Below are 57,671 nucleotides of genomic sequence, written 5' to 3'. Positions count from 1 at the left end.
AATTGGCCGATTGAAAGCAGCAGGTAGAAGTTCGGCGGGAATTTTGTATTTGCCCAGATAGTTGCCATTAGCGGCATCAATAAGGGTAACGTTGATCCGTTTAGGAAAGAGACCGGAAGCTGCTTCGAACATGCGGAGGTATTTCATCTTGAAAAAATATTTAGATTGTGATCTTGATGTGGGCTGCAACAAAGATCATTCATAGTCATGGGAAGGCCGAGTGGTAAGTGGGGTCACTTACCACTGGCTTTCTCCCTCCAATTTACATAGCGGTACTGCACCCATTGTGCAGTACTGTGTTATGATTCATGCACGGGTTAAGCAGACTTTTTAATAGCAGGTTTCTTGTCGTCTTTAGTACCGTCTCCATTGGTGGCGCGTTGAAAACAGATGATGAATTGCCCATCTTCACTGTAGTAATAAGTCTCCCGGAAAGGATCAAATTTGATGGGCGCTCCCAGGTCCTTCATGAGGTTGAGGTACTGGTAGATGTTTCTTTCAGACATTTTTAATCTGGCCGCCAGTTCTGCGGGGGTTCCGGTCCCTTTAATGCGGATAAGGCGGTCGATGCGTTCCAGGCGCTCAAGAATGTTCTTTCGCATGACACATTGGTTTAATGATTAACAGTATAGATTCAAAAGAATAGGCGATGGTGAATGGCTGTGGCGTGCTTCGACAGGTTCCTTTTAGAATAGCAAAGCCGGAGGCTTTGAAATAGCCGTCACCAGCCAGAGGCTGGCGACTGAAGAAGCGCTTCGACAGCTCTTCGACGGGTGAGCCACCCTGCACTTAACGTGACAGCGGCACCGCTTCCACAGCCGGTAAACGTCGTCGGCGCTTTTTCTCCAGCATGATGGCCCAGGCGCTCAGCAATACAAAGCCCAGGTTGAACACAATATGCGCTCCCCACGACATTTCTTCCAGGATGCCCCCGCAGGAACAGGGAATGTCCTTATAAAAAGAAAGCATCACAATAATGTACAAGGTAAACAGCAACATCAACACAAAGGAGGCATACAAGCCGGCCAGGCGCAGGAAAGGCAGCGATAACATAGCGGCAATAAGCAGTTCGGTAACAGGTACCGCCCATACGAGCAGGCCGGCAAAAGGAGCAATGATGGGCGATTCGCTGAGGCCAAAGCGGAAGTTGTAGTAATCATTGAGCTTGGCCATGGCAGCATATACCATCAACAGGATAAGGAGCAGGGATATGATCCCCACGATGAAACTTTTTTTCATTGATAGGTTCGATTTCTTAATGTTAGGGCGTTTTACATGGATACAGCACAGACAGTTCGCCTGTTCAACATGCAATACATCAATACCATACTTATAAGCAAAGTCGGGTGTTCACGGGTACGGTTAGTAACTAATCAGTGTAGCCTTTGTAGCAGTTGTATATAAGGGTTAAAAAGTGGGCCAGTGAGCAATTTCAGATAACCCGGACCGGCGAACTATACATAAGCTATCGTAGCATTCCCGTTTGTTCAGGAAGAGACGGCCCGGGTTATTGAAACTGCATAGATTTTCTCATGATCATATGGGCCTCTTGGTTTCCCAGTGGGGCCTCACTATAAATTTCGTGTATTTTTCCACTACCTTGTTTTAGATATCGGGAGTAAAATTTCCATAAATGACCATTATCTCAATTCTTAACATTGGGTTAAGGGTTTTCACCTATCGGTTTCGGGTTTAGCGTTTGGAGTTTCGGGTTGCTGCCGCGCTTTTAAAGCGCCTTATTATCACTTAGCAGCCTGCTATTTGAGATTAATCAAATGGTTACACGTAGTAATCCCGAACCCATCAACCAGCAATCCTGAAATTCATCAGCTTGCTACACCTGAAGAACCCGGAACACGAAACCTGAAACACGCCACAGTAATTATCCACCCCCTGTTACTAAGTTAGTTTGGCCTGCCCCGCCGGGAAGGCTAAGTTTGTATTCGCTCTTTTACAAAAAATTGTACCGGTATCCGGTCTATAGGGCTCATAAACAAGCATTTAGACCGGATTTAAAAGGGAACCATGTGAAAATCATGGACTGTTGCGCAACTGTGAATTCCGCCTCCGGCGGATAAAGTCAGACACCTGCCATACAATTGAGTGCCACACCTTCGCATCAAAGGTAATTGCACTGCTATACGGGCTCCACGCTGTTCCCCTTACCCCTCCGGGCAGCGCTGTGGCCAGGTACGTGTCGTTCCCTTTTGTAACGGGTGATTACTGGTTCCGTCCATAGAATATATTTCTGTTGGAGGGGAATTGTCGTCGGTATAACCGGCAATCGGCAGTCGGCAATGTGGAAGAGAAAGATGATATCAATTAAATACTTTGAATACCATGAGCAACGAAAATGAAATATTACTGCAGGAAAACAAAGACCGCTTTGTGATCCTGCCCATTAACTACCCCCGTGTGTGGGAGATGTACAAGAAGCATGAAGCCAGTTTCTGGACAGCGGAAGAGATTGACCTCAGCGGCGACATGAAAGACTGGGCCAGCTTAAACGACGGGGAACGTCATTTTATTTCACACGTGCTGGCCTTTTTTGCCGCCAGCGATGGCATTGTGAATGAAAACCTGGCCGTGAACTTCATGAGTGAAGTACAATTGCCCGAAGCACGCTGCTTCTACGGCTTCCAGATCATGATGGAGAATATCCATTCCGAAACGTATGCCCTGCTCATAGACACTTATATTAAAGATCCGCAGGAAAAGCACCGCCTGTTCCATGCCATCGACACCGTACCCGCGGTGAAGAAGAAAGCAGAATGGGCCCTGCGCTGGATCGAGAACGGTTCTTTCGCAGAAAGACTGGTAGCCTTTGCCGCCGTGGAAGGTATTTTCTTCAGTGGCAGCTTCTGCTCCATTTTCTGGCTGAAGAAAAGAGGCCTGATGCCCGGCCTTACGTTCAGCAATGAACTGATCAGCCGCGATGAAGGCCTGCATTGCGAGTTTGCCTGCCTGCTGTACAGCATGCTTCGTCAGCAAATGACACAAGAAGAAGTATATGCCATTATTGGCGATGCCGTGAAGATCGAAAAAGAGTTCATCACCGAAGCCCTGCCGGTAGACCTGATTGGTATGAATGCCAAACTGATGCAGCAGTATATTGAGTTTGTGGCCGACCGCTGGCTGAGTGAACTGGGCTATCCCAAGATGTTTAACAGCACCAACCCCTTCGATTTCATGGAGATGATCTCCCTCGAAGGAAAGACCAACTTCTTTGAGAAGCGCGTGGGGGATTACCAGAAGAGTGGGGTGATTGCGGGTAACAAGGAAGCGCAGAATTTCTCTCTCGAAGAAGATTTTTAATAGAATATTCATCACTTATCATAAATACTTACTGACCCATGTTTGTAATAAAAAGAAACGGCAAAAAAGAATCTGTCAAGTTTGACAAGATCACTGCCCGCATAGAAAAACTATGCTATGGGCTCGACAGGCGGTTTGTAAACTCCATTGATGTAGCCAAGAAAGTAATTGAAGGATTGTATGATGGGGTGACCACGACCGAGCTGGACAACCTGGCTGCGGAAACAGCGGCCTCCCTGACCGTAAAACACCCCGACTATGCCCTGCTGGCCAGCCGCATAGCCGTGAGCAACCTGCATAAAAATACCACGAAGAGCTTCAGCGGCACGATGAAACTGCTGTATGAATGCAAAGACAGCAAGGCCGGCAAGCTCGCTCCGCTGATTGCCGATGATGTATGGGCAATCATTGAGCAACATGCCGAGCTGCTGGACAGCACGATTATTTACGACCGCGATTACAGCTTTGATTATTTCGGTTTTAAAACACTGGAGAAATCGTACCTGCTGAAAGTAGATGGTAAAGTGGTAGAGCGTCCCCAGCACATGTACATGCGGGTGGCCATCGGTATTCACAAGGAAGATATTGACAGCGCCATCAAGACGTATAACCTGATGACGGAGCGCTGGTTTACCCATGCCACGCCTACCCTGTTCAACGCCGGTACGCCCAAACCACAGATGAGCAGTTGCTTCCTGCTCACGATGAAGGAAGACAGCATTGACGGCATTTATGATACGCTGAAACAAACGGCCAAGATATCACAGAGCGCCGGCGGTATCGGTCTTTCTATCCACGGCATCCGCGCTACCGGCAGCTATATCGGCGGCACCAATGGTACCAGCAATGGCATCATCCCCATGCTGCGCGTATTTAACGATACGGCCCGCTATGTAGACCAGGGCGGCGGCAAACGCAAAGGCGCTTTCGCCATTTACCTGGAACCCTGGCATGCCGATGTGTTTGAGTTCCTCGACCTGCGCAAGAACCACGGTAAAGAAGAGATGCGCGCCAGGGACCTGTTTTATGCCCTCTGGATCCCCGACCTGTTTATGCAGCGCGTGGAAAGCGATGGCCAGTGGAGCCTGTTCTGTCCGCATGAAGCACCGGGCTTGCATGAATGCTGGGGAGAAGAATTTGAAAAACTGTATCACCAATATGAGCAGGAAGGCCGCGCCCGCAGAACGGTGAAAGCGCAGGACCTGTGGTTTGCCATCCTCGACGCACAGATCGAGACCGGCACCCCCTACCTGCTGTACAAGGATAGCGCCAACCGCAAATCGAACCAGCAGAACCTGGGCACGATCAAGAGCAGCAACCTGTGTACAGAGATCCTGGAGTTCACTTCTGAAAATGAAGTAGCGGTATGTAACCTCGCCTCCCTGGCATTGCCCCGCTTTGTGAACAATGGCCAGTTTGACCACGAGAAGTTGTACGAGGTAACGTATGAAGTGACCAAGAACCTGAACAAGATCATTGACAATAATTATTACCCGGTAGAAGAAGCGCGCACTTCCAACCTGCGCCATCGTCCCATCGGGTTGGGTGTACAGGGTCTGGCCGATGCCTTCATCCTGATGCGCCTGCCTTTTGAAAGCGAAGAGGCGAAGCAACTGAATAAGGAGATCTTCGAGACGATCTATTTTGCAGCGATGACCGCCAGCAAAGACCTGTCGAAAGTAGAAGGCCCTTATGAAACGTTTGCCGGCTCCCCTGCCTCCAAAGGCATTTTCCAGTTCGACGCCTGGGGCACAGAACCTACCCTGCGCTGGGACTGGTACAGCCTGAAAGCAGAAGTGATAAAGCATGGTATCCGCAACTCCCTGCTGGTGGCGCCGATGCCTACCGCCTCTACCTCCCAGATCCTGGGCAATAATGAGTGCTTTGAACCCTATACTTCCAATATTTATGTACGCCGCGTACTGAGCGGGGAATTTGTAGTGGTGAACAAGCACCTGCTGAAAGACCTGGTAGAGCTGAACCTGTGGAATGATGAGATGAAGAACAGGATCATTTCACACAATGGTTCTATCCAAAAGATTGATGGTCTGCCCGAGCATATCAAGAATATCTATAAAACGGTATGGGAGATCAAGCAACGTACGCTGATCGATATGGCCGCCGACCGTGGCGCCTACATCTGCCAGAGCCAATCGCTGAACCTGTTTGTGGATGCGCCCACTACCGGCAAGCTCACCTCCATGCACTTTTATGCCTGGAAGAAGGGATTGAAAACCGGTATGTATTACCTGCGTACCAAGGCAGCCTCCCAGGCCGTACAGTTTACGGTAGAAAAACAAGGCGGCAAGATGACCGAGCCGCTCACCGATAACCATTCCTTGAAGGTAGTGGAAGGCGCCGATGGCGATGTGATCCCTGTGGGTGCTACGTGTACGATGGAAGAGGGTTGTGTGACGTGTAGTGCGTAGGGGAAGAAGCTGTTAGCTTTTAGCCGTTAGCTATTAGCGCCTTTGCCTCGATTAAAACAGCCGTTAGCGGTCGCTGATATTTTAAGGGCGCTTCCTGGATACAGGAGGCGCTTTTTTTATAGTATTCCGGCTTCTTTCCGCTTTCCGTAAACAGTTTTCCCAATTTAGCAAATGGCCCTTCCTATCTTGCAGCCATGTCTTTCAAAAAGATCATTGGTAAAGTGCATCTCTGGCTGGGGCTTACCTCGGGGGCCATTGTGTTTATTATAGCCGTTACCGGCTGCCTGTATGCGTTCCAGGCCGAGATACAGGAGATGACGCAACCCTACCGGTTTGTACAAGCGGAAAACAAACCCACTATCCAGCCCTCCCGGCTAAGGGCTATTGCAGAAGCGGAACTACCCGGCAAAAAGATACACAGTGTAGCTTATGGTAGTAAAACCGATGCCGTGCAGGTATCTTTTTATCAATTTGAGCCGGAGAACTACTATGATATTGTATACATCAATCCCTATAGCGGACAGGTGCTGAAGGCAAAGGATATGGAATCCGGCTTTTTCCCCTGGGTGCTGGACGGACACTTTTATTTATGGCTTCCGCCGGCTATTGGTCAGCCCATCATCGCTACCGCCACACTGATATTTGTGGTGATGATGATCTCCGGCCTCATCCTCTGGTGGCCTAAGAACAAGGCGGCCCGCAAACAACGCTTCAGCGTAAAATGGAATGCGCGCTGGCGCCGGGTGAATTATGACCTGCACAATGTGTTTGGTTTTTATATGACCTGGGTAGTGATCTTTATTGCACTGACCGGACTGGTATGGGGATTCCAATGGTTTGCCAAAGCAGCCTATTGGAGCGTGGGCGGGGAGAAATCGATCGTGTATGAAGAGCCGCTGTCGGATAAAAATGCCCAACCGCTCTATACCCAACCGGTAGATGTGATCTGGGAGCAATTGCGTAAGGAAGCCACCCATGCCGAGGTGATTGAAATGCACTTCCCCACCTCAGACTCCGGCGCTATTGAAGCTGCCCTGAATGCAGATAAAGACACGTACTGGCAAACGGATTACCGCTTCTATGACCAATACACCCTGAAAGAAATACCGGTGAAGCATGTGTGGGGACGAATAGAGGAGGCCCGTACAGCCGATAAGATCTACCGCATGAATTATGATATTCATACCGGCGCCGTATGGGGACTGCCGGGTAAATTCCTGGCCTTCTTTGCCAGTTTGATTGCGGCTTCTCTTCCTGTAACCGGTGTTATGATCTGGTTGGGCCGGAAGAAGAAGAAGTCCAGGGTTTCGAGTTCTGAGTTTCGGGTTGCTGCCGCGACTTGAGCTTACCTGCCTATTTTCAGCCTGCTGTTTTTGTAATGACAGTTCTACAAACCACCAAATCGCAACTTGTTACGTTGCTACACCTAAAGAACCCGAAACGCAAAACCCGAAACGCAAAATCAAAGATTTACTACGAGTACTGGTATTGTCAGCTCATGCCTTACCGAGTTGATCGTTTCGCCATAGAGCCAGTCTTTCACGCCGCTGTGGCGGTGGGCGCCAATGACCAGCATATCGGCCCCGTTCTCTTTTACCAGTCGCACAATCTCTTTGGCCCGGTCGCGGAAACCCAAGTGCCCCGTGGTGGTGAATCCCCGTTCGGACAACTGGCGGATGTAGAACTGCAGGCGCTCTTCATCGGCCCGCGTCTCAAAGTCGTCACTCTCCTGCCCCAGCAACCGCGCAGTAGGACTTTCCACAATATGGATGAGCACGTACTCCGTATCCGCTTTCCCCTGCCCGATGGCATGCGCCAGCAGGGCTGAATCACGCTCGCCAAATTCCAGCGCTACGGCAATCTTTTTATAGGTGGGCACTACCAACGGCTTCAGGCCCTCCACATCGGGGTGCATTTGTATGGATACCGGCTTCGCCCGCTTGCTGAACAAAGGATAGAAAACGGTGAACAGCAACAGGAGCAGGAATAAAAGTCCGCCTGCCACAATGATCACTTTCCAGAAAAGATTCCCTGGTTCATTAAACACTTTACCCGCCTCATTGATCACCATGCGGATGTTGAGGTATACCAGTACGGTGGCTATGAGCCAGGCAGCTATTTGTACAATGGGCTTGATAGCAAAAGCGCCCATGGCTTTTTTATCGCTCACAAAATGGATGAGCGGGATCACCGCAAAGCCCAGTTGCATGCTGAGGATGACCTGGCTCAGGATGAGCAGGCTGTCTACTTCCTTATCGCCGAAAATATAGATCACGATGAGGGCCGGAATAATGGCCAGTAGCCTGGTGAGCAAACGCCGTATCCAGGGATTGATGCGCAGGCGCAGGTAACCTTCCATGACGATCTGCCCCGCGAGGGTGCCTGTGATGGTAGAACTTTGTCCGGCAGCGATGAGGGCAACGGCAAATAGTATGGGGGCTATTTTGGTGCCCAAGGCGTCGGACAGCAGGGTGTGCGCATCCTTGATCTCATCTACAACAAGGCCTTGCTTAAAGAAAGCCGTAGCGGCCAGTATGAGTATGGCGGCGTTTACGAGGAAAGCCACATTGAGGGCGATGGCAGAGTCGACAAAGCTCCATTTCAGGGCCTGTTTGATGCCCTGCCTGGTGCGGTTGATCTTACGCGTTTGCACCAGGGCCGAATGCAGGTAGAGGTTATGCGGCATTACGGTAGCGCCAATGATACCAATGGCGATGTACAATGCTTCATCATTGGGTAACCGGGGTACCAGGCCGGAGGCCATATCCGACAGTGCCGGTTTTGCCAGCAGGATCTCTACCAGGAAGGAAAAACCTACCACGGCTACGAGGCCGATGATGAATACTTCCATTTTGCGCATGCCCAGCCGCTGCAGGTACAGCAACAGAAAGGTATCCAGCACCGTAATGGCCACGCCCCATAAGATAGGCATGCCGGTGAGCAGGTGGATGCCGATGGCCATACCCAGCACTTCGGCCAGGTCGGTAGCCGCAATGGCCACTTCGGCCAGGATGTATAAAAAGAAATTGATGGTTTTGGGATAGGTTTCCCGGTTGGCCTGCGCCAGATCGCGGCCCCGCACAATGCCCAGACGCGCGGAGAGGCTTTGCAGCAGCAGCGCCATGATATTGCTCATGAGCAATACCCAGATGAGGGTGTAGCCAAACTTACTGCCGCCGGCCAGGTCGGTAGCCCAGTTGCCGGGGTCCATATACCCTACGCTGACGAGATAAGCGGGTCCGAAAAAAGCCAGCACGCGCTTCCAGCCGATCGCCTTGTTATTGACATCTATTGATTCATGTACCTCGCTGAGCGACTGTTCATGTTTTAATCTATTCATCATACTTTACAAACACATTTTTGGCCACATGCTCGCTTACGGTAACGCCGGCCTGGTTCTTACATTTTAATTCCAGTGAGTTATCAAAAGCGAACTTCTTTTTTACTTCGAGCTTTGTTCCGAGCGCTATGCCTTTATGTCCCAGCAGTTCCAGCATTTCAGGACTTTGATCGCCAATGCTGCTTACCTCCGCTACTTTATTCAGCGGCAGGTTCAGCAGGTCTACCTGTTTGGGCAGGGTGAACTTGCCATTGCTGTCGGGAATGGGATCGCCATGCGGATCTGATTTGGGGAAGCCCAGGTATTCATCGAGCCGGTCTATTAGTTTCTTACTGCTGATGTGTTCCAGTTCTTCCGCAATTTCATGTACCTCATCCCATCCGAAATGCAGTTTCTCCACCAGGAAGTACTCCCACAGCCGGTGCTTGCGGATGATCTGCAGGGCTACCTTGCGCCCTTCATTGCTGAGCTTGAAACCCTTGTATTTTTCATATAAGAGCAGCTTCTGCGCCTTGAGCTTTTTGAGCATATCGGTCACCGAAGCGGGCCGGGTTTGTAACTCATTGGCCACATCATTGGTGGTTACAATACCATCACTCTTTTGCAGGTGGAAGATGGCTTTGAGGTAGTTTTCCGTACTACTGGAATATTTAACGGTTGTCATCATTTATGCATTGTTCTGTGCAGCGCCTAAATTAAAATTTAGACAAATCTAAAATTAATTCGTGAAACTTAAAACACAATCTTTTCAGTGAGTGAGGGGGATGTATTACTTTTAACCGTGAATGATTTAACCCGGTATATGAAACGATATCTGTCCTGGCTACCCATTCTCCTGTTGATCGTGGCCTGTAAAGGAAAAAAGACTTCCCTGCAGGATGATGAAACAGTGAGTATAAAAGAGTTTATCGAGTTTTTCCCCGAAAAGCCCCTGCCCATCCGCATAGCAGACACGACCCTGGTCAAAAAGAGTACAGATTCCCTGCAGATCGGGTATAAGATATTTACCCAATTCATCCCGGACAGCCTGGTACAAAAGGATTTTGGCAAAGGCGTTACCCCCAAGCTATTTCCCCTGGGCCGTACCCGCGAAGAAGACAAGGAAACCTACCTGTTCATCAAAGCCACTACCGGCGCCAAACGGGTGGCCTACCTGGCCTGCTTTGACAAGGATAACCAGTTCCTGCAAATGCTGCCCCTGTTAAAAACAGGATTTGACCAGCATTCATCGGCCTATGGGGTGCTGGACAGGAAATTCCAGATCACTACTTATTATGAGAAAAAACGGGGTAATAATGAAACAACTTTTAAGCGCAATGTGTACATATTTAACAGCGGCGCCAACGAGTTTACCCTGATCCTTACCGAACCGAATGAAGAGATCATTGCCAATGTTATCAATCCCATTGATACTTTCCCCGCCAAAAACAAGTACTCCGGCGATTATGTAAAAGACAAAAAGAATTTTATTGCCGTACGCGATGGGAAGCGCGCCTCCGAACCGCAGTTTTTTGTTCACTTTGAAAAAGGCGATTGCCGGGGCGAACTGAAAGGAACAGCCCGTTTTGTATCGCCTACCGTAGCCGTTTTCCAGGAAGGCGGCAATCCATGCACCCTGGAATTTAATTTTAGTACCAGCCGTGTGGTGATGAAAGAGACCGGTGGCTGCGGCTCTTACCGTGATATTAAATGTTTTTTTGAAGGCAGTTATCCGAAGAAGAAGGTGGTGAAGAAGAAGTAGGAGGAAGAATACAGAATTCAGAATTCAGAATTTGGAAAACAGCATTCAGAAGACAGCATTAGGAGTTGGAAGTAAGAAGGAAAACCGGTCCAGGCAATAAGCGTCTTTTTGTTTCGTTGGTATTGGCATTAAATGTGTTGACTGTTGTGAAACCAATGCATTTAGATTTTTACCAGTATATTGCACCCTTGTTGTGTAAAAAATACACAAATAGTGAGTTGTGAGTAGATGGGAATACGATTGATGATCAAGTATAACAGCATATGAGTTTTATTAACTTTAAAGTACCCTATCAGGCGGATGAGCGTTTCTCCAGGCGGGTAGCCTATTTTTCCATGGAGTTCGCGGTACACCAGCCATTGAAGATCTATAGCGGAGGATTGGGATTCCTCTCCGGCTCGCACCTGCGGAGCGCCTACGAACTGCGCCAAAACCTTGTGGGCATTGGTATTTTATGGAAATACGGTTATTATGACCAGGCGCGCAACCAGGACCAGACCCTGCAGGTAAACTGGATGGAAAAGCATTACAGTTTCCTCGAAGATACAGGCATCAAGTTCCAGATCATTATACATGACCACCCGGTATGGGTGAAAGCCTGGTACCTGAATCCCGAAACATTCAGGACGGCGCCCCTGTTCCTGCTGAGCACCGACCTGCCGGAGAATGACTATGTATCGCAAACGATCACCCACCGCCTCTATGATGCGAATGTAGCTACCAAGGTAGCGCAGTTCATCCTGCTGGGTGTGGGCGGCGCCAAGCTGATGGATGAGATAGGTTTCAACCCCGAGCGTTATCACCTCAATGAAGCGCATGCCGTTTCTTCTGTGTTCTACCTGTACAAAAAATTCGGTAATGTAGAAGACATTAAGAAAAGACTCGTATTCACTACCCATACGCCGGAAGAAGCAGGCAATGAAAAGCACGATATCAACCTTTGCCATAAGATGAGTTATTTCTGCGGACTGGGACTGGATGAAGTGCGCAAGCTTACCGGTTTACAGGACGACCAGTTTAACCACTCCCTCGTGGCCCTGCGCTTTGCCAAGCTGGCCAATGGCGTATCGGCCTTACATGGCGAGGTATCCCGGCAAATGTGGAGCAAGTATCCCGGCATTTGTCCCATCATCTCTATCACCAATGCGCAGAACTGGAGCTATTGGGCCGATAAACAGTTGTACCGCGCTTCGGATGAAAACAATGACACCTGGTGGGATGACCGCAAGAAGTACCTGAAGAAAAGAGCTTTTGAGATTGTAGCCGACCAAACCGGTAAGGTGTTTAACCCCAATGTGCTCACCATTGTATGGGCGCGCCGTTTTGCCGGCTATAAAAGGGCTGAATTCCTTACCCGTGATAAGGCGCGTTTTGAGAAATTATTGTCCAACACCAAATACCCGGTGCAGATCATCTGGGCAGGCAAGCCCTACCCGATGGATTACCCGGCGATCAATGAGTTCAACAACCTGGTGCACCTGAGCAAGAATTATAAGAACGTAGCGGTGCTGGTTGGTTATGAGCTCACCTTATCCAAGCGATTGAAACAATCGGCCGATATATGGCTCAATAATCCCCGTGTGCCGCGTGAAGCCTCCGGCACCAGTGGTATGACCGCAGCGATGAATGGCGCCGTGAATTTTTCTACCGATGATGGCTGGATACCAGAGTTCATGGACCATGCCCACAATGGTTTTGTAGTACCGAAGGCCGATTATGCGAAGATGAATGTGCAGCAGCAGGATGATTATGATTATAATAAACTGTACGACATCCTGGAGAAGGAAATACTCCCCCTGTATTATGACAATTATGACACCTGGCGCCAGGTAGCCTGGAACGGCATGCGCGATGTACGCTTCCGCTTCGAGGCCGGCCGCATGGCGACTGAGTACTACGAACTACTATATAATAGTAAATAGACTGAAAGTCTGAAAGATATATAGCCCGGAGCAAATATGTTCCGGGCTTTTTTATGTAATGGGACGGAGAGATGCATCCATGATAAGACTCACCAAAATGTCTCATTATGAAGCATATCTCCTTTTTAGTAGCTTTCTCCTTCGTTTTGTGCCTACCCACAATGGCCGGTGGAGAAAAGAATATAGTAGCTGCCGCCCTGAAAACCGTTACTGTTTACCGATCAGGTGCTGAGCTTACCCATACAGCCCGGGCAACACTGGATGCCGGCAATAATGAACTGATTATTGATGGCGTCAGTAACCGGATCAATATGAACAGCCTGCAGATTGGCAATGATGGCAATGTCACCATTCTTTCCTCCACCCTTTCCACTGACTTTTTGAAGCCTGTACAAAAAACAGCCCTGATCAGGCGACTGGAAGATTCCCTGGAGCTGGTGACCAAAGAACTGGCCAATGTACAGGTAGCCATTAAGACCGACCAGGAATTATTGGACTTACTGAAATCGAATAAATCTATTGGTGGCACGCAGACAGGATTAAGTGTAGCAGAGCTCACCAAAATGGTAGATTATTACCGGCTGAAAACACTGGAACTGCAGAAAGAAATGGGCCAATGCCGGGAGAAGGAAACCAAACTGCTGGACGTATTGTCAAAACTGCACCTGCAGATCAAAGAAGAGGAACAAAAGAATACCAAAACAGTAGGCAAGCTGCTGCTGCAGGTGTATTGCCCGGTAGGCGGCGCCTTTAATTTCACCGTTTCTTATATCACTCCCCTGGCCTCCTGGTCGCCCACATACGACCTTAAAGTAGAAAATATCAATAAACCGGTAAAGCTGGCTTATAAAGCGAAGCTGACACAAACCACCGGCATTGACTGGAATGATGTGAAGTTAACGCTGGCCACTTCTACACCGAACCAGAACAATAATGCACCTGTATTGAAAAGCTGGTTCCTGGCCTATCAATATCCTGCTACTGCTATGGCGCAGATACCGGGGCTGTCTGGTAAGCTCTCAGGGGCAACCGCCTCCATGGATGAAGTGGTAGTAGTGGGTTATGGCCGTTCCAAAGAAGGGTCCACTGATGAGACGAAGCAGTACCAGGAACCTGTGTATATATTGAATGGGAATACCATTACCAAAAAAGAATACAACAAGATCCATCCAAACGCTATTAAAGATGTGAAGGTATTGAAGGAGGGGGAAGCCACAGCCCAATATGGGTCCCGTGCCGCTGGTGGTGCGGTGGTGATAACGCTTAAAGAAGGGTTGAGTGATTATGTATCGGTGAATGACCATGAACTGAATGTAACTTTTGAAATTGACCTCCCCTATGATGTGCCTACCAATGGAAAAGAGCAACAGGTAGCCTTGAAAGACTTCACGGTGCCTGCCCAGTTTAAATATTTTACGGCCCCGCGTGTGGACAAGGATGCTTATTTGCTGGCAGATATTGCTGACTGGGAAAGCCTGAACCTGTTGCCCGGTGAAGCCAATATTATTTTTGAAGGCACTTATATCGGCAAGACGATGATTGATCCGAATGCCACCCTGGATACGCTGAATTTCACATTAGGCAAAGACAAGCGGGTAGTAGTGACGCGTGAAAAGCTGAAGGACTTCAGCAGTGTGAAGTTCCTGGGCAGCAATAAAAAGCAGGTGTTTACTTATGAGATCACGGTTAAGAACAATAAGAAGGAGAAGGTAAATATGATGCTGAAAGACCAATACCCCCTATCAACGAATAAAGATATTGAAGTGGAGTTGCTGGAAACCAGCGGCGCCGCCAACAATACAGAGTTGGGGATACTGAACTGGCAGGTAGAATTAGCGCCCGGAGAGTCCAAAAAGTTCCGGCTGAGTTACAGTGTGAAGTATCCGAAAGATAAGGTGGTGAATGTGAATTAGTTGTTCAATTGTTTGACATAGCTGTTATAGGTAGCGCATTCTTCGATGATCTCCCGGTAATAGTCTGTACCCATTTTCTTTTGCTTCAGCAGTTTGATGTAGGGGTTGGCGAATTTATCAACGCCGTTCCACTCATCTATATCCAGCAGGTAATTCCTGTAATTTTCCTGGCATATCCCTGCCATCATACAGCAAAGGGACGCGAGCTTTTTGTCTTTGGTTGCTTTTAATGCTTTGAGGTAGTATTGTTTGGCCCTTTCACAACCGTAGTAGTTACCATTGAAGCCGGGTACTACATTTTTCAGGTGATACTCATCGCCATCGCCGGTCGACCACCAGGGTTTTGATATTATCCAATGCTTGCCGTGGTAGGTAAAGTTGTAATAAGCATTGGCCAGCCTGAAGTAACACAGCGCCGCTTTTTCCGGCTCGCGCTGCGCCTGTTGTTTCAGTTTGATCATTTGCGCAATGAGCTGCGGTTTGCTGTATGTTTTTTCTGTGGTGTCTACACTATGAGGGTGATTGATGTTTACCAAAAAAGGATCGCCCTTCCCGTAAGGGTCGTAAGGATATTGTCGCCAGAGAGAGTCGGGAAGTTGCTTCAACACCTCCCAGGCTTTTTCCAGGCTATCTTCCCGGATGTAGTATCCTGCTTTCCCTTCTTTCAGCCTGTTGATGTCCCATCCTTCGGCATCGGGGTTGGACTCGTCTTCATACTCTTCATCATTGTCCCAGACATCTTTCAATACGCCGGCTGATACAAATTTTTCAAAGGCAGCAGGATGTTGGCGGGTAAGTATAGATACCATGCTGTCATAGTCGGCGGCGGTGGCTTTTTCCCAGATAACTTCATACACTCTTTTGAGTGTACTGATGGATAAGGTGCCCAATGCCCTGCGGGTTTTGCCCAATAACAACAATCCCCGTGCCCTGTCGCCTTTGCGCATCAACTGCCTGCCGGCATAGAGGATTAACTGATCTTTCATGATGGCCGGATCGTGTACGCCCAATTCTTCAGCAGAACTATTGAGCAGGCGCATGAATTTCACTTCAGCAGCCTTGCTCCAGCCAGGCTCTGTGGCAAGGTTAACCAATACATCGCTAACCAGTAACTGTGTTTTAAGGTTGGCTGGAAGGTGGGGAAAGGCGGCTGCCCTGGTAAGGTAATTGCGTGACGCTGCATAATATCCCTGAACAAAAGCGAGGTGGGCCGCACAAAGGTATAAAAGCGCTTTGTTGCTGTTCTTGTTCTCCGCAATCATTTTTTTTATGAAATCGTACAACGCTGCTGCGTAGGCCTTGTCCCTTTTGTAATTAGCGGCGCCCGGGCCTTCCAGGCTTATTTCATAGTCGTATAGCGCGGGTCCAAAGCCTGTTACGGCGGGTGTAAGCAGCCAATCTTCTACTTTATTGATCTCCCTCAGCAGGAGGAAATTGATCTCTTTGTAACCTGGCTCCATCCGGTAGATCTTTTCCAGGTCGTTCAATGCTTTGCCGGGGTAGGTAAATGCTTTCATGGCATACAGCACTGTTCGCTCATGTTTGTTGGTAGCCAGCAGCAAGGCTTTGTCCAGTTGGGAAGACCTGAAGTTGATCAGGCAATGCCCCCGGTTGTAGTCACCCCGGTCGAAGGCTTTGGAAAAAAGGTAATCACTTTGTGGCGAAGGTGTATGCAGCGCTTTTATGTACATGGCCGCCGTTTTGATCCAACTGGCCGAGTGTACCCGCTCTACTTTTTCCTTCCATATTGTATCAATATAATTCCGTTGTTGGTTATAGGCGTGCAGCCGCATGAGCTGGTAGGCCGTACGCAGGCGGATGGTTGTATTTTGAGTGGCATTATAAAGGGCATTGGCTTGTTTTATCGTACGGTCAATAACAGGATTGGGATAAATGCCTTCCTGCCAGGGATCTGGATTTTCAGCAATAGCCTCCGCTTTTTTGCTGAGCTGCATGTATTGGAGGTAATCCCTGTTTCCCGGCTTTGCGAGGAAGGCGGCAAATGAATTGATGCGGACCAGACTGTCCAGTTGTTCGAGAAATTCACCTGTACCAGTATGGTATAGAATGGTGTCAATGTCGGCGGCCTTTACCTTGTTAGCCGTCAGTGTGCGCCACTCTTCTATATTGGGGCCATAATGCCTGTTGTCCATCGACTGGTAGGTGTGCGGATACAGGTAGGAAGTGGCGAGGTAGAAAGGGCTCAATTCCTTTTGATTGGTAAGGTCGGGCTGAAGCATCCAGAAGCGGTATTCACCGGGCCACATATAAAAGCCACATCCCTGTGCTATTTTCTTGGGCGCTACCAGCAGGAAGCTAACGCTCAAAGCGAGTATATACCTGCTCAATGGTTTCATGGCGATAGTTTTGTATTTCAGGTGTGGAAAGATCGAAGAGGGCTACGGAGAAAGCGGCTGTGTTGATGGCCCTGCCAGCCATTTCGGCTGCCTGCAATAAGGTGGCTTCCTCTATTTTTTCCATTTTGATCTCATCGCCCGGACGTATGTATAAACCGCTCAACACTGTGTCGGCCGTCACCTGGTAGAAGCCATTGGGTGCGCGACGCAGGAAGGACATGTTTTCGAGGGAATCGCGGGTGAGGCCATTGTCGATCATGCTGAATTTCCCGTGATGGAAGAAGATGGCCCAGGAGTAGGCGGGAAGGGCAATGTCCAATGGCAGGTCATAGTTTTTTTTACGGGTGAAGTAAGGCTTCGCTTTTTCGTTATCATATATGGAGTTAACAGGCGTATATTCTGTAAGCCTGCTGATGTTGTATACCATGAGCATCCCCCTGTCGGCTGGCGGTATGCCTGTAAGATGAGGGTTTTTGAACTGGTGAAGCCGGATGGTAGCCGATATAGTTACCGGACGTGCGCCAAGTTGTGCTTTGACACAACGGAGAAAGTAAAAGTATTTTTCTTCGGTGGTTATAGTCCAGTCGCAATCGAATTGTACTTCTTCGGGAACTGTATAGTGATAGCTCCCATGCTCCGGAATGCTCAGGGAATCAAAGCCCGGTATGCATTTGCGCAGTATATGCGTAGCCAGCATGGGTATTTCCGTCGAATCAATTTGCAGAAAGGTCTTATTGGTCATAAAGACTACCGGAACCACCTTTGCATTCAGGGTATCATTATAATGGCTGAATCCGTATGCAATGTGGTGAACGTTGGTAATGGTAAGCGGATAAGCATGATTAATACTGTTCCAGTCAATATCGAGGCATTTGGCATAGAGCTTTGTAACGGCATGCTTTCTCAGGAATGCTTTTTCTTCTCCTGCTACCGTGGTACTGTTTTGCCAATAGTAATATGCGCGGATGACAACGGGTTTTCGCTGCCGGCAGGCTATGAACCCAGCTATGCACACCCATAAGTAGATGAAAGAAACGAGGCGGGAAAGGGTCATAAGGATGACAGCCACATTTTACAGGTTTGCCGTCATTATACCAAATATACTATAACGGGGGGCCCTTTTGCAAGTAGCCAATTGTTAAATGTTATGTAAAGACAAAATTTTTGCCGGGGCTATGGAAATCCCGAATCATTCTCTACCTTTACTCAACCAATTTTCCAATATGGAAAAAGATCACTGCAACAGCCACTACCTTTCTCTCTACCAATCTATCCGGTTTACGATCCATAATACTTCGCCTCCCGGTTCACGGTAATACCATTGTTATGATTACTTACTATCACTGTCATGGATGTTCTATTTCAACAACATCTACGGTTCATTATATACCTATTATGCACACTTAATCATCATTAAATTATATGGAATCCCTAACACTTATCCAGTGGGCCCTGCTCATTGGCCTACCCCTTCTTTGCCTTGTATTTTACAAGTTTATCCTTCGTGTTTTCTTTGGACTGGTCATTATTCCCGAAGACCGTATTGGCCTGGTGACCAAAAAGTTCGTATTGTTTGGAAAGCAGGAATTGCCGGAAGGCCGCATTATAGCTACTGATGGCGAGGCCGGCTTCCAGGCGCAAACTTTACCACCCGGTGTTTATTTCTGGAAATGGATCTGGCAGTATGAAGTTATTTTTCAGCCCTTCACCGTTATACCTACCGGAAAGATCGGACTGGTGCTGGCCAAAGATGGTATGGAACTGCAAACAGGACATATCCTTTCCCGTAAGGTGGATTGCGATACTTTCCAGGACGCCAAAGGCTTCCTGCTCAATGGCGGACGTAAAGGCCGGCAAACAGCTATTATTCCACCGGGCAGCTACCGGGTGAACACTTTCCTGTTTGAAATAGAGATCCATGACATGACCAGTATTCCCGACAATGCGGTGGGTATTGTAACCACCCTGGAAGGCACACCGCTGGAAGAAGGCCAGATTGCCGGTAAGCTGATCGGCAAGCACAATAAGTTCCAAGACGTGGATACCTTCCTCACCAATGGAGGCTATAAAGGTTTACAGGAACAGGTGATCCTGGCCGGTGCTTATTTCCTGAATCCCTGGTTTGCCAAAGTGGAAATGGTGAAGATGACAGAAATACCCATCGGTTATGTAGGCGTGGTCATTTCTTTTGTAGGCGCCGATGGAGTAGACCTGAGCGGTGTGGAATTCAAGCACGGCAATATTGTTTCCAAAGGTCAAAGGGGGGTATGGGCCGAACCACTGGGCCCCGGTAAGTACCCCATCAATTCCCATATTATGAAAGTGGAACTGGTACCCACCACCAACCTGGTGCTGAACTGGGCCAGCGCCCGCAGTGAAGCGCACCAGTTGGATAAAAATCTCTCTACCATTACGGTGCGCAGCAAGGATGGATTTACTTTCAACCTCGACGTAGCGCAGATCATTCACATCCCTAACACGGAAGCCCCCAAGGTAATTGCCCGGTTCGGTAATATGAGCAACCTGGTAACACAGGTATTGGAACCTACTATTGGTAATTATTTCCGCAACTCTGCCCAGGATGCAGAGGTGATCGACTTCCTGAAAAGCCGGAAGGAAAGACAGGAATCGGCCCGTGAACATATCGGCCATGTGCTGGACCAGTACAATGTGTTTGGCGTGGATACGCTGATCGGTGATATTGTACCGCCGGACTCCCTGATGAAAACACTCACCGACCGTAAACTGGCAGAAGAACAGAAGGTAACGTATGAAACACAGAAGCTGGCCCAGGAAACCCGGCAGTCGCTGGAAAAGGAAACGGCTATTGCAGAGATTCAGAAAGAGATCGTAAAAGCCGACCAGGGCGTTTTGATTGCCGAACGCATTGCAGATGCTTCTGTGAAGAAAGCCACTGGTGATGCGAACAGTGTACGTATCCATGCAACGGCCGATGCGGAAAGGCTGAAGCTGCTGGCAGGTGGTGAAGCGGAAAAGACAAGGTTGATGGCCAAGGCGGATGCAGAAAAGATTGAATTACTGGCAAAAGCAGAAGCGGAAAAGATATCACTGACCGGTAATGCGGAAGCGGAGAAGATACTGGCCATTGGTAAATCTTCTGCTGAATCCTATAAGCTGGCTGTAGAAGGTATGGGTGGTGATAATTTTACCCAACTGAAGGTGATGGAAGCGATCGGTGCGCAGCAGATCAGGATCATGCCTGAAGTATTGATCAATGGTGGTGGTGATGGCAATGGTTCCATTAGTGGATTGTTGGGACTGCAATTATTAGAACAATTACGAAAGAAGGCAGATAGTAATAACACTAATTAAAGTGTGAATAGTCCGGAAGTGCGCTTCCGGACTTCATTTTTACCCACATGCCTTAGCGCAAACAATTCTTATTTGACTTAAATTTAGGTATTAACCAAAACCAACGTCAGATGAGAAAGATCACACTACTCTTCGCATTAGTGTTGGTCGGATATGGCGCCTTGTCGCAACAAAGCGACTGGACGCCCGTGAATGAATCCGCCATCACGAAAAACCTCTTCACCAGGCACATCAAACCCGCTACCTACCAGCTTTACCGGCTGGATGAACCGTCGATACAAAGGGCCTTGCGCAGTTCACCTTCTGAAAGAAAAGTCAGCGCTGCCCAATCTTCCTTTATACTTTCCGTACCTGTTCCGGGTGGTCAACTGGAACGTTTCAGTGTAGTATTCGCCCCGGTGATGGATGCAGCACTGGCAGCCCGTTACCCGGAGATCCAATCTTATGCAGGAAAAGGAGTGGACAATCCCACTTCCACTATCCGCTTTGATGTTTCGCCACGGGGCTTTCACGGCATGATCTTATCTGCCAACCGGCCTACTATTTATATTGATCCGGTAGACCGCGACGATAAGTACTATGTAGTGTTCTCTCGCCAGGAAGTCATTGATTACCGGAACGTTTTCCAATGCTTCACACACGAAGGCAATAAGGTACAACAGCCTGCTGTGAGCATTCCCGGAGAAGGGCTCAGGGGCGCCGATGATGGCAGGTTGCGCACCTACCGCCTCGCGCTGGCAGCTACCGGCGAATACTCTACTTATTTCCTCGACGGTACCGAAACAACCGATGCACAGCGTAAAGCCAAAGTACTGGCAGCCATGAATACGCTGATGACCAGGACCAATGGTATTTATGAACGTGACTTCGGCGTTCGCCTAAACCTGATTGCCAACAACGATGCGATCATTTACCTCACTGCTTCCAGCGATCCCTGGACCAATGAGTACAATACCAAAACACAACAAACGATTGATGCCGTGATCGGCAGCGCCAATTATGATATTGGCCACCTGGTACACCGGGGTTCCAATAACGGCAATGCCGGTTGTATTGGTTGTGTTTGCGTAGCCGGGCAAAAAGGCAGCGCCTTTACCTCCCACACCACACCGGAAGGCGATCCTTTTGTGGTGGATTATTCGACCCATGAAATGGGACACCAGTTTGGCGCTAACCATACTTTCTCTTTCCAGACAGAAGGCACCGGCGCGAATATGGAACCCGGCAGCGGCAGCACCATTATGGGATATGCAGGTATTACCGGCTCCACCACCGATGTGCAACCGCATAGCGACGATTATTTCCATGCCAAAAGCATTGAACAAGTAACCGATTACATTAAGGGCACTACCGGTGGCGGCTGTGCGGTAGTAACGATTACCGGCAACTCCACGCCTACTGCCAATGCCGGCGCCAATTTTACTATTCCCCGGTCGACTCCCTTTGTATTAACAGGAACAGGCACAGATGCCAATGCAGGCGATGTGCTGACGTATACCTGGGAGCAGTATGATAATTATGCTTCCGGCTCTTCTACTGTTCCTTCTGCTACCGCTACTTCGGGACCGCAGTTCCGTTCGGTCAGTTATTCCACCAATCCTTCCCGCCTCTTTCCCAACCTGGCTTCTGTGCTGGGTGGCACCAATACCAACAAATGGGAAGTGCTGCCTTCTGTAGCACGCACGCTCAACTTTAGGTTTACCGTACGGGATAACCACAGCGGCGGCGGCAATAACAACAGTGATGATATGCAGGTGATCATTTCTTCAGCAGCAGGTCCTTTTGCGGTTACGGCTCCCAACACAGCCGTTACCTGGGCGCCGGGATCATCACAGGCCATAACCTGGAGTGTGAACAGTACGAATGCAGCGCCGGTAAACTGCGCCAATGTAAAGATCAGCCTGTCGACCGATGGCGGTAATACTTTCCCCATCGTGTTACTGGCCAGCACGGCCAATGATGGTACCGAAACCATTACGGTGCCGAATAATGTAACTACCCAGGCAAGGGTGAAAATAGAAGCTGTAGGAAATATTTTCTATGATATCTCTAATACCAATTTCACTATCAGTGGTACGCCACCCACCTGTACAGCACCTGCCGGGCTGGCATCATCGGCCATCACCGGCACCAGCGCTACGGTAAGCTGGACAACCGTGAGCGGCGCCAATAGTTATGATGTGGATTATAAAACTACTGCGGCTTCCACCTGGACCAATGCAGCTACCGCTACTACCAGCACTTCTGTGAACCTGAGCGGACTGACCGCTGCTACCACTTATGACTGGCGGGTACGGGCCAATTGCGCCTCCGGCAGCAGTTCTTATAGCAGTGCCCAGTTTACTACGATCACAGCACCCGGCTGTACAGCGGCCTATGAGCCTAATGAAACACAGGCTGCCGCAGCGGCTGTTGCCACCAACACCGCTCTTTCTGCCGCCATTGGCAGCGCTACCGATAAAGACTGGTATTCCTTTACCCTGAGCGCTACCAGCAACCTGAACATCACGCTTGGCAACCTGGCCGGTGATTATGATATTATCCTGTATAATTCAGCCGGCACCGAACTGGCCCGCTCTGAAAATGGCGGTACCACCAGTGAAACGATCACCCGTAATAATTCAGCCGCCGGCACTTATTATATCCAGGTATTTGGCTACAATGGCGCCTTCAGCACCACGGTATGTTACAACCTGAACATTGGCGCTACTACGGTTACCGGTTGTACCAGCACGTACGACAACAGTACCAACGGTACTTTTGCAGGCGCTCCGCAGGTACCGCTGAATACAAATATCACCGGACTGATCAGCCCGAGCGGGGATAATGATTATTACCGCTTTGTGATCACTACAGGCGGTACTATTACCATTACGCTCACCGGATTGCCAGCCGATTACGATATCCGTCTGTACAACAGTGCACAAACACAGGTAGGTATTTCACAGGCAGGCGGCACCAGCAGTGAGACCATCAATTATACAGCAGCAGCCGGTACGTATTATGTGCGCGTATACGGTTACAACAATGCCAATAACGCCACCGTTTGTTACACCCTGCGCGTAGCCACCGGTACAGCCTCCAGGGAAGGATCACCGGAATACACTGCCACTCCTAAAGTGACCGTATTCCCCAATCCTGTGGTCAGCACGCTGAACGTGAACATAGCAGGCACTACTTCCCGGTCGGTGATCAAAGTGCTGGATGTGAACGGACGCTTACTGATCAATAAGCCTGTAGCGGAAGGCAATACCGCCCTGGATGTGAAGCGCTATGCCAGCGGCGTGTATATGTTGCTGGTGACGGATGAGAAAGGAAGAGGGATTTATCAGTATAAGTTTGTGAAGGAGTGAGGTCCGAAGTCTGAGGTCAGAGGTCTGATTGCTGACATTTGTACCTCCTGCTTTGATTCTTACTTTCTAATACTTACTAACAGCATAAAAGCAAAGGCCCGGATGTTAATCATCCAGGCCTTTGTTTTTAATTTATAATCCAGTCTGCAATTAATCGGGAAGCTCAACTATCAGTTCAGACTTCCGATTTCAGACCTCAGACTTCTTACTGCTGCGTGGCTGGCTGTTGTACAGGTTGGTCCCCTTTCACAATTTCCAGGAGTTCCACTTCAAAAACGAGGGTAGAACCACCGGCAATAGGACCATTGTCGGCATCACCATAACCCAGGTCGGAAGGAATGAATAATTTCCATTTACTGCCTACCGGCATCAGTTGCAGGGCTTCTGTCCATCCCCTGATCACACCGCCTACCCCGAAGGTAGCAGGCTGGTTATTGGTATAAGAGCTTTCAAATTGCTGTCCGTCAATGAAAGTACCAACGTAATGGCATTTTACCTGGTCATTCATCGTAGGTTTGGGACCTGTGCCCTCGCGTAATACCTGGTATTGCAGTCCGCTGGGTAAGGTTACCACACCCGCCTTGGCTTTATTCTGCGCCAGGAATGCCTGTCCTGCTTTCTTAGCCCCGGAAGCTTTCGCACTGCGGACCGTCTGCATATGGCCCATAATACACGCGTTGGCCTGTTGCTCATTCAGCGCGGGTTTACCATTCTTCACATCATTGATGGCTTTGAGCATCATCTGATTATTGATGTCGGTAATCCCCTGCTGCTTATAGAAGTTGGCCATACTTAAGCCAAGTGCATAGCTGAAGGAATCTATGGAAGATTTCATAGCCACTGATGTACCACCGCCGGTTTTGGGTTTGGCGGTAGTACCCGGTTTTGCGGTGGCGGATTTGGTGGCAGGCTTACCCGCAGCAGGCTTTTGTGTTTGCCCGATAACGGTGGCTGCAGCGAAACAGGTCACTATAAACAAACTTGTTCTTTTCATTCAATTGTTTTTAAGGGCTCAAATTTAGGGGAAATTGTCTGAACCGAAATACCACCCCTATCTTGTGGAATAACCTGAACAAATTGGCTGTTTTTCGGCCTGGCCGCCTGGTAACTGGTTCCCCTTTACCTGGTTACTGTTGCTTACTGAGCTGGTTCAGCATGGCGATGGCCTGCTGGTTGCCGGGTTGTAGTTGCAATACTTTCTGGCAGCAGGTTTTGGCGGCGGTAATATCCCCCTTCTTTACATAGGCAGTTGCCAGGTAGTTGAATGCATCGGCCTCATTGGGATATATGAGCACATTGATGCGGTTAGCGGTGATGGCTTTATCGGTTTCTCCGCAGAAGAGCAATACCCTGCCGAAAGAAGCCAGCTCGCCCCAGGAGCGCAGGAAGGGGCGTAATTGTTCGGCCGTTTGCTCCAGGGTGGACAGTGTAGGCATCCACTCTGGTGATTGAAACAGGCTGATCAGGTAAGCGGTACCGGGATACTGGGGCCTGTAAGCTTTGTTCTCCAATATCGTCAGCAGGTCTTTCTCCAGCGATGCTACCGGCGTTTCTACGATCCTGCCCTTTTCTTTATCCTTGTCATATACCAGCAGATGGGGTACGCGGTGGATGTACAAGCCCCTTTCTTCATGGTTGGGACTTTGCTTATACATACTATCCCGGTTGTCGAGGTTGATCAATTCTATTTGCGCCGGCTTCACACCACAATAGTCGAGCAGCTTATACATACGTGGTACTTCGCGGCGGCTGTCGCCACACCAGGTGCCCATGAATATGACGAACTTTTTGTTCTTCACCAGGGGTTTCATCTGGTTGGCCGTGGTACTGTCTACAGCATAATCCGCATAGTTTTTGGTAAACCAGGCATCGAAGGGCGCCTGCATGATACGCTGGCGGGACGATCTGCCCAGCAGGTTGAGATTGCCACGGGCATCGGTGTACTCTATGTTATCCACTGCAGGCGCAGCGGAGGTGGAGGCTACGGTGCGGCGGTGGCAGGAGGTGGTGATTGCAATGATAGCAATAGTAAAGAGTAATATATTGATGAGTTTCATGATTGAGTGTTGAAATGTGTTATGCAAATAAATAGACGTAGCCTATTGAATATTTAGTATAGCGAGTGGCCAGTGGTAAATGGCTAGTGGGCAAAGCGTACTACTCGCCACTAGCTACTTGCCACTTGCTTTTAACTCAAATATGCAATAGCAGGAAAGGACCAATTACTACATTGGTATGCAATACTTCATTTAATATGGAATTTATGCCTTCGGAGGCTGGAAGATGGAAGCCGTATGATCGGCGGGGATCAGTGACTGGTAAAGGCTTTGCTTACTATTGAGATCAGCAATAATTACAGCGGGATTGGAGCGTAAAGCTTCGTGAGACAGGAATACTTCTTCGGCTTTTTCCTTGGCGATGGTCACCGGTGTGGGATGATCTTTATCGGTATGGTCCACCAGTTTCTTGTCGCAACCGCAATTCACCGGGGCAGCCAGGCGGCAATGCCAATAGCTTACTACCTTGCCATACTGGAGGGCAACAAAGGTGATAAGGCATAGTATGGCGATAAGCTTACGCATAAACGCACAGCGCGCATTCTAAATTAGAAAATAATTACCGTATAGTATAATTTTACCGGTAAGGTTTATAAAAAAATAATCATGAGCAGTTATATTAAAACAGTGGAAGTACGTTGGGCCGACCTGGATCCTAATTTTCACCTGCGCCACTCCGTATACTATGACTATGGCGCTTATTGCCGTATTGCTTTCCTCGAAGCACATGGCCTTACCGCCGCATTTATGGCGCAAAACCATTTCGGACCTATCCTGTTCCGGGAAGAATGTGTATTCCGTAAAGAGATCAGGCTGGACGATGTGGTGACGATTGACCTGCGGCTGTTGAAGGCCAGGGAAGACCAGTCGCGCTGGGGCATCCAACATCATATTTATAAAAACAGCGATACACTGGCCGCGATCCTCACCGTAGAGGGCGCCTGGATCAATACCCAACTGCGCAAATTAGCGGCCCCTCCGGAGCCCGTTTTACACGTTTTTAACAATATGCCCCGCGCCGAGGAGTTTGAATGGATGAAATAGGCGCTGCATTCGACATCCTTATACAACAACAACAAAGCCAGAGGCTTTGAAATAGCCGTCACCAGCCAGAGGCTGGCGACTGTAGGTGACAATGAATGAGATAGATTAAATGTGACATTAAAACCCTGAGGGTTAACAACTTTTTATAGAAACCGGCGTTACTTTTAACGAAATAATGTCGCTATGAAAAAATTATTACTACCTCTGTTATTGCTGACTTCCGTCATGTCCTTTGCCCAAACCGGCGGCCTGCTGAAAAAGGCCGGTGGTTTATTGAATAAAGCCAAAGGCGGTTCCCTGAGCAATGACGATATCGTGGCCGGACTGAAAGAGGCCCTTTCGATAGGGGCGCAAAACAGCGCTACGCAATTATCCTCCGTAGATGGTTTCTTTGCCAATGCTGCCATTAAAGTACTGATGCCTCCCGAAGCACAGAAGGTGGAAAAAACACTGCGCTCTGCAGGCATGGGCAAGCTGGTAGATGATGCCATCCTTTCCATGAACCGCGCCGCAGAGGAAGCTTCCAAATCGGCCGCCCCCATCTTTGTAGATGCCGTTAAGACGATGAGCTTCCAGGATGCCATGGGTATTCTGAAAGGCAGCGATACCGCCGCTACCGGTTACCTAAGGGGCAAAACATTACCTGCCCTCACCAATGCTTTCCGCCCGGTGATTGAAAGCGCGCTGGAAAAAACAGGCGCTACCAAACACTGGAAAACAGTGATGGATGCCTACAACAAAATACCCCTGGTATCAAAAGTAAATCCTGACCTTTCGGGTTATGTAACGGATAAAGCGCTGAGCGGCCTGTTCTTCCAGGTAGCTACAGAAGAGCAAAAGATCCGCAAAGACCCGGCAGCACGGGTAACCGACACGTTGAAGAAAGTATTTGGATCATAAGATCACTGCTAAGGCAGTCACTAATATTATAAGAAACATCCTCTATTATGGGGATGTTTTCTTTTTAGCCCGCGGCGATGCTTATTTTTGCGGCACTCATACTGTATAGCCATGCTCACCAGCACCTTGTCCCTGTATAGAAATGCTTACAGCGGTTTGTCGGCTTCCACCTGGTGGTTGTCGTTCATCATGCTCGTGAACAGGAGCGGCACCATGGTGCTGCCCTTTATGACCATTTACCTTACCAGTCCGGCTGTAGGATACAGTATTGGTGATGCAGGTATTGTAATGGGCCTGTTTGGCCTGGGCGCTGTGGCCGGCGGTTATTTGGGTGGCCGGTTAACGGATAAGTTTGGTTTCTTCCTGGTACAGATGATCGCACTCACGGGCGGTGGTATTTTATTCATATTATTGGGGCAAGCCAAATCCTTTACCGGCATCTGCACGCTGAGCTTTTTATTAAGCCTGGTGAATGAATCTTTCCGTCCTGCCAATGCCACGGCCATTGCCTTTTACAGCAAGCCGGAAAACCGCACGCGTTCTTTCTCCCTGAACCGTCTGGCCATTAACCTGGGCTGGGCGGTGGGCAGCGCGGCGGGCGGTATCATAGCAGCGCATGACTATGAATTGTTGTTCTGGGTGGATGGCTTTACCAATATTGCGGCGGCGGTATTGATGTGGTTCCTGCTGCCTCCTTCCAAAACCAAAAGTCATAAGGAAGTAACCACAGAAAAGCCTGACCCTGCACATTCCGCCTACAAGGACAAGGTATTCCTGTGGTTCATTGTACTCACCATCTTGTTTGCCGCCTGTTTTTTCCAGGTATTCAATAACCTCACCGCTTACTATAAAAATGAGCTGCATTTTTCAGAAGAGTATATAGGCTTTCTCAATGCCCTCAATGGTTTGATCATTACCGTCATTGAGATGGTATTGATCTTTAAGCTGGAAGGGAAGCGCGGGAAGCTCTATTACATCTCAGCAGGAGTACTGTTGTGCGGACTGGCCTATATGATGCTCAATGTATTCCATATGAATGCAGCGCTGGCCATCGTGATGATCGTATTGATCACCTTCGGGGAGATCCTTTCCATGCCTTTTATGAACTCCTTCTGGCTGGTGCGCACCGCCTCCCATAATCGCGGACAATATGCCGGCCTGTATACCATTGCCTGGTCAATAGCGCAAACCCTGGGTCCCTTCCTGGGATCGCAGGTAGCAGACCATGCGGGCTTTTCCCTGTTATGGTGGATCTGTGGCGGATTGTGTATAGTTTCCAGTGCAGGATTTGCTGTGATGCATAGAAGAAAAAGTGAGTAGTGAGTGACCTATCTTTGCCCCCATGTCTACTGATAAATTCGAAATGTTCAGGAACCGGCTTACGAAGGTGTACCGGCATATTGGTAAACAGGCCCGCCGGCAAGGCATTACCTGCTACCGGGTGTACGATCATGACCTGCCCGAATTCCCTTTTTGTATTGAGATCTATGAAGAAAATATTTACCTCGCCGAATATAAACGCCGCCACTCCCTGACGGAGGAAGAACATGAACAATGGCTGGAAGATTGTATACAGGTGATCAGTGAGATACTGGAGCTTCCTTCGGAGAATGTGTATATCAAACAACGTCAGCGCAAGCAGGGCCGCCTGGGACAATACCAGCGGGTAGCTACAGAAGAAGCTTTTTTCACCGCCAAAGAAGCAGGGCTTACGTTTAAAGTCAACCTGTCTGACTACCTCGATACCGGGTTATTCCTGGACCACCGCATTACCCGGGGCCTGGTGCGTGAAGAAGCAACCAATAAAAGGGTATTGAACCTTTTCTGTTATACGGCCTCTTTCTCCGTATATGCCGCCGCCGGTGGCGCCGCTTCTGTTACCTCTGTAGATCTTTCCAAAACTTACCTGAAGTGGGGAGAAGAGAATATGCAGCTCAATAACCTGTATGATCCCCAAAAGCATTTTTATGTACATGCCGATGTAAAGCAATACCTCGATACTTTATCACCCCACTCTTTCGACCTGGTGATCATGGACCCACCCACCTTCAGCAATAGTAAGCGGATGGTGGATTTCCTGGACATACAACGCGATCATGCGGAGCTGTTGAATAAAACTTTGCGGGCGGTTTCTCCCGGTGGTGTGATCTATTTCAGCACCAATTACCGGCGCTTTGTGATGGAGCAGGAAAAGATCCATAGCTCTTCTATCCGGGATATTACGAAAGCTACCACGCCGTTTGATTTTCAGGGGAAGTTGTTCAGGTGGTGTTATAAGATAACCGCAGCGTCCCCTTCGGGAGACTCTGCGGGGAAGTAAAAGACAAAATGTAAATGGTGAGCCGCCTTTGGAAGGCGACCCACCATTTACATTTTATAGTATTAACGTACAGCGTTTGGATCGAGGGGGATGTCCCTTTTCAGCATATCGTTACGGTTGGCCATGTCCCAGGCGGTAAAGAAGACCAGTTGGGCCCTTTTCGCCATCAGGCTATAATTGATCTTATCGGGGGTATCACCGGGACGGTGATAATCGGCATGGGTGCCATTGAAATAGAAAATGATGGGCACACCTTTGCGGGCAAAATTGTAATGGTCGCTACGGTAATAAATACGCTCCGTATCCTTAGGATCATTGAATTTATAATCCAGTTCCAGCTTCGTGTATTTCTTGTTCATCGCTTCACTGATAGGGCGAAGGTCGGAGCTGAGCTTATCATCACCCACTACATACACATAGTTGGTGGAATCGCCCACCTTACGCTTGGGATCAATACGACCGATCATATCTATATTGAGGTCTACCGTGGTTTTCTCCAGCGGGTATACCGGGTGATCACCATAATAAGCAGAGCCCCACAGTCCTTTTTCTTCGCCAGACACTGTCATGAATACAATGGAGCGGCGGGGACCTTTACCGGCAGCCTTGGCCTTTACAAAAGCTTCGGCCAGTTCAAGGATGCTCACTGTTCCTGAACCATCGTCATCAGCGCCATAATTGATAACACCGGCCGCTGTTTTACCAATGTGGTCATAGTGGGCTGTCAGGAATACATATTCGTCTTTCTTATCAGAGCCTTCGAGGAAGCCGATCACATTGGTGCTTTGCATTTCCACGATGGCTTTGCTAAAATCAACCAATACATTGGCAGCATATACTTTGGCCTGTGGATTACCCGCTTTCATCGCTTCTTTGGCGGCGGCATAATCTGCCCCCATAATGCTTTCAGCTACCTGATCAGAAATGCCGTACAGGTTGGGATAGATGGTTTTCCGGAAGCCACCTACGTACATGTTCCCTTTTGTTGCACCTGCTCTGCGGGGAAAGCCGGGTTGCACCTGGAATACCGCAGCGGCGCCATGCCTCAGCGCGGCATCAATCACCGGAGAGACGCCAAAACCACGACGCTGGCCGGCAGCAGGTTGTTGGGTAGCAGGTGGCGTACCGGCCAGTATGAGCACGATCTTACCCCTTGCATCAATGCCTTTGTAATCATCGCGGGCAGAATCGCTGATACCATAACCTACAAATACCACTTCACTGGCCATGAAGGATGAGGAATTGGCGGAGGATAGCGTAACGCCGAAATCGGCAAAAGGCAGGAACTTTTTGCCGTTTATGTCTATAGACGCTTTTACCAGTGAGTCCTGGTAAACTGAAAAGGCTTGCTGATAGCCGCCATTAATGCCAGGCGCCAGGCCCAGTTGTTTGAAATAGTTCTCAATATAAGCGGCTGCTTTGCGTTGCCCTTCGGTAGCTGTTTCACGGCCTTCCATTTCGGCGCCTGCCACAATATAGAGGTGCTTTTTAAGGTCTTCCGCTGTAATGCTATTGGCGTAGGTAACCGGATTGGCAGCTTTCTGGGCCATGATGCCACATGGCGCCACCAATGCCATCACCAGACATAGTTTTCTCATGTTATAATGTTGGTTTTTGTTTAGGAGGCCAAAAATAGGAGAACGCAGGTTGATTTACTTGCCACTGATGGAAAAGCATTGCCGGAAAGGCGGAAAGACGGGAAAAAATACAGCACGGACTTGCCTACTTTCGGTCTTTTTGACTATCCCTCAATTTCGCTTAATTCCAGCCAGCGCAGCTCTTTTTCATCCAGCAGGGCCGCGATCTCACCTATGCGAACGGATAACTGCTGCAGTTCGTCAAAAGGCGCACTGCCGCTGTTGAGCTTTTCGGTTACTGTTACTCTTTCTTTTTCAAGGGCCGCTATTTCCTGCTGCAGGGTCTCAAATTCCCGCTTCTCTTTAAAAGACAGTTTTCTTTTCTCTGCCGGTTTGGCGCCGGTTTCAGCCGCTGCCGGCGCTTGCCGTGCAGTGGTATCAGGCTTTGGTTTTGCAGCTTCCGGCTTCTCTTCCTTTTCTTTTTCTGCAATCCTGTATTGGGTATAGTTGCCCGGGAAATCACTGATCACGCCATCGCCTTCAAAAACAAACAGGTGATCTACCAGCCTGTCCATGAAATAACGGTCGTGTGACACAATGAGCAGACAACCCTGGAAATCATTCAGGAAGTTTTCCAGTACCGCCAGCGTGGGCAGATCAAGGTCGTTGGTAGGCTCATCGAGCACCAGGAAGTTGGGATTGCGAAAGAGGATGGAGAGCAGGTGCAGGCGCCGCTTTTCGCCCCCACTCAGTTTGGAGATATACGTGTATTGCTGATCGGGTGGAAAGAGAAAAAGGTCCAGGAACTGGGAGGCGCTTAAAGAGCCGCCACTGGCCAGGGGAAAACTTTCCGCAATATTCTTTACATATTCTATCACCCGCATGTCGTCCTTGATGATAAGTCCTGTCTGTGAATAGTTGCCAAAGATCACTGTCTCGCCAATATTGATCTTGCCGCTATCGGGTTGCTCCATGCCCTGCAGGATATTGATAAAGGTGGATTTGCCCACCCCATTCTTACCTACCACTCCTACCCGCTCACCTTTTTTGAATGTGTAGTCAAACCCTTTCATAATGACCTTTTCGCCATAGCTCTTGTACACTTTCTTCAGTTCGGCGATCTTGCCCCCCAGTCTGCTCATCTTCACATCAAGCTGCAGCTTCTGTTCTTCAATACGTTGTTTGGCTTTGGATTCCACTACATAGAAGGCATCCTGCCGGCTTTTGGATTTGGTGGTGCGCGCCTTCGGTTGTTTGCGCATCCATTCCAGCTCACGGCGATAAGTATTGCGGGCCTTGTCAATGCTGGCCGCTTCGCTTTCCATGCGGGCCGCTTTCTTTTCGAGGTAGTTCTCATAACTACCCTTGTATACCACCAGGTCGCTGCGGTCCATTTCCCAGATCTCTTCGCACACATTGTCCAGGAAGTAACGGTCGTGGGTTACCAGCAGTAAGGTTACATGCTGCTGGTTGAGGTAATGCTCCAGCCATTCCACCATTTCCACATCGAGGTGGTTGGTGGGCTCGTCCATGATGAGCAATACGTGCTTGTGTTCAAAACCGATATCTATGAGTGTTTTGGCAAGGGCCACCCGCTTGCGCTGCCCACCCGACAGGGTGCCGGCGGGTTGGTTCAACTGGTGAATATTCAGTTTTCCCAATATTTGCTTTACACTGGCATCGAAGTCCCAGGCGCCCAACTCATCCATTTTTACAATGGCCTCACTCACCTGCTCCGGCGTACCTTCTTCACTAACAGCCTCATATTCCTTGATAGCGTTGATGATGGGGTGATTGTGGTGGAAAATATTGTCCAGCACGGAAAGATGCTCCTGGAAAACAGGGTCCTGGTCGAACAGGGCCACGGTCACTTCCTTGTTGATCCACGCCTTTCCTTCATCGGCCGTTTCTTTACCGGCCAGTATTTTGAGCAAGGTGGATTTACCGCTGCCATTCCTGGCGACCAGTGCTATTTTATCCCCTTCTTCTATGTGGAATGAAATATTCTCAAAAAGTGGTTTGATACCGTATGACTTGGTAAGACCCTCTACAGAAACGTAATGCATGGCGCAAAGATAGGGGAAGAAATACAAGTTGCTGGTTACTGGTTGCTGGCAAATCCTGCGTGGATGGTGCATTGTATGCAGCAGGCTGCGTATTTTTTTATGCTGAAATCTATAATTGGTATGGAATACAGGTATTTTTTTCGCAATATTGTAGTCCAGAGCCTTTTGTTATGAAAAATCCACTGCCCTCCTCTGTAAAACTCTCACTGGCCTTTCTTGTATTCGGCACCGCCTGGATATTGTTTTCTGATTCCCTGACCCTCACCTTTACCAATAATGACCTGGATGCTTACAATAGATTACAGAATTACAAGGGCATATTATTCATGGTGCTGGCGGCGCTGCTCATTTGGCTGGTAAGCCGTAAACTGTATGGAGATATCGAGAGAGCCAACCGGCAACAGGAAGAGATACTTGAACGGAACCAATTGCTGGGCATGGCTACCAATGATGCGATCTGGGATTACAATATGGTCACCAAAGAGTGCTATACCAACCGCACCTTACAGGAACTATTTGGCTATACGGCCGATGAATTGCAGGACAATTATCATTGGTGGACCAATAACCTGCACCCGGATGATAAGAACCGCGTGCTGGATACCATTGATACCAAGTTGGATATGGGTGGAACCGTATGGCAGGATGAATACCGGTTCCGCTGTAAGGACGGCTCTTATAAAACCATTTTTGACCGTGGATTTATCCTGCGCAATAAATCAGGACGGCCATACCGCCTGATAGGCGCCATGCAGGATGTAACGGACCAACGGGCTTTGCAACAGCAACTGGTGGAAACGCAAACCAAACACAAGGATGAGCTGGCGCAAAGTGTATTACAGGCAGAAGAAGCGGAACGCAAGAAATTGGGGGAAGAACTCCACGATAATATCAACCAGTTGCTGGGCGTTGTTAAACTGTACATTCAGCATGCGCTGGTAAATCCGAAGATGCGGGAAGAATTATTGCGCAAAAGCTCCGGCTATATTACACAGACCATTGAAGAGATCCGGGGCCTCTCCCGTTCCCTGCTGCCTCCTGCCCTGAATGAGCAGAGCCTGCTGGAAAGTCTGTACCAATTGATTGACGACATACAGCAGGCAAAAGAGATCCATTTCAAGGTAGAACATGCAGGCTTTGATGAATCGCGGGTACCCGATAATAAGCAACTGGTTATTTACCGCATTATACAGGAGCAACTGAATAATGTGCTGAAACATGCCAATGCCACTACGGTGGTTATTCGCCTGGCGCACTACAATGACCGTGTACAGCTCACCGTACAGGACAACGGCGCCGGCTTCGACCCGTTACAAAGTAAACCGGGCATGGGCCTGAATAATATCCGTAACCGTATTGAAGTGTTTAATGGGGAGATGGAGATCCTGTCTGCACCGGGCAATGGGTGTACGCTGGCAGTGAAAGTGTAGGGGTTAGCTTTTAGCCTTTAGCTATTAGCGCTTAACGGATGACCAATGGTAGCTTACTTATATTTAGCAGGGCTATGGATATTTTTCGGGCTTACGCATAGCCTGCTGGCAGCCGATTGGTGGAAACGTTGGGTGGAACGCAGGTCGGGCACTTACTTCCCGTATTACCGGCTTATCTATTCTTTCATTGCCCTGCTTCTGCTGGCAGCCATCGTTATCTATGAACTACAATTACCGGCCACCTGGTTGTGGCGTGTACCCCTGGTATTACAGATCGCAGGTAATATCCTGGCATTGGCCGGTCTTACCATTATGGGTATCTGCATTCGCCGGTACTTTTTCTACCTGAGTGGTATTGATGTGCTGTTTCCGCAGCAACAATCCAACATGGGCCTGGCAACCCGGGGACTGAACCGGTATGTAAGACATCCGCTTTATTTTGGCACCTTGCTGGCATTGTGGTCGTTCTTCCTCTTGTTTCCCGTGCTTCACTACCTCATCACCTGCAGCATGATCACCCTGTACACCTGGATAGGCGCTCTGTGGGAGGAAAAGAAACTGCACAGGGAGTTTGGGGCCGAATATAAGGCCTATCAAAAGCGGGTGCCGATGCTTATTCCGTATAAGTTCCGGTTATAGATATTATCTACCATATTTACCTTCCCAGCCCATCATGCCACCTACCAGGTTCTTGGTGTCTTTGAACCCGAGTGTGTCGAGGATCATGGCTGCTTGTCCGCTGCGGTTGCCGCTGCGGCAGTAAACGATCACTTCTGTTTCTTTGAGTGGTTCCAGCTCATCTACCATCATCGTCATGATCTTTCCGAGGGGATATAAGGTACCTCCGATGTTGAAATCAGCATGTTCATGTGGCTCCCGTACATCTACCAGGTTCAGTTGTTCACCGGCATCCATACGTGCTTTTACTTCTTCTGCTGTAATGTTCTGCATATACTGGTTATTGATAATTATTGAGGTTGTTGTGTGGTGCTGTCCGGCGCTGTTGCCCTTACCGGCATGGTAGCCTGCAGCCATATATCTATCGACTGTCCCTGGCGTATCATATTGAGGCGGCCATCGGGTTGTACAGGTGCCGGCTGTTGTTTGAAAATATAAGCATTCGCGCTATCGCCCGACTCAAAGACCGTGGCGCCCACGCCGAAACCATAGGATTCCAGCAATACTTTGGCTTCTGTAAAGGTTTTTCCAAAGAGGTCCGGCACCGGGATCTGCTCCTGCCCCAGCCCATTACCCAATACCAACGTGATGCCACTGCCCATGGGTAAGCGGGTACCGGGCTTGATACGCTGGCCTTTATAATGCTGTTCCAATACCGCGTTCCTGGCAAAGTTGGGTTCATAGACCGTATCCTCCAGCTTAAGGCCATATTGTTTGATGGCCAGCTCGGCACTGCGGAAAGTAAGTCTTTCCAGGTTGGGCATTTCAATTTCCGGCGGCACTGCCCTGTTGATGGTGAGGTAAACGATCCGGTTTGCCTTTACAATAGCTTCCCCTTCCGGAAACTGGCGCAATACAGCGAGGGCTTTGGCCGTATCGTTATAGATGGAATCCTGGATCTTCACTTCAAATCCCTCCTCTTCCAGCAGCTTTTTGGCATCGTCGAAAGACCTGCCGGTAACAGACGGGATCACCAGCGTATCGCCATGTTTGGTGATCAGGTTAAGAGATTGCAAAAAAAGGAAAATAAGGATAATGACCAGGATGATAGCAAACAGTATGTTCTGCCACAGTGGTCGCTTCGTAATGAATTTGAACATTTGTAGAATTTAAAATACAGAATCCAGCATCCAGGATTCAGAATTCAGCATGGCTGCCGCAATTTACGCTTGCTGACAACTTATCGCTTGCTTTATTTTTTTGTTCTCCTGGTCAGTGCATCCTCAATCAGGGAGGAATAGAAATCCTTCAGCGTCCATCCCATTATCTTTACCTGCTGGGGAACGATACTGGCCTCGCTTTGACCTGGTATAGTATTGATTTCCAGCATATAGGGTGCATTTTTAGCTTCATTGTAAATGAAATCTATACGTACTACCCCCCGGCAATTGAGGATCTCATACACCTTACGGGCTGCTTTGCGAATGGTATCGGCCATTTGCTCGTCTATTTTGGCCGGTGTTATCTCGTCATTCTTCCCCTGGTATTTGGCTTCGTAATCGAAGAAGTCATTATGTGTAACAACTTCGGTAATTGGCAGCACAATGATCTCTTCTGGTGTTTTGAACACACCTACTGTAAATTCCCTGCCAGAAATGAATTCCTCGATCAGTAGCTGGTCGTCTTCCTTAAAGGCTTTTTCGAGGGCAGCGGCCAGGTCATCGGCTTTGTGCACTTTACTCATGCCAATGCTGGAGCCGCCATTATTGGGTTTTACGAATACCGGCAGGCTGAGCTGCTTTAAGATATCCGCGGGGCTTACCGGGCTGTGCTGGAAGATATGCAAAGATTTAGCCACATGAATGCCTGCAAAGGCTGCCACGGCCACTGTATAGCGTTTATTGAAGGTGAGTGCGGAGGTGGCCGCATCACAGGAAGTATAGGGAATGCCCAGGAGATCAAAATAGCCCTGCAGCTTGCCGTCTTCGCCCGGGGTGCCATGAATACCAATCAGTGCGGCATCAAAAGTGACCTTCCGGCCATCGGCGGAGATAGAGAAATCGCTGCGGTCTACCGGTATTTTGCGGCCGGTGGCCGTTTCATACCACCATCCTTCCGGGGTAATATCAATTTTGAATACTTCGTATTTGCTGGTATCTATATTGGCTTCAATGGTAACAGCGCTTTTATAGGAAATTACGGCTTCTGTGGAGTACCCGCCGGTAACAAAGGCAATAACAGGCTTCATTGATAAGTTTCGAATTTTCAGCAAATAAACGAAAAAAGCAGCGGGGCTGGTATGATTTTATTTCTTACCCCTATTCCTTTTTTTAACCCGGCTTCCCCGGTCTCTGCCGAATGATTTTTCCTTGTTCCACAACCCACATCCCCTAGTGTACTCTTGTCTATGATCAAGTTATGTTTTAATTATTTAACATATTTTTAGAATATCACAAGTGTTTGACTATATTGTAGTCAGAACCACATACGCTGAAACATTCGCCTAAAAGGCCATTTTCACTTCCAATTTCCACCCACGTTTTTCACTTTCCAATTTTCCGTCAAAGCCTTCACTATCAATGCCATTACTCTTTAATCAGTCCTCCATGATCCTTAGATAAAACCTAATGAATCAGGTTCAAATGATCAGTTTTGAGAGGGTTATATAACATCAAAACATGATGAATGAATGAAGCATATTTACTTCTTCTATTTATCGGTTGCATTTAATACCCATTGAGCAGGGCTCAAAATAACCCCCGTGCTGTAGACCTCTGTACAGGTATCATTCTGATAACTGTGTTCATGCTGTATGAAATCCACTTCATCCTTCCCGGTTTTCAATTAAACTGATCCAGGCTTATACTTTTCATGAAAGATAGGTTCAGACATATCTTTTCAAAGCAGCCCGTCACCCTCATTAACGATTTCATGCAAAACGTTAATCGTATTTGCATAACTGTAAGTGTATTATTGTGTGTTGCTACACCGTTCGTACTAAATGCGCAGCATCTAAACACCGGAAGGCGGACCGATAGCCTTGCATCGAAAGCAACCGTAAATTCCCTTCCTAAAAAAACTTCCCCCTCTTTTAGAATACTAATTCTAAACTTTACTGTAACAGGTGGCGGAACTTATTGCAGTGGTGGAACCGGCGTGCCGGTAGGATTGAATGGATCAGAAGCCGATACCGTTTACCAGCTTCAATTGAATGGTGTGGATATTGGGACTCCCGTAACCGGTACTGGTAACGCGATAAGTTTTGGGTTACAAACTGCGCCGGGAACGTATACGGTAGTAGCCAACACTGTAAACGGACCGATTGCCATGATAGGCAGTGTAGTGGTAACAGTAAACCCGGTTCCTGCTACGCCATCGCCAGGCAGTAATAGTCCTGTATGTGCGGGAAATGCCATCAACCTGTCTACCGGTTTAGTTGCCGGAGCTACCTATAACTGGACTGGTCCGAACGGTTTTACTTCAACTGCACAGAATCCAACCATTGCAGGAGCCACCGTAGCGGAAGGTGGAACGTATTCTGTTACAGTTACGGAGAATGGTTGTACGAGTGCTGCGGGTACAACCAATGTTGTAGTCAATATCCCTCCAACAGCAAACATCAGTTATACCGGTTCGCCCTTTTGTTCAAATGGCGGAACTGCTACCGTAACATTAACCGGAACAGGTGGCGGGACTTATTCTTCTACAGCAGGGTTATCGATCAATGCATCTACCGGTGATATCAACCTCGGAGCCAGTACACCAGGTACGTATACGGTTACTTATACCATACCCGCTTCCGGCGGATGTGCAGCCGTAACCACCACTACAATGGTTACTATTACTGCTGTACCTGTAGCAACCTTTAGTTATACCGGAACGCCCTATTGCCAGAATGCTGCTAATCCTTCCCCCACCTTTAGCGGAGGTGGTGTTGCCGGAACTTTCTCTGCTTCTCCTGCAGGTTTGGTATTTGTGAGTACCAGTACAGGCCAGATAGATTTAGCGGCCAGCACACCCGGTACCTATACGATCACCAATACAATTGCGGCTTCGGACGGATGTTCGGCTGTAACAGCCACTGCCAGTGTTACGATTACAGCAGTACCAACAGCAGCCATTTCCTACACGGGAACGCCTTTCTGTGCTACTGTTGCCAGTGCATCCGTAACATTAACGGGAACGGGTGCCTACACAGGAGGAACGTTTAGTGCGCCGGCTGGATTAACCATCAACAGTTCAACCGGTGCTATCACGCCTAATACCAGTACCGCCGGCACCTATACGGTAACATATACTACACCTGCCTCAGGCGGATGCGCAGCAGTAAGTACCACTGCACCGGTTACTATTACTGCTGTTCCTGTAGCAACCTTTAGTTATACCGGAACGCCATTTTGCCAGAATGCCGCGAATCCTTCCCCCACCTTTAGCGGAGGTGGTGTTGCAGGAACTTTCTCTGCCGCCCCTGCGGGTTTGGTTTTTGTGAGTACCAGTACAGGCCAGATAGATTTAGCTGCCAGCACACCCGGTACCTATACCATCACCAATACTATTGCAGCTTCCGGCGGATGTGCAGCAGTAACGGCCACTGCCAGTGTTACGATTACAGCAGTACCAAGTGTGAGCATCTCTTATGCCGGCAATCCTTTCTGCCGATCAGTAACAACTGCTCAACCCGTTACACTTACAGGAACAGGCGCCTATACCGGTGGCACGTATACTGCATCACCGGCCGGACTGACCATCAATAGTTCTACCGGGGCTATTACCCCCAGCAGCAGTACCGCCGGTACCTATACAGTAACGTACACCAAAGCGGCGGCAGGCGGATGTTCCGCCATAAGCGCTACTACATCAGTTACGATCACTGCGGTACCAACTGCAACCATTTCCTATACAGGAACGCCTTTCTGTACTACAGTTGCCAGTGCATCCGTAACATTAACCGGAACGGGCGCCTACACGGGAGGAACGTTTAGTGCACCTGGCGGATTAACCATCAACAGTTCAACCGGCGTCATCACGCCTAATACCAGTACTGCCGGAACCTATACAGTAACTTACACAACACCGGCATCGGGTGGTTGTGCGGCTGTTACAGCTACCACATCTGTAACGATTACGGCACTACCAACCGTGTCGATTTCTTATACCGGAAATCCATTTTGTGCTACTGTTAGTACTTTTCAGCCAGTAACCTTAACAGGTACAGGAGCTTATACAGGTGGAACTTTTTCTTCATCGCCGGGGGGACTTACGATTAATGCAAGTGGATCTATCAGACCAAGTACCAGTACACCAGGTACCTATACGGTAACATATACTACACCTGCCTCAGGCGGATGCGCAGCAGTAAGCACCACTGCACCGGTTACTATTACTGCTGTTCCTGTAGCAACCTTTAGTTATACCGGAACGCCATTTTGCCAGAATGCCGCGAATCCTTCCCCCACCTTTAGCGGAGGTGGTGTTGCAGGAACTTTCTCTGCCGCCCCTGCGGGTTTGGTTTTTGTGAGTACCAGTACAGGCCAGATAAATTTAGCGGCCAGCACACCCGGTACCTATACTATTACCAATACCATTGCAGCTTCCGGCGGATGTGCAGCAGTAACGGCCACTGCCAGTGTTACGATTACAGCAGTACCAAGTGTGGGCATCTCTTATGCCGGCAATCCTTTCTGCCGATCAGTAACAACTGCCCAACCCGTTACAATAACAGGAACAGGCGCCTATACCGGTGGCACGTATACTGCATCACCGGCCGGACTGACCATCAATAGCTCTACCGGGGCCATTACCCCCAGCACCAGTACCGCCGGTACCTATACAGTAACGTACACCAAAGCAGCGGCAGGCGGATGTTCCGCCATAAGCGCTACTATATCAGTTACGATCACTGCGGTACCAACTGCAACCATTTCCTATACAGGAACGCCTTTCTGTACTACAGTTGCCAGTGCATCCGTAACATTAACCGGAACGGGTGCCTACACAGGAGGAACGTTTAGTGCGCCGGCTGGATTAACCATCAACAGTTCAACCGGCGTCATCACACCTAATACCAGTACTGCCGGAACCTATACGGTAACATACACTACACCGGCATCGGGTGGTTGTGCGGCTGTTATCGCTACCACATCCGTAACCATCACAGCACAGCCAACCGTAAATCTGTTATATGCAGGTTCGCCATTCTGTAAATCTGTTACAACAGCCCAGCCAGCTACCCTAACAGGGACAGGAGCCTATACAGGAGGAACCTATACAGCCTCACCGGCCGGGCTGACCATCAATAGTTCTACCGGGGCCATTACCCCCAGCAGCAGTACCGCCGGAACCTATACAGTAACGTACACCAAAGCGGCGGCGGGTGGATGTGTAGCAATAAGCACCACTACATCAGTTACGATAACTACTGCGCCAACAGCAGCCATTTCCTATACGGGAACACCTTTCTGTACTACAGTTGCCAGTGCATCCGCAATATTAACCGGAACGGGCACATACACTGGTGGAACCTATAGCGCTTCGCCTGCAGGTTTGTCGATTAATTCAACAACCGGAGTAATTACTCCGGGCAGCAGTACATCCGGAACTTATACTGTAACATACACCATACCGGCCTCAGGAGGTTGTGCTGCTGTTACTGCTACCACAACTGTAACGATAAATAGTGCTCCAACAATTTCTGTAACTCCTGCTTCGGCAGCATTCTGCAGTGGCAATAGTGTTACCTTAACTGCAAGCGGTGCTACCAGTTATACATGGAGCCCTGCAACAGGATTATCTATAACAACCGGAAACATTGTGATCGCTTATCCCGATGTTACCACAACCTATACTGTTACCGGAACCGGTGCAAACGGATGTACCAATACGGCGAATGTTACTATTACAGTTACCCAGAGTCCGGAAGGTGATCTGTCATCGAGTCCGCCGGTTTGTCCCAATAGTAACAGCGGCACTTTGGTACTCACCAATTATACGGGCACCATTTTAAGATGGGAAAGCTCAACTGACGGGGGAGCAACCTGGACTACCATAAATAATACCACTGCTTCACAATCGTATTTGAATTTATCACAAACAACCATTTACCGGGTAGCACTTGAATTGAATGGTTGCAATACTTACTCAAGCATTGGTATAGTACCGGTAAATCCTCCATTTACGCCAACGGCTACTGCAACACCTCCGGTAATTTGTTTAGGTGAATCAGCCGTATTACATGCCAGTGATTATGGTCCACCGCCTTTCCCTGTTGAAGATTTTCAAAATGCCAATCCGGCTGGCTGGAGTGGAAATGATGCCAATAATAATAATAAAGATGATAATAGCCCATGGGGAGAAACCAACAACGGAAAAACTTATAACGGTGTATTGTACAATTCAAATGCACCTCCTACCAGTAGCAAATTCATGATTGTAAACGGAGATGGTGGCGGAAGCACTGCCAGTTTAATAACACCTCCGTTTAGCCTGGTGGGTGTAACTAATCCAACATTCAATTATTATACGGCGTTAAACTTTAACGCCGGCACCACCGGGTATGTTGAAATTTCAACCGATGGTGGTCTTACCTATACTACCATAAAAACCTATACCGGCCCCACCAATGTAGGAAATCCGAATAATGGTTTTATCCAGGAATCGATTAACCTGAGTGCCTATATAGGGCAGCCTAATATACAAGTCCGTTTCAGGTATAATGGCACAACAGGCAGTAACTGGGCGATAGATAATGTTGGTATTGCCGGAACGTATCAACCGGTAACCTATCAATGGTCGCCAACAACCTATTTAACTCCTGCAACAGGCGCAGGCCAAAATGTTACCACAACACCTACTACTGCCGGTACATTTAACTATTGCGTTGTGGCTACAACAGCAGCCGGATGTGCCAGCCCGCCGGTATGTGTTGATGTAACAGTAAAACCATTACCCCCCTGTTCAATTACCGGAAGTGACAGTGTATGTCCCGCTTCAACCAATATATATAGTGCACCTGCCGGTCTGACTGCTTATAACTGGAGCATCTCAGGTAAAGGCACTATCTCGGGTTCTAATACTGCTGAAACTGTTACAATAATTGCCCGGGGCTCATGTGGTACTTATACTTTGAATCTTACCACTACTTTAAACGGCTGTACCAGTACATGCAGCCGGACCATTACCATTTATGATACCACCAGGCCGGTGATTACAGTAACGGCTGCTGCAGCACTGGGTTGCAATCCGACTCCGGCTCAAATAGCTGCAGCCTTTGGCACAGCCACTGTTACAGATAACTGTGGGCAGACTTTTGTGGCCACTTTCACAACGGGTGCTGAAACCGGTGCCTGTACCCGGTCAATCACCCGTACCTGGAACGTAACTGACTCCTGCGGTAATACAGCGATTCCCGTTTCCCAAACACTGACTTTTAAAAGGGATACAGTAGCTCCTGTAATTACCATCGCTCCTGCATCAAACCTTCCCTGCAATCCAACACAAACTGAAATAGATGCTGCATTTGGAACTGCCAGCGTTACTGATAATTGCAGCACCGGGTTAACAGCGACCGGAACGGTAGGCGCAGAAACCGGCTCCGGTTGTACCTGGTCAGTTACAAAAAGCTGGACGGTGACGGACAGTTGTGGCAACACCGGTACTGCAACACAAATAATAACATTTACCAGGGATACACAAACACCTGTAATTACGCTCACTGCTGCAAATGGGGTTGTATGTAATCCAACTGCTGCCAACATATCTTCCGCTTTTGGAACAGCCAGTGTAACTGATAATTGCACGCCGGGTTTAATTGCAACAGGAACCATTGGACCGGAAGTTTTGGTATCCGGCTGTACGTATTCCGCTACAAAGACCTGGACAGTAACTGATAGCTGCGGTAACACTGCAACACAAACTCAGACGATTTCATTTACAAGAGATACGCAGGCGCCGGTGTTGACAGGTGTACCAGCCAACAGCACTGTTCAGTGTAACAATATACCTTCGGCCCCGACCGTGACTGCAACTGATAATTGTGACCCAACAGTACCAGTGACCTTTAATGAAGTGATTAGTGTAACGGATGGCTGTGGCACCATTACCCGAACCTGGACGGCGACCGATGTCTGCGGCAATACGGTAACTGCTACTCAAACGCTTACTGTTGTTGATAATACACTACCGGTACTATCCGGTGTTCCAGCCGATGCTACCGTGCAGTGTGGTAGCGTCCCTGCAGCAGCAACTGTGACAGCCACAGATAATTGTGATCCGACTGTGCCGGTAACCTTTGCTGAGACGAGTACTATTGTTGATGGTTGCGGCATTATCACCAGGACCTGGACTGCTATTGATGCTTGTGGCAATACAGTGACTGCTACACAAACGCTGACGGTACAAGACAATACACCGCCAGTACTTACCGGCGTTCCTGCTGCTGCCACCGTTCAGTGTGGCAGTATCCCTGCTGCAGCTATCGTTACTGCCACTGACAACTGCGATCCCACTGTTCCTGTAACTTATGCTGAGACAAGCGCTGTTACTGATGGCTGTGGCACCATTACCCGTACCTGGACAGCTACAGATGCCTGCGGCAATACGGTGACTGCGACGCAAATACTGACTGTGGTTGATAATATGCCGCCTGTGCTGAACAATGTACCGGCTAATGTAACGGTGCCATGTGATAATATTCCTGCTGCCGCAAATGTTACGGCCACGGACAATTGCGATCCAACAGTCCCTGTAACCTTCAATGAAGTAAATAGTGCAACTGATGGATGTGGCACCATAACCAGAACCTGGACTGCCACCGACGCTTGTGGCAATGCGGTTACTGCCACGCAAACCCTGACGGTAGTTGACATTACGGCGCCTATACTAACGGGAGTTCCTGCAGATGCCACTATTCAATGCGACAATATTCCTGATGGGGGGATAATGGTGACCGCCACTGATAATTGCGACAGTAATGTACCCGTTACTTATAGCGAGACAAACAGTGTTGTTGATGGTTGCGGTACTATTACCCGCACATGGACAGCAACTGATGCCTGCGGCAATACCGTTACTGCTACGCAGATATTAACTGTAGTTGATAATACAGCACCAGTATTGACGGGCATTCCTGCTGATGCGACTGTTCAGTGTGGAAGTGTCCCTGCAGCAGCTACTGTGACAGCCACAGATAACTGCGATCCGGCTGTACCTGTAACCTTTGCGGAGACTACTACCGTTGTTGATGGTTGCGGTACGATCACCAGAACCTGGACAGCTACGGATGCCTGTGGCAATACAGTAACTGCAACTCAAACACTGACCGTAGTTGATAATACACCTCCGGTGTTAACTGGTGTACCTGCCGATGCAACGGTTCAGTGTGGTAGTATCCCTGCAGCGGCAACAGTTACTGCAACAGATAATTGTGATCCGACAGTTCCGGTAACTTTTGCTGAGACCAGCACTGTTCTGGACGGTTGCGGTACGATTACCAGAACCTGGACTGCGACCGATGCGTGCGGTAATACGGTGACAGCTACACAAACTTTGACGATTGTTGATAATACGCCACCAGTGCTTAGTGGTGTACCAGCCGATGCGACTGTTCAGTGTGGCGCTATCCCTGTTGCCGCGACAGTGATTGCCACTGATAATTGCGACCCAACTGTGGCAGTGACAATGACCGAGACCAGCACCGTAGCAGATGGTTGTGGTACGATCACCCGCACCTGGACAGCCACTGATGCCTGCGGCAATACGGTAACTGCGACTCAGACTTTAACTGTAGTCGATAATACTCCACCTGTATTATCTGGTGTGCCCGCTGATGCAACGGTTCAATGTGGCAGTATCCCTGCTGCGGCGACCGTGACCGCAACAGATAATTGTGATCCGACAGTTCCGGTAACTTTTGCTGAGATCAGTAATGTTGTGGATGGCTGCGGCACGATCACCAGAACCTGGACAGCCACTGATGCCTGTAGCAATACGGCAACTGCAACACAAACCCTGACTGTTGTTGATAATACTCCGCCTGTATTAACTGGTGTACCTGCCGATGTCACAGTACAATGTGGTAGTATCCCTGTAGCCGCTACCGTAACTGCAACTGATAATTGTGATCCTACTGTACCGGCGACAATGACCGAGACAAGCACCGTAGCAGATGGTTGCGGAACTATTACCCGCACCTGGACAGCTACCGATGCTTGTGGTAATACAGTAACTGCTACGCAAACTTTAACTGTTGTTGATAATACTCCACCAGTACTTGCCGGAGTTCTTGCTGATGCGACTGTGCAATGTGGTAGTATACCAACCCCTGCCACAGTAACAGCCACGGATAATTGTGATCCAACAGTACCTGTGACCTTTAATGAAGTGATTAGTGTGACAGACGGCTGCGGTACCATTACCCGTACCTGGACAGCAACCGATGCCTGTGGGAATACTGTAACTGCTACTCAGACCTTGACCGTTGTTGATAATACGCCACCGGTATTATCTGGTGTTCCTGTTGATGCAACTGTTCAGTGTGGTAGTATTCCTGCTGCAACTACCGTGACTGCCGCTGATAATTGTGACCCGTCAGTACCGGTTACAATGACAGAAACAAGCACCGTGACTGACGGTTGTGGCACCATCACCAGGACCTGGACAGCCACAGACGCCTGTGGTAATATCGTGTCTGCAACGCAAACATTGACTATACAAGACAATATACCACCTGTATTAACAGGTGTTCCTGCTGCTGCTACCGTACAATGTGGAAGTATCCCTGCAGTAGCTACGGTGACTGCCACTGATAATTGCGACCCAATAGTTCCTGTAACCTTTGCAGAGACCAGCACTGTAGTGGAGGGTTGCGGTACTATCACCCGAACATGGACAGCTACTGACGCCTGTGGTAATATCGTGTCTGCCACTCAGACCCTTACTGTAGTTGATAATATCTCACCCGTCTTAACTGGTGTACCTGCAAATTCTACTGTTCAGTGCGGCAGCATTCCTGCAGCTGCAACCGTGACTGCCACAGACAATTGCGATCCGACTGTTGCTGTGACAATGACCGAGGTTAGTACTGTTTTGGATGGCTGCGGTACTATCACCAGGACTTGGACGGCCACTGATGCCTGTGGCAATACGGTGACGGCAACTCAGACTTTAACTGTTGTTGATAATACGCCACCGGCATTAACAGGTGTTCCAGCCGATGCGACTATTCAGTGTGGCAGTATTCCAACAGCAGCTACAGTGACTGCCACTGACAACTGCGATCCGACTGTGGCAGTGACAATGACTGAAACAAACACCGTGACTGATGGCTGCGGAACTATTACCCGCACCTGGACTGCTACGGATGCCTGTGGCAATACGGTGACTGCGACACAAACGCTGACTGTACAAGACAATACACCACCGGTATTAACGGGCGTTCCTGCAGATGCTACAGTGCAATGTGGCGCTGTACCTGCAGCGGCTACGGTGACAGCTACTGACAACTGCGACCCGACAGTTCCTGTAACCTTTAATGAAGTGATTAGTGTAACAGATGGTTGCGGTACCATTACCAGAACATGGACAGCTACTGACGCCTGTGGCAATACGGCGACTGCTACTCAGACATTAACTGTTGTTGACAATACACCACCAGTGCTCACCGGGGTTCCTGTCGATGCAACCGTTCAATGCGGTGCAATACCTGCAGCGGCAACAGTGACTGCCACCGATAATTGTGATCCGACTGTTCCTGTGACTTTTGCAGAGACCAGCACTGTAGTGGATGGCTGCGGTACGATCACCAGAACCTGGGCAGCAACAGACGCCTGTGGCAATACAGTGACTGCAACTCAGACTTTAACTGTTGTTGATAACACGCCTCCAGTATTAACCGGCGTCCCGGCAGATGCAACCGTGCAATGTGGAAGTATTCCAACCGCTGCAACCGTGACAGCCACAGACAATTGTGACCCGACAATACCGGTGACCTTTGCTGAGACCAGTACTGTAGTTGATGGATGTGGAACTATCACCAGAACCTGGACGGCAGCCGATGCCTGTGGTAATACGGTGACAGCTACTCAGACACTTACTGTAGCTGACAATATATCGCCTGTATTAACGGGTGTTCCTGTTGATGCTGCTGTTCAATGCGGTAGCATTCCTGCAGCAGCTACAGTGACGGCTACTGACAACTGCGATCCGACAGTACCCGTAACTTTTGCTGAGACTACTACAGTGGTTGATGGTTGCGGTACGATTACCAGAACCTGGACAGCAACAGACGCTTGCGGTAATACGGCAACTGCCACTCAAATATTGACTGTAACTGATAATATACCTCCGGTATTAACCGGTGTTCCTGCTGATGCAACGGTTCAATGTGGTAGTATACCTGCTGTGGCTACAGTGACTGCCACTGACAATTGTGATCCTACTGTGCCAGTTATTTTCTCAGAAACAAACAATGTTGTTGATGGTTGCGGAGCCATTACCAGGACATGGACTGCCACCGATGCCTGCGGCAATACAGCGATTGCAACTCAAACCCTGACTATCCAAGACAATACCCCACCGGTATTAACCGGCGTGCCTGCTGATGCTACTGTTCAATGTGGTAGTATTCCAACCGCCGCAACCGTAACTGCAACCGATAATTGTGATCCAACTGTACCTGTAACTTTTGCTGAGACTACTACTGTTGTTGATGGATGTGGTACTATCACCAGGACCTGGACTGCCACTGATGCTTGTGGCAATACGACGACTGCTACTCAGACTCTTACTGTAACTGACAATACACCACCAGTATTATCTGGTGTTCCTGCCGATGCAACGGTTCAATGCGGCAGTATTCCTGCAGCGGCAACTGTGACAGCTACTGATAACTGCGACCCGACTGTACCGGTGACCTTTAATGAAGTAATTAGTGTAACAGATGGCTGTGGTACCATAACCCGTACCTGGACAGCAACCGATGCCTGTGGTAATACAGTGACTGCGACTCAAATGCTGACAGTTCAAGACAATACGTCGCCAGTGATCTCCGGAGTACCGTCTGATGCAACTGTTCAATGTGGAAGTATCCCGACTGCAGCCACTGTCACTGCCTCAGACAATTGCGACCCAACAGTTCCTGTAACATTTGCAGAGACCAGTACTGTTGTTGACGGTTGCGGAACGATTACCAGAACCTGGGCCGCTACTGATGCCTGCGGCAATACAGTGACAGCTACGCAAACGCTGACTGTACAAGACAATACCCCACCAGTACTTACCGGCGTCCCGGCAGATGCAACGGTTCAGTGTGACGCTATTCCTGTTGCCGCAACAGTTACTGCCACCGATAATTGCGACCCGACTGTGCTGGCTACAATGACAGAGACCAGTACCGTAGTAGATGGCTGCGGTACCATTACCAGGACCTGGGCGGCTACTGATGCTTGTGGCAATACCGTAACAGCGACCCAAACGCTGACAGTACAAGATAACACACCACCGGTATTAACAGGCGTGCCTGCAGATGCAACCATCCAATGCGGTAGTATTCCTGCTGCAGCTACCGTCACCGCTACTGATAATTGCGATCCTACTGTTGCTGTGATAATGACAGAGGCCACTACTGTTTTGGATGGCTGTGGTACTATTACCAGGACCTGGACGGCTGTGGATGCCTGCGGTAATGCGGTAACTGCAACCCAAACCCTCACCGTACAAGATAATACCCCACCTGTACTTACTGGGGTGCCTGCTGATGCAACGGTTCAATGTGGTAGCATACCGACCGCTGCAACTGTGACAGCTACTGACAACTGTGATCCGACAGTTCCGGTTATAATGACCGAGACCAGCACCGTGGTCGATGGTTGTGGAACGATTACCCGCACCTGGACAGCAACCGATGCCTGTGGCAATACAATGACTGCTACTCAAACACTGACTGTACAAGATAACATACCACCGGTATTAACAGGCGTGCCCACAGATGCAACCGTGCAGTGTGGTTCGATACCAACTCCAGGTATTGTCACTGCTACTGATAATTGTGACCCTACTGTGCCAGTGGCTTTTGCTGAGACCAACACTGTCGTGGATGGTTGCGGAACGATCACCAGGACCTGGACCGCTACTGACGCCTGCGGTAATACGGTGACTGCAACTCAGACATTAACAGTAATTGATAATATACCACCGGTACTATCCGGTGTTCCTGCAGATGCGACTGTTCAATGTGGTAGTATCCCGGCAGCCGCTACAGTGACTGCCACTGACAATTGCGACCCGACTGTTCCGGTTACAATGACAGAAACGAGCACCGTGGCTGATGGTTGCGGTACCATCACCAGAACCTGGACCGCTACTGATGCCTGTGGCAATACCGTGACAGCAACTCAAACTCTGACTGTACAAGACAATACGCCACCGGTGTTGACCGGTGTTCCAGCAGATGCGACTGCTCAGTGTGGATCTATTCCTGCTGCAGCTACGGTAACTGCCTCTGACAACTGTGATCCGACTGTGGCAGTTATAATGACTGAGACCAGAACAGTAGTCGATGGTTGTGGAACTATCTCCAGGACCTGGACCGCTACTGACGCCTGTGGCAATACAGTAACTGCTACGCAAACGCTGACTGTACAAGACAATACCCCACCGGTATTGACTGGTGTTCCAACTGATGCAACCGTGCAGTGCGGCAGTATCCCTGTAGCGGCAACCGTTACTGCCACAGACAATTGCGATCCGACTGTGCCAGTGATTTTCTCAGAAACAAGCAGTGTTGTTGATGGCTGCGGTACCATTACCAGGACCTGGACTGCGACCGATGCCTGCGGCAATACCGTTACTGCTACGCAGATATTAACTGTAGTTGATAATACACCACCAGTACTCTCCGGTGTTCCTGCCGATGCGACTGTTCAATGTGAAAGTATACCAACCGCTGCTACAGTTACAGCGACAGATAATTGTGATCCTACAGTTCCTGTGACCTTTAATGAAATAGTTAGTGTTACCGATGGCTGCGGAACTATCACCAGAACCTGGACTGCCTCCGATGCCTGTGGCAATACGGTGACTGCTACGCAAACGCTGACTGTACAAGACAATATACCACCGGTATTAACGGGCGTTCCTGCAGATGCTACAGTTCAATGCGGTGCTATTCCTGCTGCAGCAACAGTCACCGCAACAGACAATTGCGATCCTACTGTGCCGGTGACTTTCGCAGAAACAAACACTGTTGTTGATGGTTGCGGCACCATCACCAGAACCTGGACAGCTACTGATGCGTGCGGCAATACCGTTACTGCTACGCAGATATTAACTGTAGTTGATAATACACCACCAGTGCTCTCCGGTGTTCCTGCTGATGCAACGGTTCAATGCGGTGCAATCCCAACCCCTGCTACAGTTACTGCCACAGATAATTGTGACCCGACAGTGCCTGTAACCTTTGCAGAGACAAGTACTGTGGTGGATGGTTGTGGTACGATTACCCGCATCTGGACAGCCACCGACGCCTGCGGCAATACCGTGACTACGACACAAACACTGACTGTACAAGACAATATACCGCCAGTACTCTCCGGTGTACCTGCCGATGCAACTGTTCAATGTGGAAGTATACCAGCCGCTGCAACCGTAACAGCTACTGATAATTGTGATCCGACTGTACCGGTAACCTTTAATGAAGTAAATGGCGTTACCGACGGTTGTGGTACCATTACCAGGACCTGGACTGCCACCGATGCTTGTGGTAATACGGTGACTGCCACACAAACGCTGACTGTTGTTGATAATACGCCACCGGCATTAACAGGTGTTCCAGCCGATGCGACTGTTCAGTGTGGCAGTATTCCAACTGCAGCTACCGTGACAGCCACTGACAATTGTGATCCGACTGTGGCTGTGACAATGACTGAGACCAGTACCGTAGCAGATGGCTGCGGTACCACCACCAGGACCTGGACGGCTACTGACGCCTGCGGTAATACAGTGACTGCAACTCAAACGCTGACTGTCGTTGATAATACGCCGCCAGTACTCACCGGCGTACCTGCTGATGCGACAGTGCAATGCGGTGCAATACCAACCGCCGGCACAGTAACTGCGACAGATAATTGCGATCCGACTATACCTGTGACCTTTGCTGAGATCAGTAATGTTGTGGATGGTTGTGGTACTATCACGAGAACCTGGACTGCGACCGATGCCTGTGGCAATACGGTAACTGCTACGCAAACTTTGACGGTTGTTGATAATACACCACCAGTTTTAACAGGTGTACCTGCTGATGTTACTGTTCAGTGTGGCAATATACCTGTTGCCGGCACAGTTACTGCCACGGACAATTGTGACCCGACTGTACCGGTAACCTTTAATGAAGTAAATGGCGTAACCGACGGTTGTGGTACCATTACCAGGACCTGGACTGCTACTGATGCCTGCGGCAATACAGTGATAGCAACACAAACTTTAACTGTAACTGATAATATACCACCGGTATTATCCGGTGTCCCTGCCGATGCGACGGTTCAATGTGGAAGTATACCAACCCCTGCTACAGTGGTTGCCACTGACAATTGTGACCCGACTGTATCAGTGACCTTTAATGAGACAACTACCGTAGTAGATGGCTGCGGCACTATTACCAGGACCTGGATCGCAACAGACGCCTGCGGCAATACTGTGACTGCTACGCAAACGCTGACGGTAACTGATAATATACCTCCTGTACTAACCGGTGTTCCTGCCGATTCCACGATTCAATGTGGTAGTATACCAACCGCCGCAACCGTAACCGCCACCGATAATTGTGATCCAACAGTACCAGTAACCTTTAATGAAGTAATTAGTGTAACCAATGGTTGCGGCACCATCACTAGAACATGGACAGCGACAGATGCCTGTGGTAACACGGTGACTGCAACGCAGACACTGACTGTACAAGATAACACACCGCCAGTACTCTCCGGCGTACCTGCTGATGCGACTGTTCAGTGTGGATCTATCCCTGCAGCGGCTGCCGTGACTGCCACTGACAATTGCGACCCGACTGTGGCTGTGACTTTTGCAGAGACCAGTACTGTTGTTGACGGTTGTGGTACTATTACGCGTACCTGGACAGCAACCGATGCCTGTGGCAATACGGTGACTGCAACACAAACCCTGACTGTACAAGACAATACCCCACCGGTATTAACCGGGGTACCAGCTGATGCAACCGTTCAGTGTGATGCTATCCCTGCTGCCGCTACAGTGACTGCCACTGATAACTGCGACCCGACTGTGGCGGTGACAATGACCGAGACTAGCGCTATTGTTGATGGTTGCGGTACGATTACCAGAACATGGACGGCTACGGATGCGTGCGGCAATACAGTAACTGCAACTCAAACATTAACTGTACAAGATAATACACCGCCCGTATTAACCGGCGTTCCTGCCGATGCTACTGTTCAGTGCGGCGCTATTCCAGCTGCCGCAACAGTGACCGCCGCAGACAATTGCGACCCGACGGTACCGGTAACTTTTGCAGAGACCAGCACTGTTATTGAGGGCTGCGGCACCATTACAAGAACCTGGACAGCAACCGATGCCTGTGGCAATACGGTGACAGCAACACAAACGCTGACTGTACAAGATAACACACCACCAGTATTAACGGGCGTTCCTGCTGATGCGACCGTTCAATGCGGAAACATCCCTACTGCAGCCACTATAACTGCTACTGACAATTGCGATCCAACTGTACCGGTAACTTTTGCTGAGACCAGCACTGTTGTGGATGGTTGTGGAACCATTACCCGTACCTGGACTGCGACCGATGCCTGCGGTAATACAATGACTGCTACTCAAACGCTGACAGTACAAGATAACATACCACCGGTATTAACAGGCGTGCCCACAGATGCAACCGTGCAGTGTGGTTCGATACCAACTCCAGGTATTGTCACTGCTACTGATAATTGTGACCCTACTGTGCCGGTGGCTTTTGCTGAGACCAACACTGTTGTGGATGGTTGCGGAACGATCACCAGGACCTGGACCGCCACTGACGCCTGCGGTAACACGATGACCGCAACGCAAACACTTACTGTAACTGACAATACGCCACCGGCACTTTCTGGTGTTCCTGTCGATGCGACTCTTCAATGTGGAAGTATACCAGCCGCTGCGACAGTTACAGCGACAGATAATTGTGATCCTACAGTATCTGTGACTTTTGCAGAGACCAGTACCGTAGCAGATGGTTGTGGTACGATCACCAGGACATGGACAGCTACTGACGCCTGTGGTAATACAGTAACTGCCACACAAATATTAACTGTAACTGATAATACTCCACCGGTACTCTCCGGTGTTCCTGCTGATGCAACGGTTCAATGCGGTGCAATCCCAACCCCTGCTACAGTAACAGCCACAGATAATTGTGATCCGACTATGACTGTGACAATGACAGAAACTAGCACCGTGGCTGACGGTTGCGGTACGATTACCAGAACATGGACTGCTACGGATGCTTGTGGTAATATCGTAACTGCTACGCAAACGCTGACTGTCGTTGATAATACGCCGCCAGTACTCACCGGCGTACCTGCCGATGCAACCGTTCAGTGTGGCGCTATTCCTGCAGCAGCAACGGTGACAGCTACTGACAACTGCGACCCGACAGTACCAGCAACCTTTAATGAAGTAAACAGTGTAACCGATGGCTGTGGAACCATTACCAGGACCTGGACTGCGACCGACGCCTGCGGCAATACTGCGACAGCAACGCAAACATTAACGGTTGTAGATAATACTCCGCCGGTACTCTCTGGCATTCCTGCTGATGTCACAGTACAATGTGGTAGTATTCCTGCTGCTGCTACTGTGACCGCCACTGATAATTGTGATCCAACAGTACCAGTGACCTTTAATGAAGTAATTAGTGTAACTGATGGTTGCGGAACTATAACCCGCACATGGACCGCTACAGATGCTTGCGGCAACACGGCAACTGCGACACAAACGCTGACTGTACAAGACAATATACCACCGGTATTAACGGGCGTTCCTGCAGATGCTACAGTTCAATGCGGTGCTATTCCTGCTGCAGCAACAGTCATCGCAACAGACAATTGCGATCCTACTGTGCCGGTGACTTTCGCAGAAACAAACACTGTTGTTGATGGTTGCGGCACCATCACCAGAACCTGGACAGCTACTGATGCCTGCGGCAATACCGTGACTGCCACACAAACGCTGACTGTTGTTGATAATACTCCACCAGTACTTACCGGAGTTCTTGCTGATGCGACTGTGCAATGTGGAAGTATACCAACCCCTGCTACAGTAACAGCCACAGATAATTGCGATCCGACTGTGGCAGTGACAATGACAGAAACTAGCACCGTGGCTGATGGTTGCGGTACTATTACCCGCACATGGACTGCTACTGATGCCTGCGGCAATACAGTGATTGCGACACAAACGCTGACCATAATAGACATTACGCCACCGGCACTCACCGGTGTCCCTGCAGATGCAACCGTTCAGTGTGGCGCTATTCCTGCAGCGGCAACAGTTACCGCCACTGATAATTGTGATCCGGCTGTACCGGTTACAATGACAGAGACGAGCACTGTCACCGATGGTTGCGGTACTATCACAAGGACCTGGACAGCAACCGATGCGTGTGGTAATTCCGTTACAGCAACTCAAACACTGACAGTACAAGACAATACACCACCGGTATTAACGGGTATTCCTGCTGACGCAACGGTTCAATGTGGTAGCATACCAACCGCTGCAACCGTGACTGCCACAGATAATTGTGATCCGACTGTGCCTGTAACCTTTAATGAAGTAATTAGTGTAACTGATGGTTGTGGAACCATTACCCGCACATGGACTGCGACCGATGCCTGCGGTAATACCGTGACTGCGACACAAACGCTGACTGTTGTTGATAATACGCCACCGGTATTAACGGGCGTACCTGCTGATGCCACCGTACAATGTAGCAGTATCCCTGTAGCCGCTACCGTGACTGCCACTGATAATTGTGACCCAACAGTACCAGTGACCTTTAATGAAGTGGTTAGTGTAACAGATGGCTGCGGTACCATTACCCGTACCTGGACAGTGACTGATGCCTGTGGTAACACGGTGACAGCAACACAAACTTTAACCGTTGTTGATAACACACCACCCGTATTAACCGGCGTTCCTGCAGACGCAACCGTTCAATGTGGTGCGATACCAACCGCCGCAACCGTAGTCGCCACTGATAATTGCGATCCGACTGTTCCTGTAACTTATTCAGAGACAAACAGTGTTATTGACGGCTGCGGAACCATTACCCGCACCTGGACTGCAATTGATGCTTGTGGCAATACGGTTACTGCAACACAAACGCTGACTATTGTTGATAATACGCCACCAGTGCTCATCGGCGTACCTGCTGATGCTACCGTTCAGTGTGGCGCTATCCCAACTGCCGCTACAGTGACTGCCACAGATAATTGCGACCCGACTGTGGCGGTGACAATGACCGAGACTAGTACCGTTGTTGATGGTTGCGGAACCATTACTCGCACCTGGACAGCGACTGATGCCTGCGGCAATACAGTTACTGCCACTCAAACACTGACTGTACAAGACAATACGCCACCAGTTTTAACAGGTGCACCTGCTGATGCGACTGTTCAGTGTGGAAGTATACCAACCGCTGCGACAGTTACAGCGACAGATAATTGTGATCCGACTGTACCAGTGACCTTTAATGAGACAACTACCGTAGTAGATGGATGCGGAACTATTACCCGCACCTGGACTGCTACGGATGCCTGCGGTAATACGGTGACTGCAACTCAGACATTAACAGTAATTGATAATATACCACCGGTACTATCCGGTGTTCCTGCAGATGCGACTGTTCAATGTGGTAGTATCCCGGCAGCCGCTACAGTGAC

30 protein-coding genes and 1 riboswitch (1 of these 31 running past the window's edge) are annotated in these 57,671 nt (G+C 49.2%); of the genes, 15 read left to right on the top strand and 15 right to left on the bottom strand.

The window, feature by feature from the left end; genetic code table 11:
* The 3 genes from HB364_RS32560 to HB364_RS32550 all read right to left on the bottom strand — a co-directional run.
* Positions 1–147 carry the 5' portion of a hypothetical protein gene (locus HB364_RS32560; RefSeq protein ID WP_167292642.1) on the bottom strand. 672 nt of this gene lie to the left of the window's left edge, so 147 of the gene's 819 nt are visible here — the first part of the coding sequence; the start codon lies at positions 145–147; the stop codon falls past the left edge of the window.
* A gap of 170 nt (positions 148–317) precedes the next feature.
* Positions 318–602: an HTH domain-containing protein gene (locus HB364_RS32555; protein WP_167292641.1), complete on the bottom strand. Its 285-nt coding sequence runs from the start codon at positions 600–602 to the stop codon at positions 318–320.
* Between the two features lie 187 nt (positions 603–789).
* A complete protein-coding gene (locus tag HB364_RS32550; protein WP_167292640.1) occupies positions 790–1,239 on the bottom strand; it encodes a MauE/DoxX family redox-associated membrane protein in 450 nt (149 codons plus the stop codon).
* Between the two features lie 711 nt (positions 1,240–1,950).
* A riboswitch (cobalamin riboswitch) is annotated at positions 1,951–2,109 on the top strand.
* Between the two features lie 231 nt (positions 2,110–2,340).
* Here HB364_RS32550 and HB364_RS32545 point away from each other — a divergent pair.
* From HB364_RS32545 to HB364_RS32535, 3 genes are all read left to right on the top strand, one after another.
* Complete coding sequence (locus HB364_RS32545; protein WP_167292639.1) at positions 2,341–3,315, top strand: ribonucleoside-diphosphate reductase small subunit; 975 nt, start codon at positions 2,341–2,343, stop codon at positions 3,313–3,315.
* Positions 3,316–3,353: 38 nt separating this feature from the next.
* Positions 3,354–5,744: a ribonucleoside-diphosphate reductase subunit alpha gene (locus HB364_RS32540; RefSeq protein ID WP_167292638.1), complete on the top strand. Its 2,391-nt coding sequence runs from the start codon at positions 3,354–3,356 to the stop codon at positions 5,742–5,744.
* 194 nt (positions 5,745–5,938) lie between these two features.
* Positions 5,939–7,087, top strand: coding sequence for a PepSY-associated TM helix domain-containing protein (locus tag HB364_RS32535; protein WP_167292637.1), 1,149 nt, complete (start codon positions 5,939–5,941; stop codon positions 7,085–7,087).
* A gap of 119 nt (positions 7,088–7,206) precedes the next feature.
* Here the strand turns inward: HB364_RS32535 and HB364_RS32530 are convergent, their stop codons facing one another.
* Entirely contained in the window at positions 7,207–9,087 is a 1,881-nt protein-coding gene (locus tag HB364_RS32530; RefSeq protein ID WP_246228687.1) for an Nramp family divalent metal transporter, read from the bottom strand.
* Positions 9,077–9,748 carry a metal-dependent transcriptional regulator gene (locus HB364_RS32525; protein ID WP_167292636.1) on the bottom strand — a complete coding sequence of 224 codons (672 nt, stop codon included), beginning with the start codon at positions 9,746–9,748 and terminating at the stop codon, positions 9,077–9,079. The genes HB364_RS32530 and HB364_RS32525 overlap by 11 nt, the downstream gene beginning before the upstream one ends.
* A gap of 138 nt (positions 9,749–9,886) precedes the next feature.
* On the opposite strand from HB364_RS32525, the gene HB364_RS32520 reads away from it, so the two are divergent.
* The 3 genes from HB364_RS32520 to HB364_RS32510 all read left to right on the top strand — a co-directional run bounded on the left by HB364_RS32520 (position 9,887) and on the right by HB364_RS32510 (position 14,660).
* Positions 9,887–10,825 (top strand): hypothetical protein, encoded by a 939-nt coding sequence (locus HB364_RS32520; protein WP_167292635.1) that lies wholly within the window; start codon positions 9,887–9,889, stop codon positions 10,823–10,825.
* A gap of 263 nt (positions 10,826–11,088) precedes the next feature.
* The gene (gene glgP, locus HB364_RS32515; RefSeq protein ID WP_167292634.1) at positions 11,089–12,747 is read left to right on the top strand and encodes an alpha-glucan family phosphorylase; all 1,659 of its coding nucleotides are present in this window, start codon (positions 11,089–11,091) and stop codon (positions 12,745–12,747) included.
* A gap of 107 nt (positions 12,748–12,854) precedes the next feature.
* The gene (locus HB364_RS32510) at positions 12,855–14,660 is read left to right on the top strand and encodes a DUF4139 domain-containing protein (RefSeq protein ID WP_167292633.1); all 1,806 of its coding nucleotides are present in this window, start codon (positions 12,855–12,857) and stop codon (positions 14,658–14,660) included.
* Here the strand turns inward: HB364_RS32510 and HB364_RS32505 are convergent.
* Together HB364_RS32505 and HB364_RS32500 are read right to left on the bottom strand one after the other, a co-directional pair.
* Positions 14,657–17,017, bottom strand: a complete 2,361-nt coding sequence (locus HB364_RS32505; protein ID WP_167292632.1) for a hypothetical protein — start codon at positions 17,015–17,017, stop codon at positions 14,657–14,659. The two genes, HB364_RS32510 and HB364_RS32505, sit on opposite strands and share 4 nt — an antisense overlap.
* Positions 16,977–18,086, bottom strand: coding sequence for a hypothetical protein (locus HB364_RS32500; protein WP_167292631.1), 1,110 nt, complete (start codon positions 18,084–18,086; stop codon positions 16,977–16,979). Before HB364_RS32500 ends, HB364_RS32505 begins: the two co-directional genes overlap by 41 nt.
* A gap of 353 nt (positions 18,087–18,439) precedes the next feature.
* On the opposite strand from HB364_RS32500, the gene HB364_RS32495 reads away from it, so the two are divergent.
* Both HB364_RS32495 and HB364_RS32490 read left to right on the top strand, forming a co-directional pair.
* Positions 18,440–20,350, top strand: a complete 1,911-nt coding sequence (locus HB364_RS32495) for an SPFH domain-containing protein (protein WP_167292630.1) — start codon at positions 18,440–18,442, stop codon at positions 20,348–20,350.
* Between the two features lie 110 nt (positions 20,351–20,460).
* Positions 20,461–23,703, top strand: a complete 3,243-nt coding sequence (locus HB364_RS32490; protein ID WP_167292629.1) for a reprolysin-like metallopeptidase — start codon at positions 20,461–20,463, stop codon at positions 23,701–23,703.
* Between the two features lie 205 nt (positions 23,704–23,908).
* Here the strand turns inward: HB364_RS32490 and HB364_RS32485 are convergent, their stop codons facing one another.
* The 3 genes from HB364_RS32485 to HB364_RS32475 all read right to left on the bottom strand — a co-directional run bounded on the left by HB364_RS32485 (position 23,909) and on the right by HB364_RS32475 (position 26,285).
* Positions 23,909–24,697 carry an FKBP-type peptidyl-prolyl cis-trans isomerase gene (locus tag HB364_RS32485; protein ID WP_246228686.1) on the bottom strand — a complete coding sequence of 263 codons (789 nt, stop codon included), beginning with the start codon at positions 24,695–24,697 and terminating at the stop codon, positions 23,909–23,911.
* A gap of 133 nt (positions 24,698–24,830) precedes the next feature.
* Positions 24,831–25,760, bottom strand: coding sequence for a hypothetical protein (locus tag HB364_RS32480; protein ID WP_167292628.1), 930 nt, complete (start codon positions 25,758–25,760; stop codon positions 24,831–24,833).
* A gap of 204 nt (positions 25,761–25,964) precedes the next feature.
* The gene (locus HB364_RS32475) at positions 25,965–26,285 is read right to left on the bottom strand and encodes a hypothetical protein (RefSeq protein WP_167292627.1); all 321 of its coding nucleotides are present in this window, start codon (positions 26,283–26,285) and stop codon (positions 25,965–25,967) included.
* An 81-nt stretch (positions 26,286–26,366) separates the two neighbouring features.
* Here HB364_RS32475 and HB364_RS32470 point away from each other — a divergent pair, with 81 nt between their 5' ends.
* The 4 genes from HB364_RS32470 (at position 26,367) to HB364_RS32455 (ending at position 30,024) form a co-directional block, all read left to right on the top strand.
* Positions 26,367–26,804, top strand: coding sequence for an acyl-CoA thioesterase (locus HB364_RS32470; protein WP_167292626.1), 438 nt, complete (start codon positions 26,367–26,369; stop codon positions 26,802–26,804).
* Positions 26,805–26,987: 183 nt separating this feature from the next.
* On the top strand, positions 26,988–27,704 hold the full coding sequence (locus tag HB364_RS32465; RefSeq protein ID WP_167292625.1) for a DUF4197 domain-containing protein: 717 nt from the start codon (positions 26,988–26,990) through the stop codon (positions 27,702–27,704).
* A gap of 111 nt (positions 27,705–27,815) precedes the next feature.
* Positions 27,816–29,024 carry an MDR family MFS transporter gene (locus tag HB364_RS32460; RefSeq protein ID WP_167292624.1) on the top strand — a complete coding sequence of 403 codons (1,209 nt, stop codon included), beginning with the start codon at positions 27,816–27,818 and terminating at the stop codon, positions 29,022–29,024.
* Between the two features lie 22 nt (positions 29,025–29,046).
* Positions 29,047–30,024, top strand: coding sequence for a class I SAM-dependent methyltransferase (locus HB364_RS32455; RefSeq protein ID WP_167292623.1), 978 nt, complete (start codon positions 29,047–29,049; stop codon positions 30,022–30,024).
* A 62-nt stretch (positions 30,025–30,086) separates the two neighbouring features.
* Here HB364_RS32455 and HB364_RS32450 read toward each other — a convergent pair whose 3' ends face one another.
* On the bottom strand, positions 30,087–31,622 hold the full coding sequence (locus tag HB364_RS32450; RefSeq protein WP_167292622.1) for a M28 family peptidase: 1,536 nt from the start codon (positions 31,620–31,622) through the stop codon (positions 30,087–30,089).
* Positions 31,623–31,765: 143 nt separating this feature from the next.
* A complete protein-coding gene (locus tag HB364_RS32445; RefSeq protein WP_167292621.1) occupies positions 31,766–33,667 on the bottom strand; it encodes an ABC-F family ATP-binding cassette domain-containing protein in 1,902 nt (633 codons plus the stop codon).
* A 170-nt stretch (positions 33,668–33,837) separates the two neighbouring features.
* Here HB364_RS32445 and HB364_RS32440 point away from each other — a divergent pair, with 170 nt between their 5' ends.
* Together HB364_RS32440 and HB364_RS32435 are read left to right on the top strand one after the other, a co-directional pair.
* Positions 33,838–35,097 (top strand): sensor histidine kinase, encoded by a 1,260-nt coding sequence (locus HB364_RS32440; RefSeq protein ID WP_167292620.1) that lies wholly within the window; start codon positions 33,838–33,840, stop codon positions 35,095–35,097.
* A gap of 45 nt (positions 35,098–35,142) precedes the next feature.
* Complete coding sequence (locus HB364_RS32435) at positions 35,143–35,736, top strand: methyltransferase family protein (RefSeq protein ID WP_167292619.1); 594 nt, start codon at positions 35,143–35,145, stop codon at positions 35,734–35,736.
* A gap of 3 nt (positions 35,737–35,739) precedes the next feature.
* Here HB364_RS32435 and HB364_RS32430 read toward each other — a convergent pair whose 3' ends face one another.
* The 3 genes from HB364_RS32430 to HB364_RS32420 all read right to left on the bottom strand — a co-directional run bounded on the left by HB364_RS32430 (position 35,740) and on the right by HB364_RS32420 (position 37,963).
* Complete coding sequence (locus tag HB364_RS32430; RefSeq protein ID WP_167292618.1) at positions 35,740–36,048, bottom strand: rhodanese-like domain-containing protein; 309 nt, start codon at positions 36,046–36,048, stop codon at positions 35,740–35,742.
* A gap of 17 nt (positions 36,049–36,065) precedes the next feature.
* A complete protein-coding gene (locus tag HB364_RS32425; protein ID WP_167292617.1) occupies positions 36,066–36,875 on the bottom strand; it encodes a PASTA domain-containing protein in 810 nt (269 codons plus the stop codon).
* Between the two features lie 92 nt (positions 36,876–36,967).
* A complete protein-coding gene (locus HB364_RS32420) occupies positions 36,968–37,963 on the bottom strand; it encodes a D-alanine--D-alanine ligase (protein WP_167292616.1) in 996 nt (331 codons plus the stop codon).
* A 920-nt stretch (positions 37,964–38,883) separates the two neighbouring features.
* Between HB364_RS32420 and HB364_RS32415 the strand changes: the two genes are divergently transcribed.
* The coding region (locus HB364_RS32415; protein WP_167292615.1) for an HYR-like domain-containing protein at positions 38,884–57,671 on the top strand (18,788 nt) is incomplete at its 3' end.

This window comes from Paraflavitalea devenefica, assembly GCF_011759375.1.
Taxonomy (GTDB): domain Bacteria; phylum Bacteroidota; class Bacteroidia; order Chitinophagales; family Chitinophagaceae; genus Paraflavitalea; species Paraflavitalea devenefica.
This window is presented reverse-complemented; position numbering and strand designations above follow the sequence as displayed.

Coding starts and splice junctions, on each gene's coding strand:
- HB364_RS32435 (WP_167292619.1), top strand. CDS start 35,143: ATGGTAGCTTACTTATATTTAGCAGGGCTATGGATATTTTTCGGGCTT.
- HB364_RS32425 (WP_167292617.1), bottom strand. CDS start 36,875: ATGTTCAAATTCATTACGAAGCGACCACTGTGGCAGAACATACTGTTT.
- HB364_RS32520 (WP_167292635.1), top strand. CDS start 9,887: ATGAAACGATATCTGTCCTGGCTACCCATTCTCCTGTTGATCGTGGCC.
- HB364_RS32485 (WP_246228686.1), bottom strand. CDS start 24,697: ATGAAAAGAACAAGTTTGTTTATAGTGACCTGTTTCGCTGCAGCCACC.
- HB364_RS32530 (WP_246228687.1), bottom strand. CDS start 9,087: ATGATGAATAGATTAAAACATGAACAGTCGCTCAGCGAGGTACATGAA.
- glgP (WP_167292634.1), top strand. CDS start 11,089: ATGAGTTTTATTAACTTTAAAGTACCCTATCAGGCGGATGAGCGTTTC.
- HB364_RS32490 (WP_167292629.1), top strand. CDS start 20,461: ATGAGAAAGATCACACTACTCTTCGCATTAGTGTTGGTCGGATATGGC.
- HB364_RS32550 (WP_167292640.1), bottom strand. CDS start 1,239: ATGAAAAAAAGTTTCATCGTGGGGATCATATCCCTGCTCCTTATCCTG.
- HB364_RS32505 (WP_167292632.1), bottom strand. CDS start 17,017: ATGAAACCATTGAGCAGGTATATACTCGCTTTGAGCGTTAGCTTCCTG.
- HB364_RS32420 (WP_167292616.1), bottom strand. CDS start 37,963: ATGAAGCCTGTTATTGCCTTTGTTACCGGCGGGTACTCCACAGAAGCC.
- HB364_RS32480 (WP_167292628.1), bottom strand. CDS start 25,760: ATGAAACTCATCAATATATTACTCTTTACTATTGCTATCATTGCAATC.
- HB364_RS32450 (WP_167292622.1), bottom strand. CDS start 31,622: ATGAGAAAACTATGTCTGGTGATGGCATTGGTGGCGCCATGTGGCATC.
- HB364_RS32470 (WP_167292626.1), top strand. CDS start 26,367: ATGAGCAGTTATATTAAAACAGTGGAAGTACGTTGGGCCGACCTGGAT.
- HB364_RS32430 (WP_167292618.1), bottom strand. CDS start 36,048: ATGCAGAACATTACAGCAGAAGAAGTAAAAGCACGTATGGATGCCGGT.
- HB364_RS32535 (WP_167292637.1), top strand. CDS start 5,939: ATGTCTTTCAAAAAGATCATTGGTAAAGTGCATCTCTGGCTGGGGCTT.
- HB364_RS32475 (WP_167292627.1), bottom strand. CDS start 26,285: ATGCGTAAGCTTATCGCCATACTATGCCTTATCACCTTTGTTGCCCTC.
- HB364_RS32540 (WP_167292638.1), top strand. CDS start 3,354: ATGTTTGTAATAAAAAGAAACGGCAAAAAAGAATCTGTCAAGTTTGAC.
- HB364_RS32440 (WP_167292620.1), top strand. CDS start 33,838: ATGAAAAATCCACTGCCCTCCTCTGTAAAACTCTCACTGGCCTTTCTT.
- HB364_RS32465 (WP_167292625.1), top strand. CDS start 26,988: ATGAAAAAATTATTACTACCTCTGTTATTGCTGACTTCCGTCATGTCC.
- HB364_RS32555 (WP_167292641.1), bottom strand. CDS start 602: ATGCGAAAGAACATTCTTGAGCGCCTGGAACGCATCGACCGCCTTATC.
- HB364_RS32455 (WP_167292623.1), top strand. CDS start 29,047: ATGTCTACTGATAAATTCGAAATGTTCAGGAACCGGCTTACGAAGGTG.
- HB364_RS32445 (WP_167292621.1), bottom strand. CDS start 33,667: ATGCATTACGTTTCTGTAGAGGGTCTTACCAAGTCATACGGTATCAAA.
- HB364_RS32545 (WP_167292639.1), top strand. CDS start 2,341: ATGAGCAACGAAAATGAAATATTACTGCAGGAAAACAAAGACCGCTTT.
- HB364_RS32460 (WP_167292624.1), top strand. CDS start 27,816: ATGCTCACCAGCACCTTGTCCCTGTATAGAAATGCTTACAGCGGTTTG.
- HB364_RS32510 (WP_167292633.1), top strand. CDS start 12,855: ATGAAGCATATCTCCTTTTTAGTAGCTTTCTCCTTCGTTTTGTGCCTA.
- HB364_RS32525 (WP_167292636.1), bottom strand. CDS start 9,748: ATGACAACCGTTAAATATTCCAGTAGTACGGAAAACTACCTCAAAGCC.
- HB364_RS32495 (WP_167292630.1), top strand. CDS start 18,440: ATGGAATCCCTAACACTTATCCAGTGGGCCCTGCTCATTGGCCTACCC.